Annotated in this window: 52 protein-coding genes, 1 tRNA gene and 2 riboswitches; of the genes, 19 read left to right on the top strand and 34 right to left on the bottom strand. The window is 73.4% G+C overall.

Features of this window, described 5'->3' with window-relative positions:
• The first annotated feature begins 407 nt into the window (after window positions 1–407).
• Window positions 408–1,421, top strand: coding sequence for a tyrosine-type recombinase/integrase (locus ACPFP2_RS16690; RefSeq protein ID WP_424090086.1), 1,014 nt, complete (start codon window positions 408–410; stop codon window positions 1,419–1,421).
• Window positions 1,422–1,485: 64 nt separating this feature from the next.
• Here ACPFP2_RS16690 and ACPFP2_RS16685 read toward each other — a convergent pair whose 3' ends face one another.
• Window positions 1,486–4,512 (bottom strand): NACHT domain-containing protein, encoded by a 3,027-nt coding sequence (locus ACPFP2_RS16685; RefSeq protein ID WP_424090085.1) that lies wholly within the window; start codon window positions 4,510–4,512, stop codon window positions 1,486–1,488.
• Window positions 4,513–4,653: 141 nt separating this feature from the next.
• Window positions 4,654–4,735: riboswitch (ZMP/ZTP riboswitch) on the top strand.
• A gap of 43 nt (window positions 4,736–4,778) precedes the next feature.
• Between ACPFP2_RS16685 and ACPFP2_RS16680 the strand changes: the two genes are divergently transcribed.
• The 4 genes from ACPFP2_RS16680 (at window position 4,779) to ACPFP2_RS16665 (ending at window position 8,864) form a co-directional block, all read left to right on the top strand.
• Window positions 4,779–5,639, top strand: coding sequence for a bifunctional 5,10-methylenetetrahydrofolate dehydrogenase/5,10-methenyltetrahydrofolate cyclohydrolase (locus ACPFP2_RS16680; protein ID WP_424090084.1), 861 nt, complete (start codon window positions 4,779–4,781; stop codon window positions 5,637–5,639).
• A 120-nt stretch (window positions 5,640–5,759) separates the two neighbouring features.
• A complete protein-coding gene (locus ACPFP2_RS16675) occupies window positions 5,760–6,929 on the top strand; it encodes a M20/M25/M40 family metallo-hydrolase (RefSeq protein ID WP_424090083.1) in 1,170 nt (389 codons plus the stop codon).
• Window positions 6,930–7,051: 122 nt separating this feature from the next.
• Window positions 7,052–8,146: a carboxylate-amine ligase gene (locus ACPFP2_RS16670; RefSeq protein WP_424090082.1), complete on the top strand. Its 1,095-nt coding sequence runs from the start codon at window positions 7,052–7,054 to the stop codon at window positions 8,144–8,146.
• 118 nt (window positions 8,147–8,264) lie between these two features.
• Window positions 8,265–8,864, top strand: coding sequence for a nitroreductase family protein (locus tag ACPFP2_RS16665; RefSeq protein WP_424090182.1), 600 nt, complete (start codon window positions 8,265–8,267; stop codon window positions 8,862–8,864).
• A gap of 9 nt (window positions 8,865–8,873) precedes the next feature.
• Here ACPFP2_RS16665 and ACPFP2_RS16660 read toward each other — a convergent pair whose 3' ends face one another.
• Together ACPFP2_RS16660 and ACPFP2_RS16655 are read right to left on the bottom strand one after the other, a co-directional pair.
• A complete protein-coding gene (locus ACPFP2_RS16660; RefSeq protein ID WP_424090081.1) occupies window positions 8,874–10,475 on the bottom strand; it encodes an NAD(P)-binding domain-containing protein in 1,602 nt (533 codons plus the stop codon).
• 107 nt (window positions 10,476–10,582) lie between these two features.
• The gene (locus tag ACPFP2_RS16655) at window positions 10,583–11,362 is read right to left on the bottom strand and encodes an endonuclease/exonuclease/phosphatase family protein (RefSeq protein ID WP_424090080.1); all 780 of its coding nucleotides are present in this window, start codon (window positions 11,360–11,362) and stop codon (window positions 10,583–10,585) included.
• A 204-nt stretch (window positions 11,363–11,566) separates the two neighbouring features.
• On the opposite strand from ACPFP2_RS16655, the gene ACPFP2_RS16650 reads away from it, so the two are divergent.
• Window positions 11,567–12,340 carry a sulfite exporter TauE/SafE family protein gene (locus tag ACPFP2_RS16650; protein ID WP_424090181.1) on the top strand — a complete coding sequence of 258 codons (774 nt, stop codon included), beginning with the start codon at window positions 11,567–11,569 and terminating at the stop codon, window positions 12,338–12,340.
• Between the two features lie 50 nt (window positions 12,341–12,390).
• Here ACPFP2_RS16650 and ACPFP2_RS16645 read toward each other — a convergent pair whose 3' ends face one another.
• Window positions 12,391–13,005: a malonic semialdehyde reductase gene (locus ACPFP2_RS16645; protein WP_424090079.1), complete on the bottom strand. Its 615-nt coding sequence runs from the start codon at window positions 13,003–13,005 to the stop codon at window positions 12,391–12,393.
• A 99-nt stretch (window positions 13,006–13,104) separates the two neighbouring features.
• On the opposite strand from ACPFP2_RS16645, the gene ACPFP2_RS16640 reads away from it, so the two are divergent.
• The 3 genes from ACPFP2_RS16640 to ACPFP2_RS16630 all read left to right on the top strand — a co-directional run bounded on the left by ACPFP2_RS16640 (window position 13,105) and on the right by ACPFP2_RS16630 (window position 15,962).
• Window positions 13,105–13,461, top strand: a complete 357-nt coding sequence (locus ACPFP2_RS16640) for a winged helix-turn-helix transcriptional regulator (RefSeq protein WP_424090078.1) — start codon at window positions 13,105–13,107, stop codon at window positions 13,459–13,461.
• Window positions 13,462–13,466: 5 nt separating this feature from the next.
• Entirely contained in the window at window positions 13,467–14,246 is a 780-nt protein-coding gene (locus tag ACPFP2_RS16635; protein ID WP_424090077.1) for a GNAT family N-acetyltransferase, read from the top strand.
• A 141-nt stretch (window positions 14,247–14,387) separates the two neighbouring features.
• Complete coding sequence (locus ACPFP2_RS16630; RefSeq protein WP_424090076.1) at window positions 14,388–15,962, top strand: VWA domain-containing protein; 1,575 nt, start codon at window positions 14,388–14,390, stop codon at window positions 15,960–15,962.
• A 56-nt stretch (window positions 15,963–16,018) separates the two neighbouring features.
• On the opposite strand, the gene def is transcribed toward ACPFP2_RS16630, so the two are convergent.
• Window positions 16,019–16,528, bottom strand: a complete 510-nt coding sequence (gene def, locus ACPFP2_RS16625; RefSeq protein WP_424090075.1) for a peptide deformylase — start codon at window positions 16,526–16,528, stop codon at window positions 16,019–16,021.
• A gap of 21 nt (window positions 16,529–16,549) precedes the next feature.
• Window positions 16,550–17,329 (bottom strand): TetR/AcrR family transcriptional regulator, encoded by a 780-nt coding sequence (locus ACPFP2_RS16620; RefSeq protein WP_424090074.1) that lies wholly within the window; start codon window positions 17,327–17,329, stop codon window positions 16,550–16,552.
• A gap of 72 nt (window positions 17,330–17,401) precedes the next feature.
• On the opposite strand from ACPFP2_RS16620, the gene ACPFP2_RS16615 reads away from it, so the two are divergent.
• Genes ACPFP2_RS16615 through ACPFP2_RS16600 form a run of 4 tightly spaced genes read left to right on the top strand, consistent with a single transcriptional unit; the run spans window position 17,402 to window position 22,735 of the window.
• Window positions 17,402–18,352: an ATP-binding cassette domain-containing protein gene (locus ACPFP2_RS16615; protein WP_424090073.1), complete on the top strand. Its 951-nt coding sequence runs from the start codon at window positions 17,402–17,404 to the stop codon at window positions 18,350–18,352.
• Complete coding sequence (locus ACPFP2_RS16610; protein WP_424090072.1) at window positions 18,349–19,155, top strand: ABC transporter permease; 807 nt, start codon at window positions 18,349–18,351, stop codon at window positions 19,153–19,155. Before ACPFP2_RS16615 ends, ACPFP2_RS16610 begins: the two co-directional genes overlap by 4 nt.
• 44 nt (window positions 19,156–19,199) lie before the next feature.
• Entirely contained in the window at window positions 19,200–21,917 is a 2,718-nt protein-coding gene (locus ACPFP2_RS16605; protein ID WP_424090071.1) for a DEAD/DEAH box helicase, read from the top strand.
• On the top strand, window positions 21,914–22,735 hold the full coding sequence (locus tag ACPFP2_RS16600; RefSeq protein ID WP_424090070.1) for an SWIM zinc finger family protein: 822 nt from the start codon (window positions 21,914–21,916) through the stop codon (window positions 22,733–22,735). Before ACPFP2_RS16605 ends, ACPFP2_RS16600 begins: the two co-directional genes overlap by 4 nt.
• 117 nt (window positions 22,736–22,852) lie before the next feature.
• Here ACPFP2_RS16600 and ACPFP2_RS16595 read toward each other — a convergent pair whose 3' ends face one another.
• A complete protein-coding gene (locus ACPFP2_RS16595) occupies window positions 22,853–24,052 on the bottom strand; it encodes a chorismate-binding protein (RefSeq protein ID WP_424090069.1) in 1,200 nt (399 codons plus the stop codon).
• Between the two features lie 123 nt (window positions 24,053–24,175).
• Between ACPFP2_RS16595 and ACPFP2_RS16590 the strand changes: the two genes are divergently transcribed.
• Complete coding sequence (locus ACPFP2_RS16590; RefSeq protein ID WP_088974232.1) at window positions 24,176–24,376, top strand: DUF5999 family protein; 201 nt, start codon at window positions 24,176–24,178, stop codon at window positions 24,374–24,376.
• 129 nt (window positions 24,377–24,505) lie between these two features.
• Here ACPFP2_RS16590 and gcvP read toward each other — a convergent pair whose 3' ends face one another.
• A complete protein-coding gene (gene gcvP / locus ACPFP2_RS16585; protein WP_424090068.1) occupies window positions 24,506–27,328 on the bottom strand; it encodes an aminomethyl-transferring glycine dehydrogenase in 2,823 nt (940 codons plus the stop codon).
• Window positions 27,329–27,403: 75 nt separating this feature from the next.
• A riboswitch (glycine riboswitch) is annotated at window positions 27,404–27,498 on the bottom strand.
• Window positions 27,499–27,612: 114 nt separating this feature from the next.
• The gene (locus ACPFP2_RS16580; protein WP_424090067.1) at window positions 27,613–28,509 is read right to left on the bottom strand and encodes an NAD-dependent protein deacetylase; all 897 of its coding nucleotides are present in this window, start codon (window positions 28,507–28,509) and stop codon (window positions 27,613–27,615) included.
• Between the two features lie 69 nt (window positions 28,510–28,578).
• On the opposite strand from ACPFP2_RS16580, the gene ACPFP2_RS16575 reads away from it, so the two are divergent.
• Window positions 28,579–29,250 carry an SDR family oxidoreductase gene (locus ACPFP2_RS16575; protein WP_424090066.1) on the top strand — a complete coding sequence of 224 codons (672 nt, stop codon included), beginning with the start codon at window positions 28,579–28,581 and terminating at the stop codon, window positions 29,248–29,250.
• Window positions 29,251–29,311: 61 nt separating this feature from the next.
• Here the strand turns inward: ACPFP2_RS16575 and ACPFP2_RS16570 are convergent, their stop codons facing one another.
• From ACPFP2_RS16570 to ACPFP2_RS16500, 15 genes are all read right to left on the bottom strand, one after another.
• On the bottom strand, window positions 29,312–29,971 hold the full coding sequence (locus tag ACPFP2_RS16570; RefSeq protein WP_424090065.1) for a hypothetical protein: 660 nt from the start codon (window positions 29,969–29,971) through the stop codon (window positions 29,312–29,314).
• Window positions 29,968–31,185 (bottom strand): globin domain-containing protein, encoded by a 1,218-nt coding sequence (locus ACPFP2_RS16565; RefSeq protein WP_424090064.1) that lies wholly within the window; start codon window positions 31,183–31,185, stop codon window positions 29,968–29,970. The genes ACPFP2_RS16570 and ACPFP2_RS16565 overlap by 4 nt, the downstream gene beginning before the upstream one ends.
• A 3-nt stretch (window positions 31,186–31,188) precedes the next feature.
• The gene (locus ACPFP2_RS16560; RefSeq protein ID WP_424090180.1) at window positions 31,189–32,385 is read right to left on the bottom strand and encodes a nitric oxide synthase oxygenase; all 1,197 of its coding nucleotides are present in this window, start codon (window positions 32,383–32,385) and stop codon (window positions 31,189–31,191) included.
• A gap of 366 nt (window positions 32,386–32,751) precedes the next feature.
• The gene (locus tag ACPFP2_RS16555; RefSeq protein ID WP_424090063.1) at window positions 32,752–33,333 is read right to left on the bottom strand and encodes a MerR family transcriptional regulator; all 582 of its coding nucleotides are present in this window, start codon (window positions 33,331–33,333) and stop codon (window positions 32,752–32,754) included.
• Between the two features lie 200 nt (window positions 33,334–33,533).
• The gene (locus tag ACPFP2_RS16550) at window positions 33,534–33,998 is read right to left on the bottom strand and encodes a bifunctional nuclease family protein (protein WP_088979125.1); all 465 of its coding nucleotides are present in this window, start codon (window positions 33,996–33,998) and stop codon (window positions 33,534–33,536) included.
• A gap of 182 nt (window positions 33,999–34,180) precedes the next feature.
• Window positions 34,181–34,876, bottom strand: coding sequence for a MerR family transcriptional regulator (locus ACPFP2_RS16545; RefSeq protein WP_424090062.1), 696 nt, complete (start codon window positions 34,874–34,876; stop codon window positions 34,181–34,183).
• Between the two features lie 50 nt (window positions 34,877–34,926).
• Window positions 34,927–35,379: an oxoglutarate dehydrogenase inhibitor Odhl gene (odhI, locus tag ACPFP2_RS16540; RefSeq protein WP_088962138.1), complete on the bottom strand. Its 453-nt coding sequence runs from the start codon at window positions 35,377–35,379 to the stop codon at window positions 34,927–34,929.
• Between the two features lie 223 nt (window positions 35,380–35,602).
• A complete protein-coding gene (gcvH, locus tag ACPFP2_RS16535; RefSeq protein ID WP_424090061.1) occupies window positions 35,603–35,983 on the bottom strand; it encodes a glycine cleavage system protein GcvH in 381 nt (126 codons plus the stop codon).
• 56 nt (window positions 35,984–36,039) lie between these two features.
• Entirely contained in the window at window positions 36,040–37,023 is a 984-nt protein-coding gene (locus ACPFP2_RS16530) for a DUF881 domain-containing protein (protein WP_424090060.1), read from the bottom strand.
• A gap of 11 nt (window positions 37,024–37,034) precedes the next feature.
• Window positions 37,035–37,367 carry a small basic family protein gene (locus ACPFP2_RS16525; RefSeq protein WP_067311500.1) on the bottom strand — a complete coding sequence of 111 codons (333 nt, stop codon included), beginning with the start codon at window positions 37,365–37,367 and terminating at the stop codon, window positions 37,035–37,037.
• Window positions 37,364–38,320, bottom strand: a complete 957-nt coding sequence (locus tag ACPFP2_RS16520) for a DUF881 domain-containing protein (protein WP_424090059.1) — start codon at window positions 38,318–38,320, stop codon at window positions 37,364–37,366. Before ACPFP2_RS16520 ends, ACPFP2_RS16525 begins: the two co-directional genes overlap by 4 nt.
• Window positions 38,317–38,958: a CDP-alcohol phosphatidyltransferase family protein gene (locus ACPFP2_RS16515; protein ID WP_424090058.1), complete on the bottom strand. Its 642-nt coding sequence runs from the start codon at window positions 38,956–38,958 to the stop codon at window positions 38,317–38,319. Before ACPFP2_RS16515 ends, ACPFP2_RS16520 begins: the two co-directional genes overlap by 4 nt.
• A 311-nt stretch (window positions 38,959–39,269) precedes the next feature.
• Window positions 39,270–39,743 (bottom strand): MarR family transcriptional regulator, encoded by a 474-nt coding sequence (locus tag ACPFP2_RS16510; RefSeq protein WP_424090057.1) that lies wholly within the window; start codon window positions 39,741–39,743, stop codon window positions 39,270–39,272.
• 42 nt (window positions 39,744–39,785) lie between these two features.
• The gene (locus ACPFP2_RS16505; protein WP_424090056.1) at window positions 39,786–40,964 is read right to left on the bottom strand and encodes a PP2C family protein-serine/threonine phosphatase; all 1,179 of its coding nucleotides are present in this window, start codon (window positions 40,962–40,964) and stop codon (window positions 39,786–39,788) included.
• Window positions 40,965–41,026: 62 nt separating this feature from the next.
• The gene (locus ACPFP2_RS16500; protein ID WP_424090055.1) at window positions 41,027–41,773 is read right to left on the bottom strand and encodes an SAM-dependent methyltransferase; all 747 of its coding nucleotides are present in this window, start codon (window positions 41,771–41,773) and stop codon (window positions 41,027–41,029) included.
• 117 nt (window positions 41,774–41,890) lie between these two features.
• Here ACPFP2_RS16500 and ACPFP2_RS16495 point away from each other — a divergent pair, with 117 nt between their 5' ends.
• The 3 genes from ACPFP2_RS16495 to ACPFP2_RS16485 all read left to right on the top strand — a co-directional run bounded on the left by ACPFP2_RS16495 (window position 41,891) and on the right by ACPFP2_RS16485 (window position 43,530).
• A complete protein-coding gene (locus ACPFP2_RS16495; protein WP_424090054.1) occupies window positions 41,891–42,772 on the top strand; it encodes a universal stress protein in 882 nt (293 codons plus the stop codon).
• A gap of 72 nt (window positions 42,773–42,844) precedes the next feature.
• Window positions 42,845–43,054, top strand: a complete 210-nt coding sequence (locus ACPFP2_RS16490) for a phosphatidylethanolamine-binding protein (protein ID WP_088974248.1) — start codon at window positions 42,845–42,847, stop codon at window positions 43,052–43,054.
• Window positions 43,051–43,530, top strand: coding sequence for a hypothetical protein (locus tag ACPFP2_RS16485; RefSeq protein ID WP_424090053.1), 480 nt, complete (start codon window positions 43,051–43,053; stop codon window positions 43,528–43,530). Before ACPFP2_RS16490 ends, ACPFP2_RS16485 begins: the two co-directional genes overlap by 4 nt.
• Here ACPFP2_RS16485 and ACPFP2_RS16480 read toward each other — a convergent pair.
• Window positions 43,527–43,733 carry a hypothetical protein gene (locus ACPFP2_RS16480; protein ID WP_088974250.1) on the bottom strand — a complete coding sequence of 69 codons (207 nt, stop codon included), beginning with the start codon at window positions 43,731–43,733 and terminating at the stop codon, window positions 43,527–43,529. The two genes, ACPFP2_RS16485 and ACPFP2_RS16480, sit on opposite strands and share 4 nt — an antisense overlap.
• A 131-nt stretch (window positions 43,734–43,864) precedes the next feature.
• Between ACPFP2_RS16480 and ACPFP2_RS16475 the strand changes: the two genes are divergently transcribed.
• On the top strand, window positions 43,865–44,518 hold the full coding sequence (locus ACPFP2_RS16475) for a hypothetical protein (RefSeq protein ID WP_424090052.1): 654 nt from the start codon (window positions 43,865–43,867) through the stop codon (window positions 44,516–44,518).
• A gap of 3 nt (window positions 44,519–44,521) precedes the next feature.
• Here the strand turns inward: ACPFP2_RS16475 and ACPFP2_RS16470 are convergent, their stop codons facing one another.
• The 9 genes from ACPFP2_RS16470 to fdh all read right to left on the bottom strand — a co-directional run bounded on the left by ACPFP2_RS16470 (window position 44,522) and on the right by fdh (window position 55,274).
• Window positions 44,522–44,695, bottom strand: coding sequence for a hypothetical protein (locus ACPFP2_RS16470; protein ID WP_170839572.1), 174 nt, complete (start codon window positions 44,693–44,695; stop codon window positions 44,522–44,524).
• A gap of 79 nt (window positions 44,696–44,774) precedes the next feature.
• Complete coding sequence (locus ACPFP2_RS16465; protein ID WP_424090051.1) at window positions 44,775–46,043, bottom strand: hemolysin family protein; 1,269 nt, start codon at window positions 46,041–46,043, stop codon at window positions 44,775–44,777.
• A 43-nt stretch (window positions 46,044–46,086) separates the two neighbouring features.
• Window positions 46,087–46,284 carry a hypothetical protein gene (locus ACPFP2_RS16460; RefSeq protein WP_088974253.1) on the bottom strand — a complete coding sequence of 66 codons (198 nt, stop codon included), beginning with the start codon at window positions 46,282–46,284 and terminating at the stop codon, window positions 46,087–46,089.
• A 108-nt stretch (window positions 46,285–46,392) separates the two neighbouring features.
• Window positions 46,393–48,156, bottom strand: a complete 1,764-nt coding sequence (selB, locus tag ACPFP2_RS16455) for a selenocysteine-specific translation elongation factor (protein ID WP_424090050.1) — start codon at window positions 48,154–48,156, stop codon at window positions 46,393–46,395.
• A gap of 1 nt (window position 48,157) precedes the next feature.
• Window positions 48,158–49,456 carry an L-seryl-tRNA(Sec) selenium transferase gene (gene selA / locus ACPFP2_RS16450; protein ID WP_424090049.1) on the bottom strand — a complete coding sequence of 433 codons (1,299 nt, stop codon included), beginning with the start codon at window positions 49,454–49,456 and terminating at the stop codon, window positions 48,158–48,160.
• Window positions 49,457–49,476: 20 nt separating this feature from the next.
• A tRNA-Sec gene (locus ACPFP2_RS16445) sits at window positions 49,477–49,572 on the bottom strand.
• A gap of 44 nt (window positions 49,573–49,616) precedes the next feature.
• Window positions 49,617–50,621, bottom strand: a complete 1,005-nt coding sequence (gene nrfD, locus ACPFP2_RS16440) for an NrfD/PsrC family molybdoenzyme membrane anchor subunit (protein ID WP_424090179.1) — start codon at window positions 50,619–50,621, stop codon at window positions 49,617–49,619.
• A gap of 254 nt (window positions 50,622–50,875) precedes the next feature.
• Window positions 50,876–51,985, bottom strand: a complete 1,110-nt coding sequence (locus tag ACPFP2_RS16435) for a 4Fe-4S dicluster domain-containing protein (RefSeq protein WP_424090048.1) — start codon at window positions 51,983–51,985, stop codon at window positions 50,876–50,878.
• Window positions 51,978–55,274, bottom strand: coding sequence for a formate dehydrogenase (fdh, locus tag ACPFP2_RS16430; RefSeq protein ID WP_424090047.1), 3,297 nt, complete (start codon window positions 55,272–55,274; stop codon window positions 51,978–51,980). Before fdh ends, ACPFP2_RS16435 begins: the two co-directional genes overlap by 8 nt.
• Between the last annotated feature and the right edge of the window lie 1,002 nt (window positions 55,275–56,276).

Raw genomic sequence — 56,276 nt, 5'->3', positions numbered from 1 at the left:
GACCGGAGTTCGGGTCGGGGTCGCGCTGGTGCCCGCCCCTCGCCGCGTCTCCACTCCCGATCCACGCCGAGGGGCTCGGGCGATCGGCGTGCAGGTGCACGGCGGCGGACGGCCTGCCGGACCGCGTCGGAGTCACGGCCGCCGGCGGGCGTTCCGGCCCGGAGACGACCAGGGCGAGACCGATGCCCCGGCGCCACGATCCGGTAGTGGCCTTCGCCCGCGTCCGACGGCGATCGGGACGCCCGCGACGAGCCGACGTCCCCGCCGACGCGGTTCCTCAACTCCTGACCGACGTCAGGGTCCTGGTCGCGCCTACCGCCGCAACTGGCCGACCGTCGCGCGGCCCTCTCCCCTTACCCCGAGGACCCCGATCGACGGAAAAGCGAATGTCATGCATAATATCCCTTATGCATGACAAACAGGACGAATCGGTAGCGCGCCTCATCGAGGAGTTCCTGACCGCGCGGGCCACCCGCAAGCCCTCCCCACACACCCTGGAGGCGTACCGGCGGGACCTGCGCACCGTCGCCGCGCTGGTAGGCGAGGACAGCACCCCTCCCCTCCCCCTCGACCAGCTCATGATCTCCAGCCTCTCCCCCCGGGTCATGCGCGCGGCGTTCGCCCGGTTCGCCGCTCCCCGGGCCGTGGCGTCGGTGCACCGGGCATGGTCGAGCTGGAACGCGTTCTTCACCTTCCTGGTGGCCGAGGGTGTGGCGGCCGGCAATCCGATGCCGGCGGTGGGCCGCCCGCGTGCCCCACTCCCCCAGCCGAAGCCGTTGCGCGGTGACGACACCCCGGAGGAACTGCTGGCGTCGGTGGCGCGCGAGGACGCCCGGCAGCGTGATCCGTGGCCGGAGCGGGACGTGGCGGTGGTGGCGTTGGCGCTCTGCGCGGGGCTGCGCCTGTCGGAGCTGCTGGCGTTGCGGGTGTCGTCGGTGGGCGGCCGGGCCGGCGAGCGCCGGGTGGACGTGGCGGGCAAGGGGGGCCGACCACGGGTGGTGCCGATCGAGCCGGAGCTGGACCGGGTGTTGGTGGCCTATCTGGACAGCCGGGCGCGGCGGTTCGGGGCGCGCAGCGTACGGCCGGATTCGCCGCTGTTGGTGGACCGGCGTGGTGAGCCGCTGCGCCGGGGTGGGTTGCAGTACCTGGTGGACTCCTGTTACCGGCGGGCGGGCATCGGTGACCGGGTGCCTCGGGGTGCGCGGTTGCACGCGTTGCGGCACACGTTCGCGACGCGGTTGGCGGAGGACGGGGCGAGCGCGGCGGAGATCATGCGGTTGCTGGGGCATGCGTCGTTGGCGTCGTCGCAGACGTACATCGAGGTGACGGCGGGTCAGCAGCGGGCGGCGGTGCGGTCGAACCGGACGCACCGGGTGTTGTCGGGGTTGCTGGGGCCGGGTGACGGGGGCGGTGGGACGTGAATCCCATGGGAGAACGGCACGCGCGCCGCCGGACAGGTGTGGGTCGGGGCACGCCGGTGTGCTGTCACGCTTCGACCAGTTCCCAGAATCGGCTGACCGGGGCCAGCTCGGGGTCACGGTGCAGCAGGGCGATCGGCAGGGTCTGGAAACGTAGGCGGTACTTGCGTTGGCCGCCTGCCTGGATCTGGGTCAGGACGGCGACTCCGGACCGTTCCAGGAGCTTGACGAACTCCGGCCAGTAGCCGTACTTCTTCGTCCATGAGGCGTGTTCGTTGACCACGCCGTGGTCACGGTCGACGATGATCGTGTCGCCTCGGTCGACGATTCTGCCGAGGTAGTAGCGCACTGCCTCGGCCAGTGGGCTCGGGTCTTCGCTTTCCGGTTGTGCCGGCAGGTCCACGCCGAGCGTCCGTAGCGTGAGGGCCACCTCCCGTGGGGTGTCGCTCAGTCCGCCGGCGGTGACGATCTGGGCGACGGATGACGACGCGGCGCCCTTGAGGCCGTTCAGGTCGGCGTTGCGGGTGCGGATGTCGAGCATGTCCACCTCGCAGTCCTCCAGGCTGATGTCCCAGGTGCCGGGAGGCGGCAGGGACAGCTTCTGGAACTGGCAGTCCTTGAAGCGGACGAACCTGCAGTGGACTGCGGTGAGGTCGAGGGTGTCGAAGGTGGCGTCCTGGACGGTCTCGTTGTGCAGTCGGCCGGTCTGGGTGATCAGTGCCGTCCAAAGCGCGCCGATGTTGGCGCGGAAGGCGGTGCCGCGGTCTTCGTTGAGCAGGGCGGCCTGTCCGTTGGCGGCGCGCAGCGTGTCCAGGGCGGCGTCGGGGGCGCGGCGTACGATGCGCTTGATCGTTGCCGTTCTCCACTGTGCGGCGCCGAGTGCGCCGACGACCTGACGGATGTTGCCGTCGTACAGGGAGCAGAGCATGGCGTCGGCGAGGAAGTAGTCGTAGAACAGCTCGTGGGAGAAGGCGAAGCGTCGCTCGTTGCCGGTCGAGGTGACTGCCATGCCACACAGTGCGGTGAGGCGCCGGCGCAGCCCGCGGCGCTGCTCGAGGTCTTCGTCGCCGATGGCGACCGTGGCGGCCAGTTCCAGTTCCGTGATGGTCACCAGCCGCTCGTGTTCGGTGGCCATGAGTTCGGCGAGGGTCTGGAACAGGGAGCGGAGTTCGTCGACCGACATGAGGCGGTCCTGGTCCTCGCCGGCCGAGAGTTTGAGGGATTCGCGGCTGATGTACTGGTCGAGGACCAGGTCGGGCAGTTCGTCGGCGATGGCCTTGCCGCCTACGGTGTCCAGCCGAAGCCTGGGCCGGTACGCCTCCACGTACACCTTGGCGAAGAAGGGTAGGCGTAGCAGGTCGCGGTCGTCCGGGGGTATGTCGTCGAGCACCTGCGGGGCGACGTCGTGGCGGGCCAGGAAGTCCTGTAGTTGTTCGTCGGTCCATCGTTGGACCAGGGCGACGCGGTGCGCGACGGCGAGGTCGAGGTTCTGGGTGTTGTTCTGCAGGTCGATGCGGTACTGACTCAGGTAGTAGGAGGATCTGGCGGAGACCAGCAGGACGCCGCGGCCGCCGAGGTCGGCGATCCAGGCGCGTAGGGAGCTGAGTGCGTCGCCGTAGCCGATGCCGCCTCGCAGCTCGTCGAAGCCGTCGATGAACACGGCCATCAGTCCGTTGCGGCAGAGTGTCCGTACCGCCTCGTCGTTGACGTTGGGTACGTCGACGACGGCGGAGCCGATGGCTTTCTGGAGGTCGTCGAGTCCGGTTGACCGGACGTAGAGGAACAGCGGCGTCTGCTCCGTCGCCGCGGGGTCGTCGGCGCTGTCTTCCACCAGCCGCGCGCGTTCCAGGGTGGTGCGCAGCAGGGCCCGTGTCTTTCCGATGCCGGCCTCGCCGGCGACGAAGTACACCTGGGTCTGCGGTCCCCGTATCTCGAGTCGGCGGTCGATGTCGTGGATGAGTTCCCGGAAGGGGATGGCGGTGCCGAGGCGTGGCGATCCGCCGAGGTCGGTCATCTGGACCGTCGGTTCGATCTGGGTGGTGGTGGGGCGGGACCAGCCGAGCAGTGCCTGTTCCTCGTTGAGCATCTGCTGCTCGAGGCCTTGGAGGTACTGGCGGATGCGTTTGGCCACCATGCGCCAGTTCGTGATGTGGCGGAGGAAGGAGGAGTACCGCAGCCAGACGTTGCCGTCCGCCAGCCACTGGCGTTCCTCGCCCGGGCCGATGCGGAAGCTGTCGACGCGTTCCTCGACGCCGGACTCGCGCCTCTTCATCCAGAAGAAGCTGACCACGCCGCCGCTCTCGTAGTGGTGCAGTTCGTAGTCGGGGTCCCGGAAGCCGGCCAGGTCGTTGCGCAGGCTCTCGACGAAGGCGGCGAAGACGGTGTCTTCGGGCTTCGCGGTCCGCGCGTCGTTCAGGGCGGTGACGAGGTCCTCGTCGCGTCCGGGTACCCGTACGTCGCTGCGTCCGGGCCTGATGTAGACGGGGTGGTGGGAGGTGTACTGCGCGTAGAGGCACCAGCGGCCGAAGTCGTCGACGCAGATGAACGGCCAGAGCGCCAGGTGTCGGTTCGGCCACCGTAGGGTGACGGGTCGGAACGCGCGCTCGGTCGGCTCGCCGAGCACGTCGACCGCGGCATCGGCGAGGAAGGTGCGGACGGCGGTGTTGACTGCGTCGAGCACCTCTTCGACCTGCTTGGTGAGTTCGTCGCGGGTCTGGCCGGTGGGGATGGGGCCGCCGTGGCTGGCGTGGTTGCGCAGTTGTTCGAGAGTCGCGAATTCGGGGCTGCCGCTGCGGTAGGCGCGGACGGTTGTCAGGGTCTGGCGGAGCAGTTCCACCAGGGTGGGGTGCTGCGTGCCGGGCGTGCTGCCGAGCAGGGAGTGTGCCGTCTTGAGGTAGGCGAGGTATCCCCCGAATCCGGGGGCTCGTCCGACGTTGACCTGGTGCGGGTCGCGGTCGTGCAGGGTGGCGGCGGCGCAGAGCATGACGAACCGCAGCGCGAAGTCCAAGGCGGCGAGGTTCTCGTAGAGGGTGACGCGGTCACCGTCGAGGTAGCCGGAGAGAAGGTCGTCGTACTGCTCCGCGGCTCCGCTCACTTGCCGTCTCCGACGCCCGGTCCACAGGTGCGCATTCACTCAGTGTCGAGAGGTTCTGTGCGCAGTGTCATCAGCCGGACGGGCAGAGGCGTCGGGCGGGTGGTGGTGGATGCGATGCGGGCGGCCGGTGTGGCAGGCTTGCGGCTGGTACGCGACTGGCGGCACGGGGATGGGTGAACCATCGGGGAGCTCGTCGCGGGGGTCGACCGCCTGGGCCTCCGCGGGCGAGGTGAGCCATGTCCGTTTCCTCTTCTTCCACGTCTTCCATGACCGCCACGGCCCGGCTGTTGCCGGGTAAGCCGGTGGCGGAGCGCATCCTGTCCGAGGTGGCCGAGGGTGTGGCGGCGCTGCGTGCGGCCGGGGTGACGCCGTCGCTGGCGACGGTGCTGGTCGGTGACGACGACGCGAGCGCGGGGTACATCCGGATCAAGCAGCGGCAGGCGGCGGAGTTGGGTTTCGCGTCACCGCACGTGCATCTGCCGGCGTCGGCGTCGCAGACGGACCTGCACGCGGTGTTGGAGGACTTCAACGTCGACGCGGGGGTGCACGGGGTGCTGGTGCAGCATCCGATTCCGGGGCATCTGGACTACGACCGGGCGTTGCAGGTGCTGGATCCGGACAAGGACGTGGACGGGATGCACCCGGTGAACATGGGCCGGTTGGCGTTGGGGCTGCCGGGTCCGCTGCCGTGTACGCCGGCGGGGATCGAGGCGTTGCTGGCGTACCACGGGGTGCCGGTGGCGGGTCGTGAGGTGGTGGTCCTGGGTCGGGGGGCGACGTTGGGGCGGCCGTTGGCGATGCTGTTGGCGCAGAAGCGGCCGACGGCGAACGCGGCGGTGACGGTGGTGCACACGGGGGTGGCGGACTGGCCGCGGTACACGCGGCGGGCGGAGATCCTGGTGGCGGCTGCCGGGGTGCCGGGGATCGTGCGGCCGGAGCATGTGCGTCCGGGCGCGGTGGTCGTCGGTGGTGGGGTGCGGTACGAGGGGCGGCGGTTGCTGCCGGACGTGGACGAGTCGTGTGCGCAGGTGGCGGGGGCGATCACGCCGAGGGTCGGTGGGGTGGGTCCGACGACGGTGGCGATGTTGTTCCGTAACGCGTTGCGGGCGGCGCAGGGTCGGTCCTGATTCGGGTCTTTCTTCCGGCGTGTGCCGTTGGCCGGTGTCGGTGCGGGTCGCGGCGGTGGTGGGCGCAGGGGGCACGGATGAGGTGGCGGTGGGGCGGGTGGTGGTGCGCACCATCGGCTCATGGTGGACACGGGTGCGTTTCTGCGTGCAGCGCGGGCGAGGGCGTCGTTGCTGACCGGCCGTCTGGGCGAGTTGGTCGGGTGTGAGTCGCCGCCCGGGGACGTGGCGGCGTTGACGGCGTGTGCGGATCTGCTGGACGCCTGGGGCAGTGCGGTGTTGGGCCGGCCGGCTCGGCGGATCGTGGTGGACGGGGTGCCGCATCTGCTGTGGCCGGCTCGGCGGCAGCGGGTGTTGTTGCTGGGGCACTTCGACACGGTGTGGCCGGCGGGCACGATTCGGGAGTGGCCGTTCTCGGTGGACGGTGACCTGGCCACGGGGCCGGGTGTGTGTGACATGAAGTCGGGCATCGTGCAGATGTTCGCCGCGCTGGAGTTGTTGGCGGACACCGGTGAGGTGGGGTTGCTGCTCACCGGTGACGAGGAGAGTGGTTCTCCGGGGTCGCGGGCGTTGATCGAGGAGCAGGCGCGGCGTTCGGGTGTGGTGTTGGTGGGTGAGCCGGCGACCGAGGCCGGGGAGTTGAAGGTGGCGCGCAAGGGTGGCTCGGTGTACCGGGTGGAGGTGCGGGGCCGGGCGGCGCATGCGGGTGTGGAGCCGCACCGAGGGGTGAACGCCGGGGTGGAGTTGGCGTACCAGGTGTTGTCGGTGCGGCGGTTGGCTTCGGGTGGGACGACTGTGACGCCGACGGTGCTGTCGGCGGGGACGATGACGAATGTGGTGCCGGAGTCGGCGGTGCTGGCGGTTGACGTGCGGGCGTGGACCCGGGAGGAGTTGCATCGGGTGGACGCGCGGTTGCGGGCGTTGCGGCCGCGGCTGGCGCAGGCGCGGTTGCGGGTCAGTGGGGGGATCAACCGGTACCCGATGCCGGTGGAGGTGGCGGCGCCGTTGTTGCGGTTGGCGCAGCGCTCGTGTGTGGAGTTGGGGTTGCCGCCGGTGCGGGGGGTGCATGCGCCCGGGGCGTCGGATGCGAACTTCACGGGTGCGCTGGGTGTGCCGACGTTGGACGGGCTCGGTGGTGTGGGTGGCCTGCCGCACGCCCGTGGTGAGTACGTGGACGTGTCGCGGATGCCGGAGCGGGTGGCGTTGTTGGCGGCGTTGGTCGCTGGTGTGCTCGCCGGTGCGGGGCCGCAGGTGGACACCGCGATGGTGGAGGCGGGTCGCGGGCCGACCTGACGGAGGGTGTTCCTGGCGTCACCCTCGCCGATACCCTGTCTGCGGGCCGCTGTGGGTCGGCCCGGCCTACAGGAGGGGCGGGTCGCGGCATGGTGGGCGGGCAGGGTGGTCCTCGTTTCGGGGTGGAGGAGGAATTCCTCGTCGTCGACCCGGACAGCAGGTGTGTGACGCCGGCGGCGGCGGTGGTGGTCGAGGGGGCGTCGCGGCGGCTCGGCGCGCGGGTCGGGGGTGAGATCACCTCGTTGCACGTGGAGACGCGGACGACGCCGGTGGGCTCGGGTGAGGAGTTGCTCGGCCAGCTCACGTGGGCTCGTGAGGTGATCGACGAGTGTGCGCGGCAGCAGGGGGTGCGGGTCGCGGCGACCGGCACGTCGGTGATGCCGGGTGCCGCTGCTCCCCCGGTGACGCGGGGGCCGCGTCAGGACAGGGGTACGCAGACCTTCCGTGGTCTGCACGACGAGTTGGCCATCTGCGCGTTGCACGTGCATGTGGAGATCCCGGACCGGGAGCGGGCGCTGTTGGTGGGCAACCATTTGCGGGCGTGTCTTCCGCTGTTGATCGCGATGACGGCGAATTCGCCGTTCTGGGAGGGCCGGGATTCGGGGTACGCCAGTTGGCGGACCGTGGTGTGGGGGCGGTGGCCGGTGGCGGGTCCGCCGCCGCGGTTCACGTCGTTGGCGCACTACGAGCAGGTGGTGCGGGTGTTGACGGCGGCGGGTGCCACGGTGGATGCGGGGACGTTGTTCTGGGACATTCGTCCGTCGGTGGCGCATCCGACTCTCGAGGTGCGGGTGTCGGACGTGCCGGTGACGGCGCAGGAGTCGGCGTTGGTGGCCGTGTTGGTCCGGGCGTTGGCGGTGGTGGCGTCGGAGGCGGTGGATCGCGGGGATCCGGGTCCGGAGATTCCGGGTGAGCTGTTGCGGGCGGCGTACTGGCGGGCGGCGCGCGACGGTCTGGAGGGTGATCTGCTGGATGTGGGCAGTGGGGGGTTGCGCCCGGCGCGGGAGATGGTGGCGGAGCTGGTGGCGTCGGTGGGGCCGGTGTTGGCGGATCTGGGGGACGCGGCGCTGGTCGAGCGGTGTCTCGGGGAGTTGCTGGCGGCGGGCAGTGGTGCGGCGCGGCAGCGTGACGCGGTGCGGCGGCGGGGGCGGTTGACCGACGCGGTGGATTTCCTGGTGGCGGGTACGGCCGGGTCGGTGAGTCGGGTATCGGTGTGAAGCAGGGCTTTTTCGCGTAAGGGGTGTCCTGTCCGGTCGGGTGATGATGGGTCGGACGGGAGGAGTCGTCATGGGCCTGGTGGTGCGGGATTCGGCGTCGGAGTTGACGGCGGCGCAGATGGTCGGGGCGGCGCGGGAGTTCGCCGACCGGATGGCGACGAGGCGGTCGATCCGCCATTTTTCTTCCGACCCGGTGCCGATGGAGGTCATCGAGGAGGCGGTGCGGGCGGCGGGTTCGGCGCCGAGTGGGGCGAATCTGCAGCCGTGGCGGTTCGTGGTGGTGACCGACGCCGAGCGCAAGCGTCGGTTGCGGGAGTTGGCGGAGGCCGAGGAGCGGGAGTTCTATGCGCGGCGGGCGTCTGCGCAGTGGTTGGAGGCGGTGGCGCCGATGCGTACGGACTGGCGTAAGCCGTTCCTGGAGGTGGCGCCGGTGGTCGTCGTCGTGTTCGAGGTGCATCAGGGTCCGCGTACGCCGAAGCCGTACTACGTGAAGGAGTCGGTGGGGATCGCGGTGGGGTTGTTGATCGCGGCGTTGCATCAGGCGGGCCTGGCGACGTTGACGCACACGCCCAGCCCGATGCGGTTTCTCAACGAGGTGTGTGAGCGGCCGGCGGAGGAGCGTCCGTACGTGGTGATGCCGGTGGGTTTCCCCGCGCCGGACGCGTGGGTGCCGGATCTTCAGCGTAAGCCGTTGTCGGAGGTGTTGGTGCGCCGGTGAGGGTGGGTGTCACCGGTCGGCGCCCAGTTCGTGGGCGAACCAGGTTCGCAGGGGTGTGACGTGCCGGTCGGGGCGTCGCCATTCGGCCATCAGGTCTTCGAGCAGGTGCAGTTCGTCGACGAGGGTGTCGCCGTGCCAGCGGCGTACGACGGGGTGGATGAAGGCGCTCTCGTTGGCGCGGTCGGGTTGTGGGTGCCGTGCGATGGCGAAGACGTCGCCGTAGTCGTCGCGTCCCCAGCGGAGGCTGACGGTGTAGTAGTGGGGGTTGTCGCGGAATCGGCTGCGGGCGTAGTCCTCGGGCAGGTCGGTGTAGTGGTGCAGCCGGCCGTCGTGCGGGACGAGGGCGTCGCAGAGGAATTCGAACTGGGTCCACAGTGCCGAGCTCCAGTTGACCCGGTCGAGCACCAGGGTGGTGAGGGTGTCGGGGTCGGCGGGGAGGTCGGTGCGCGGGAGCGGGGTGTCGTCGTAGCGTTCGCGCAGCAGCGCGGTGAGGGTGCGCAGGTTGTACCGGAATCCGTCGACGAAGGCGGATGAGGCGCGTTTGAAGTCGCGGTCCTGGGCGATGGTGCCGGCGAAGTAGAGCCCGTCGACGTTGGTCGACTGCCAGTCGGGGCCGGTGGCGGGCATCCGGCCGTTGGGGGTCATCCGGGGGGCGCAGGTGGGGTCGAACATGGTGGTGTCCATGGCGAAGCCGGTGCAGCGCAGGACGGTGTCGTACTCCATGACGGCGGTTTCGCCGTCGGCGTGGGTGTAGGTGAGGTGGACCTCGTAGCGGTTGCCGAGGGGGCGGATGTCGTCGATGACGCAGTCCAGGACGGAGTGCAGGGTCTTGAACTGGTAGCTGTCCAGGACGGCGCCGTGGTGTCCGCGTACGTCGCCGGGGTGTTTGGTGTTCCAGGCCAGGCGCAGCGGTCGGGGGCTGGCCAGGTGGATCATGGCGGCGTGGCCGAGCATCGACGAGGCGGTCTCGAACGCGGAGTTGCCCTTGCCGAGGATCAGTACGCGCTGTCCGGCGTAGGCGGCGGGGTCGGTGTCCATGGCCTCGTAGCCGACGGCGTGTTCGATGCCGGGCACGTCGGGGATGTGGGGCCGGCCCCATCCGGTGGCGACGATGACGCACCGGCCGCGCAGCGGGCCCTGGGTGGTGTGGACGACGAAGTGGCCGTCGTCGAGGCGTTCGATGCGCTGCACGTCGGTGTCGTGGCGCACGGCCAGTTGGTGGTAGCGCTGGAAGTCGGTGAGGTAGCGGACCATGTCGTCGGCGTGCGGGAAGTACTCGCTGCTGTACTTGGGGAAGAGCATGTCGGCGGGTTCGTGCAGCAGGCTGTTCCAGTCCCAGCGCAGCCGGATCTCCGGGTCGGTGCTGACGGCGTGGACCTTGTTGAGGGAGATCAGCCGCCGGTGGCGGGGGAAGTGGCGGAAGAACTCGGCGGGCGCGGCGGCGCGTTCCAGGGTGACGTAGTCGCAGCCGGCCTGTTGCAGGTAGTAGCTGAGCTGTAGGCCGGCGGGGCCGGCGCCGATGATGACGTACTGGTGTGTCTCGGTCCGGTCGGGGGTGCTGTCGGCCGGTGTCGTCTGCGCGGGGATGGTGACCACGACAGTGACCTTCACCGATCGGTGGTGGTGTGTCAACGGTGGGTGATGGGTGGGTCGGGTGGGTTCGCGGTGATGATCCGGCTTGTCGCCGCGAACGGACGGGGTCGCTCTCGTCCGGTCGGTCAGCCGAGGTCGACGACGAGGGGCCGGTGGTCGGAGATGGCCGAGCGGGGGGTGTGCACGGCGGTGACCGGGGGCAGTCGGTCGAGGCCGTGCCGGTCGGCGAGGACGTGGTCGAGTTGCACGCGGGGGTTGGCGGCCGGGTAGGTGGGGTGGCGGCCGAGGGGTTGCCAGCCGGTGAGCAGGCGGGCGGGGCCGGCGGGCAGGTTCAGGTCGCCGAGCAGGATGCGGGGTGCGGGCAGGGCGCGCAGGGCGCGGACGACCCGGCGTAGTTGGTGTGCGTTCCAGCCGGGGACGAAGGACAGGTGGGTGGCGGCGACGGTGAGGGGGCCGTGGGGGGTGTCCAGAACGGCGGCGAGTACGACGCGGGGTTCGTCGCGCAGCAGGACGAGTCCGCCGCCGGGGCCGGGGATGTAGATCGGGGATCGTACGGGTGCGGGCTTGAGGCGGGTGACCTGCCAGGTGCGGACGGGGTGGCGGCTGATCAGGCCGACGCCGTAGCAGGGTTCGCCGTGGCCGTCGTCGTCGTGGCGCAGGGGGCGGAAGGTTTCGCCGGGGGTGCCGACGACGGCGGCGGCGAAGCGGTGTTCGGGGGCGCCGAGGGCGCGGGCGGCGATGGCGGTGAGGTCGAGGTTGCCGCTGCGGGACTGGTCGCGGTCGACCTCCTGCAGGGCGAGGATGTCGGCGTCGAGGGCCTTGACGGCGGTGGTGAGCCGGTCGGGGTCGACGAGGCCGTCGTGCAGGGAGCGGCCGTGCAGCAGGTTGAAGGTCGCCAGGCGCACCCTTGCACCCTACGTCGGCGTGGCATGGTTGCCGGGTGGTCAAGGTGTTGCTGTGTTCGATGGTGGTGTTCGTCGCGGTGGCGGCGGTGGGGTTGTGGGTGCGTCGGCGGCGGGGTCGGTGAGGTCCCTGGGCTGCTGCGGTGAGGTCGACCACAGGGTGACGCGGCTGGTCGGGGTGGGTGGGCAGAATGGCCGCCCGTGGACCTGGACCCGCTGTCACTGACCACCCTGCTCGCCGCGGCCGCGATGGCCGGTTGGGTCGATGCGGTGGTCGGTGGCGGCGGGTTGTTGTTGTTGCCGGCGTTGCTGGTGGCGGCGCCGGGGGTGCCGGTGGCGACGGCGTTGGGCACGAACAAGCTGGCGGCGATCGCGGGCACGTCGACGGCGGCGGTGACGTACGCGCGGCGCACGAAGCTGGACTGGGCGGTGGCGGGGCCGTCGGCGGCGTTGGCGGTGTGTTGTGCCGGGGTGGGGGCGGCGCTGGCCGGTGCGGTGCCGGCGCAGGCGTACCGGCCGGTGGTGCTGGTGGTGCTGGTGTCGGTGGCGTTGTTCGTGGTGTTGCGTCCGCGGTTGGGGGTGGTGGCGCAGCCGGCGCGGCGTACGCGGGTGCGGGTGGCCGCGGCGGTGGCGGTGGCCGGGGTGGGCATCGCGTTGTACGACGGGTTGATCGGGCCGGGTACGGGGACGTTCCTGGTGGTGGCGTTCACCGCGTTGGTGGGTGCGGACTTCGTGCAGGGTTCGGCGATGGCGAAGGTGGTCAACGCGGGTACGAACCTGGGGGCGTTGGTGGTGTTCGCGGCGACGGGGCACGTGTGGTGGCTGTTGGGCGCGGCGATGGCGGTGTGCAACGTGGCCGGGGCGATGCTGGGTGCACGGATGGCGTTGCGTCGGGGTGCCGGGTTCGTGCGGGTGGTGCTGCTGGTGGTGGTGTTGGCGCTGGTGGCGAAGTTGGGTTGGGACCAGTGGCGGGCGGGTTGAGCCGGGTGGCCGGCCGCAGGTGAGCCGCGGCCGGCGGGCCGGGGTGGGTGTCAGGCGTGGCGGACGACGTCGTCGTGGTCGAGGCGCGGCAGGCGGTGCAACCAGGCGTCGGGGCCGGGGTGGCCGATGTTGACCAGCAGTAGGGACTTCCAGCCGGTGCCGGCGAAGAACTCGGCGTCGACGCCGGCGGTGTCGAAGCCGGCCATCGGGCCGGCGGCGAGTCCGGCGGCGCGGACGCCGAGCAGGAAGTAGCCGATCTGCAGGGTGGCGTTGAACCGGGCTGTCCTCTCGCGGCCGGCGGGGTCGGCGGCGAAGTGTTCGCGCAGGCCGGGGCGGACGGGGAAGATCCGCTCCAGGTGGTCGTGGAAGTCGGTGTCGACGGCGAGGACGGCGACGAGGGGGGCGGTGGCGGTCTTGGCGCGGTTGCCGTCGGCGAGGTGGGGCAGCAGTCGTTCGCGGCCGGCGCCGGGGCGGAGGTAGAGGATGCGCAGCGGCTGGCTGTTCATCGCGGTCGGCGGGTACTTGGCCAGGTCGTGGATGGCCCGTAGCTGTTCGTCGGTGACGGGGGTGTCGGTGAAGGTGTTGGCGGTGCGGGCTTCGGTGAACAGTTGTGCCTGGGCGTCGGGGTGCAGGGTGATGAGGTGTTCGGGCAGGACGTCGGTCATCGGAGTTCCTCTGTCGCGGGGCGGGGGTGCTTCCGCGAGGGTAGCAGCTAGTTTTTTAGTAGTACCTCGGATGCGGTGAGGGCCACGTATGCTGGGCCCATGACGCTCACTCCCCCGGCCGACGGGGGCGCCCGCGCCTGTCCCGGGGGCCTCACCCGGGCGTTCACGTTCCTCGGCAAGCGGTGGAACGGCATGATCCTGGGCACCCTCACCGAGGGGCCGGCCGGGTTCGCCGAGCTGGCCCGCGCGCTGCCGGGGATCAGCGAATCGGTGCTGTCGGACCGCCTCGGCGAGCTGGCCCGCGTCGGCCTGGTCCGCCGCACCGTGCGCGACGGCCCGCCGCTGGGGGTCAGCTACCAGCTCACCGACCGTGGCACCGCCCTGCTGCCCGCCCTGCAGGCGCTGGCCCGCTGGGGCGACGAGTACCTGCCCGCCGAGGCGTCCGGGGGCCGCTGAGCCCGATGCCGGTCCGCGCCGAACACGACCGCTCCACCCTGGCCGCGCTGCTGCGCCGCGATGCGGTGCTGCACGCCTACCAGCTCGGCGACCTCGACGACTTCTTCTGGCCGTACACGTCGTGGTTCCGCCGCGACGACCAGGTCGCGCTGCTCTACCACGGGGTGGACGAGCCGGTGCTGATCGCCCTGGCCCCGCCGGCGCGGCGCGACGCGCTCGCGGCCCTGCTCGTCGACCTGGCGCCGGTCCTGCCGGCCCGCCTGTACGCGCACCTGTCCCCCGGCCTGGCGCCGGTGCTGCGCCGCTGGTACCGGATCCCGCCGGGCACAGCGCACCACCGGATGGCGTTGACCGACCCGGCGCGGCTGGCCCGCGTCACCCCCGCCGGCGAGCCGCTGGGCAGCGCCGACCTGCCCGCGTTGCGCGCCCTGTACAGCGACGCCTATCCGGGCAACTGGTTCGACGCGCGGATGCTCGACACCGGCCAGTACGTGGGGATCCGCCGTGACGGCGCGCTGGTCGCGGTGGCCGGGGTGCACGTGTTCTCGCCCACCTACCGGGTCGCGGCGCTGGGCAACGTCACCACCCACCCACGGGTACGGGGTCAGGGGCTGGCCGCGGCGGCCGTCGCCGCGCTGTGCGCGCGGGTGCGCCCGCACGTGGCGCAGATCGTGCTCAACGTGCAGGCCGACAACCAGCGTGCCGTGCGGCTGTACGAGCGGCTGGGTTTCAGCCACGCCGCCGACTTCGGCGAGTACCGGCTGACCCGCCTCGACCTGTCGTGACACCCAGCATGTCCAGCCGCCACGCAGGGTCAACTACCCGACCCTGACCTGGACTCGTGTCGGACCGGCCGGCGCCCGTCGGCCCCCTAGCGTCTCCCGGCAGAGGCCGCGTCGTGACGCGGCGGAGCTGAAGGAGCACACATGGCAGTGACAGCAGCACGGGCGCGCAGGCGGTGGGCGGTCCTCGCCGCCACCGTGGCGGCCCTGGTGGGCGTGGCCGGCGCGCCGGCGTACGCGGCGCCGGGCGTGAGCCCGGCGGTGGTGGACACCTCCACCGATCCCGGCACGAGCATCGACGTCGCGAAGGTCGTCTCCACCCCGCCGATCCCGCCGCGGCCCGACGTGGTGCTGCTGGTCGACACGACCGGCAGCATGGGCGGGGTCATCAGCGACGTGCAGGCCAACCTGCAGCAGGTGATCGACAACGTGCGTACGGCGCAGCCGAGCGCGCAGTTCGCGGTCGCCTCCTACCGCGACGAGGGTGACGGCGCCGAGCTGTTCCGGGTGCGGCAGAACCTGACCGACGACGCCACCGCGCTGCAGAACGCGGTCAACGGGCTGGCCCCGGGCGGCGGCGGGGACGTTCCCGAGGCGTGGGTGAACGCGCTGTTCCAGGTCTCCGACGGCGCGATCGCCTACCGCGACGGCAGCAGCCGGATCGTGGTGCTCGTCGGTGACGCCCCCAGCCACGACCCCAGCGCCGGGCACACCCTGGCGCAGGCCACCGCCGCCCTGCAGGCCGACGAGGCCCGGGTGCTCGCGGTCAACGTCAGCGGTGGCGGCGGTGGGCTGGACGCCACCGGGCAGGCCGGCGCGGTGGTCGCCGCGACCGGCGGCCAGCTCGTCGGCAGCACCCCCGACACCGTCACCGAGGCCATCCTCAGTGGCCTGCGCGACCTGGACGTCACCGTCACCCCGACGGTGACCTCCTGCGACGCGGGGCTGAGCGTCACCTTCGACGCGGCCTCACGTACCCAGCAGAGCGGTACCGACGTGCCGTTCGCCGAGACCATCACGGTCGCCGCCGACGCCCCGCAGGGCGCCACCCTGCACTGCACGGTGGACTTCCTGCTCAACGGCCTGTCCGGTGGGACGGCGTTCGTCCAGCGGATCAGCGTGACGGTCAACGACGTGACCCCGCCGGTCGTGGTCGTCGACGACCGGACCGTCGAGGCGACCAGCCCCGCCGGCGCGGTCATCGACTACCCGGCCACCGCCACCGACAACGTCGACGGCCCGCTCACCCCGACCTGCGTGCCCCCGCCGGGCAGCACCTTCGCCCTCGGTGACACGTCGGTGACCTGCACCGCCACCGACGCCGCCGGCAACGTCGGCAGCGACACCGCGACGATGCGGGTGGTGGACACCACCGCGCCGACGACCCAGTGCGTGCCGACGAACAACCCCAGCGGGGACAACACCCCCGGCTCGTACAACCCGGACGGCTTCTACCAGCTCACCTCGACCGACATCGTCGACACGGCCGTCGAGGTCTTCATCGGTGACGCGGCCGACCCGAGCGTGAGCTTCGGTCCGTTCCCCGCCGGGACGAAGATCAAGCTGGTGCAGGCGCCGGGCGCCCAGTCCAAGGTCAAGGACGGCACCGGCGACATCGACTACAAGGTGACGCTGCGCGGCGACGCGATCATCACCGGTGTGGACGACTCCGGCAACACCTCCACGGCGACCTGCCTGGTGGCTCCGCCGCCGAAGTGACCCATGACCGGGTGGGGGCGGCCGACCGGGCGCCCCCACCCGGTGCGCGTCGTGGGTCAGCGGCGGCGGCTGGGCGAGTCGAAGCGGCCGGCGCGGATCTCCCGCAGCGCCCGCCGCCGGGTCTCCCCGCGCAGCGTGTCGACGTAGAGGCGCCCGCCCAGGTGGTCGGTCTCGTGCTGCAACGCCCGGGCCAGGAACCCGCTGCCGGAGATGGTCAGCGGCTCGCCGTGCCGGTCGACGCCGCGCACGGTGGCGTGCATCGCCCGCCGGGTCGGGAAGTACAGCCCGGGGATGGACAGGCAGCCCTCGTCGTCGTCCTGCGACTCGTCCGACAGTTCGATGCTCGGGTTGACCATGTGCCCGCGGTGACCGTCGGCGTCGTAGACGAACACCTGGGCGCTCACCCCGATCTGCGGGGCGGCCACCCCGGCGCGCCCGGGGGCGCCGGTGAGGGTGTCCATCAGGTCGTCGACCAGTTGCTGCAACTCGGCGTCGAAGCTGGTCACCGGCGCGCAGGGGGTGCGCAGGACGGGGTCACCGATGATCCTGATCGGGCGTACGGTCATGGCGAGAAGGCTATCTGCCCGTTACGCCCCGGTGGGCCCCGCCCCGCCCCGGCGTTCACCGATCAGCACGGCGACGCCGTCGAGGATGCGGGCCAGCCCGAACTCGAAGGCCCGGGCCGGGTCGGAGGGCCCCTGGTACTCCTGGCCGGCGGCGGTGCCGACCCGGGCGGCGGTGGGGAAGCGCTGCGGGTCCATCACCTTCTCCAGGTAGGGGGCGTGCGCCCGCCACCACTGCTCGTCGGTCATGCCGGTGCGCTGGGCGGCCTGGGCGGCCTCGACCGCGCCGCGTACCGCCCCGTGGACGTAGCCGTCGACGAGGGTGATCACGGCGTCCATCTCCAGGTCGGTCAGGCCGACGCCCTCCACGGCGCGCAGTTCGTACTCGTACTTGGCGGTGACGTTGGGGCCCAGGGGTGGGCGGGTCGTGGCGACCTGCAACAGCCACGGGTGGCGCAGGTACAGCGCCCAGTTCTCCCGGGCGATCTGCTCCAGGCGGGCGCGCCAGCCGCCGACGTCCTGCGGGCGGGCGGTCTCGCCGTAGACGGTGTCGAGCATGACGTCGAGCAGTTCACCCTTGCCGGGCACGTGGGTGTAGAGGGACATGGTGCCCACCCCGAGGCGCTCGGCGACGCGCCGCATCGACAGCGCGGCCAGCCCTTCGGTGTCGGCGACCTCGACGGCGGCGCGCACGATCCGCTCCACGCTCAGGTCGCCGCCCTTGCGGCTGGCCTTTTCCCGGGTGCGCCACAGCAGCGCGAGGCTGCGCGCAGGATCACCGGTGCCGCTGTACTCGACGCTCATGCCGCCACCCTACCGTCCCTCGTACCGTATGGTGTACGGTACGGCGCACGGTTCCGGGGAGAGGGGACGTCCATGCCGGTCATCGAGGTGCACGGGCTACGCAAGCGCTACGGCGACACCGCCGCCCTGACCGGCGTCGACCTGAGCGTGCACGCCGGCACGCTCTGCGCGGTGCTCGGCCCCAACGGCGCCGGCAAGACCACCCTGGTGCGCATCCTCACCACCCTGCTGCGCGCCGACGCCGGCACCGCCCGCGTCGCCGGGCACGACGTGGCCCGCCACCCCGAGCGGGTACGCGCCCACATCGGCCTGGTCGGCCAGCGCACCGCCGTCGACGAGGTGCTCGGCGCCCGGCAGAACCTGGTGCTCTTCGGCCGGCTGCGCCACCTGTCCCCCGCCCGGGCCCGCGCCCGCGCCGAGGAACTGCTGGAACGCTTCCGGCTCACCGACGCCGCGCACCGGCCCGTCGGCACGTACTCCGGCGGCATGCGCCGGCGCCTGGACCTGGCCGCCGCGCTGATCGGCGACCCGCCGGTGCTCTTCCTCGACGAGCCCACCACCGGGCTGGACCCCCGCTCCCGCGGCGAGCTGTCCGACACCGTGCGCGCGCTGGTCGCCGCCGGCAGCACCGTGCTGCTCACCACCCAGTACCTGCAGGAGGCCGACCAACTCGCCGACACCGTGCGCATCGTCGATCACGGCCGCGTCGTCGCCGCCGGCAGCCCCGAGCAGCTCAAGGCCACCCTCGGCGGTGACCGCGTCGAGGTGCGGCTGCACCACGGCGATCAGCTCGCCCCCGCCGCCGCGACGATCGGCGCGGCGATCGGCACCACGCCGCGCGTCGAGGCCGACCGACTGCGGATCAGCGTCGACGTCACCGACCGGGTCGCCGCCGTCGGCGCCGTGCTGCGCGCCCTCGAGCACGCCGGGCTCACCGCCGCCGACGTGGCGTTGCGCCGCCCCACCCTCGACGAGGTGTTCCTGCGGCTGACCGCCGAGCCTCGGCAGGAGGTGCCCGCGTGAGCGTCCTCGCCGCGCACCGGCTGCGCTGGGTCGCCGCCGACACGGCCACCCTCACCGGCCGCGCCCTGGCCCACTGGGCGCGCCAACCCGTCCCGTTCGCCGTCGGGCTGCTCTTCCCCGTCCTGCTGGTGCTGATGTTCGGCTACCTGTTCGGCGGCGCGATGAGCGTGCCCGGCGGCGGTGACTACCGCGACTTCCTGCTGCCCGGCATGTACGCCATGACGATGGCCTTCGGCGTCGAGACCACCTACACCGCCGTGGCCACCGACACCGCCCGTGGCGTCACCGACCGGTTCCGGTCACTGCCGATGGCCTCCTCGGCGGTGGTCACCGGCCGGGCCGTGGCCGACCTGCTGCACGCCACGGCCGCCCTGGCCGTGCTGCTGGCCTGCGGCGTCGCGCTCGGCTGGCGGTGGCACCACGGTCCGCTGGCGGCGCTGGCCGCCGTCGGGCTGCTGTTGCTGCTGCGCTTCGCGCTGATCTGGGTCGGCGTGCACCTGGCCCTGCTGCTGCGCAGCCCCGAGTCGGTGGCGGCGCTGCAGATCGTCGTCTGGCCGGTCGGCTTCACCTCCAACGCCTTCGCCGCCCCCGACACCATGCCCGGCTGGCTGGCCGCCCTCGCCCAGTGGAATCCGCTGTCGGCCACCGTCGCGGCCTGCCGGGAACTGTTCGGCAACCCGGGCTGGGGTGGCGACTCCTTCACCGCGCAGCACGCCGTCGCCCTCGCCGTGGCCTGGCCGCTGCTGCTGACCGCCGTGTTCCTGCCGCTGTCCGTGCGCCGCTACCGCCGGTTGAGCCGGTGAGCAGGACCGACATGAGTACCCGCACCGACCCCGCAGGAGCACCCGTGACGATCGGCCGTTACGCGGTCACGTTCAGCCCGGCCGACCCGCCCCGCGACGCGACGCTGCTGCTCTGGTCACCCGACGGCGGGCCGCCACCGCCCGGGCCCGGCACACCCGCACAGGTGAGCCTCGCGACGCCGCCGCACGGCGCACCGGCGCGCGTGCCGGCACGCCGGGTGCCGCTGACCCACGGTGTACCGCTGCTGCTGGCCCCGGCCGGCGCGGCGCACCCGGCGGCGGCGTTCTGGGCGGCGGCGGCCCGCGAGGCGCTGCGCCTGGCCGCCCGGGGCCTGCTGCTGCCCGACGTCAGCGCGGCCGGGCACGACATCTGGCGCGTCGGCCCCCTCGACGACGCCGACACCGCCCGGCTGCGCGACCTGGCCGCCGCGATGCCCCCCACCGCCCGCGCCCGGCCCCTGCCCGGCCGATCGCCGGCCCGGCTGCCCGACGCGGCCCGGCTGCTACGCGACTTCCTCGACGCGGTCGCCGACCTGCTGCCCCGCGACGGCACCGGCGACGGCCCGTGGACGGCCGTCCGCGCGACGCCCGTGCCCCGGCTACGCGACTGGGCCGCCCGGGTGGCCGCCCACGCCGAGGCCGCCGTACGGCTGTCCCTGCGGCTGGAACCTCTCGGCGCGCCGGACGGGCCGTGGCGGGCGGTGCTGCAGCTGCGCCGCCGCGCCGCCGCGGGCCTGCTCACCGACGCCGCCGCGCTGTGGTCCGGCCCGGTGCCCGGCTTCCCGGCCGCCACCCGCGACACCACGCTGCTGGCGTTGCGCGACGCCGCCGCCTGCTGGCCGCCGTTGGCCGAGCTGCTCGCGCAGCCGGTGCCCGACGTGCTGACGCTGCGCGACGACGACCTCGCCGACCTGCTCGGCGCCGGCGGCCGGCGGCTGGCCGCCGCCGGCATCGACGTGCACTGGCCGGCCGGGCTCACCCGCGACCTGACCGCCACCGCCCGGCTGCGCCCACCCGCCGGCGTCACCGGGCTGCTCGGCGACCTGGGCGAACTGGCCCTGGACTGGCGGGTGGCGCTGCACGGCACGGCGCTGACCCCGGCCGAGCTGCGCGCCCTCACCGAGGCCCACCGGCCGGTGGTGCGGCTGCGGGAGCACTGGGTGCTCGTCGACCCGGACCTGGCCGCCCGGGCCCGCCGGCCCGCACCCACGCCGCTGACGCCGGTGGCGGCGCTGCGGGCCGCGCTGACCGGCTCGCTCACCGTCGACGGCGCCGACGTGCCGCTCGCCGTCGAGGGCTGGGCCCGGCAGGTACGCGACCGGCTCACCACCCCGGCCGAGGTGGACGTGCCCGCCGGCCTGGCCGCCACCCTGCGCGACTACCAGCGCCACGCGCTGCGCTGGCTGGCCGGGCTGACCGCGTCCGGCCTGGGCGGCTGCCTCGCCGACGACATGGGGCTGGGCAAGACGGTCACGCTGATCGCCCTGCACCTGCACCGGCAGGCCGACCCGGGCACCGCCGGGCCGACCCTGGTGGTGTGCCCCGCCTCCTTGCTCGGCAACTGGGAACGCGAGATCGGCCGGTTCGCCCCCGGTGTCCCGGTACGCCGCCACCACGGCCCCGGCCGCAGCCTCGACGGTGTCACCGACGGGTTCGTCCTCACCACCTACGCCACCCTGTGCCGCGACGTCGACGTGCTCGCCGGGCGGCGCTGGCCGCTGCTGGTCGCCGACGAGGCCCAGCACGTCAAGAACCCGGCCGTCGCCGCGGCCCGGGCGTTGCGCGCCGTGCCCGCCGCCGCGCGGGTCGCGTTGACCGGCACCCCGGTGGAGAACAGCCTCACCGACCTGTGGGCGGTGCTCGACTGGAGCACCCCCGGCCTGCTCGGCGCCCTGCCCGAGTTCCGCGCCCGGTGGGTCGGCCCGGCCGGCGCCGACCCGCGCCGCCGCGCCGAGCTGGCCCGCCTGGTGCGGCCGTTCCTGCTGCGCCGGCGCAAGAGCGACCCGGGCATCGCCCCGGAACTGCCCGCCAAGACCGAAACCGACCAGCCCGTCGCGTTGACCGCCGAACAGGCCGCCCTCTACCAGGGCGTCGTCACCGAGCTGATGGACACGATCGCCGGCACCGACGGGCCCCTGCGCCGCGCCCTGGTGGTCAAGCTGCTCACCGCCCTCAAGCAGATCTGCAACCATCCGGCGCAGTACCTGCGCGAGAGCGCGCCGCGGCTGGCCGGCCGCTCCGGCAAGCTGGACCTGCTCGACGACCTGCTCGGGGCGATCCTGCCCGCAGGTTCGGCGGTGCTGGTCTTCACCCAGTACGTGGCGATGGCCCGGCTGCTGCACCGGCACCTGCGCGAGCGGGGCGTCGAGTCGCTGCTGCTGCACGGCGGACTGCCGCCGGCGCGGCGCGACGAACTGGTGCGCCGGTTCGGCGACGGACACGCGCCGGTGTTCCTGCTGTCGCTGCGCGCCGCCGGCACCGGGCTGAACCTGACCCGCGCCGACCACATCGTGCACTTCGACCGGTGGTGGAACCCGGCCGTGGAGGACCAGGCCACCGACCGGGCGTACCGGATAGGGCAGACCAGGCCGGTGCAGGTGCACCGGTTCATCACCGAGGGCACGGTCGAGGACCGCATCGCCGCCCTGCTGGCCGGCAAGCGGGAACTCGCCGGGGCGGTCCTCGACGCCGGGGCGGGCGGGCTGGCCGACCTCGACGACGCCGCCCTGGCCGACCTGGTCACCCTGCGCGGTCCGGCGTGAACGCCCGGGGCTTCCCGGCGTTCCCGCCCGGGTCGGGGCGGCGCACCCGCTCCCGGTGGGCGGCCGGCTGGCTGACGGCGCTGACCGCGTCCGCGCTGGACCCGCAGCCGCTGCGGCGGGGCCGCCGGCACGCCGTACGCGGACACGTCGGGCCGATCACGATCAGCCCCGGCCGGATCGCCGCCACGGTGCACGACGGCGACCCGGAGCAGCCGCACCACAGCGTGCTGCGCGTCGATGCGCTGCCGCAGGCCGACTGGGAGCGGCTGGCCGCCGCGCTCGCCGCCCGTTCCGGGCACCTGGCCGCACTGCTGGCCGGACGGCTGCCCGCCGACCTGGTCGAGACCGCCGGGGTGCGGCTGTCGCCGGAGCCGGGGCAGCTGCTGCCCGAGTGCGACTGCCCCGACTGGGACCATCCGTGTCGGCACGCGGCGGCGGTGGGCCATCAGGTGGCGTGGCTGCTGGACGCCGAGCCGCTGTTGCTGCTGCTGATCCGCGGCCGTGACCCCCGGGCCCTGCTGGCCCCGCCGGGCACCGCGCCGACGATCCCGGACACGATCTCCGCCACGACCGGGTCGACGCCGGACGGCACACCGGCGCGGGCACGGGCCGCGGTGGCCGGCGACGGCACCCCGGCCGGTTCGGCCTACGCCACGACGCCCGGGCCGTTGCCCCGCCCGCCGGACGCGACGGCGCCGGTCACACTGCCGCCGCTGCCGCCCGGGCCGGAGGTGGACGTGGCGGTGCTGCGTGAGCGGATCCGGCTGGCCGCCGAGCGGGCTGCCGCGCTGCTGGCCGACCCGCCGTCTGCGGGCTGAGCCGAACCGCAACCCGCCGGTCGGCCGGGCCCTGGGCAGGTGCGGCGGGCGAGGCCAGCCGGCGGTGAGCAGGCCCGCACCGGATCGAGCGGGCCTCGGGCCGGTGCGGCCGGCGGGTCAGCCGGCGGCGAGCAGGGCCCGCACCGGGGCGGCCTTGGCCGCCGCCTCGGCCACCTCGGCCGCCGGATCGCTGTCGATGGTGATGCCCCCACCCGCCCACACGTGCAACCGGTCGGCGTCGGCGGCGGCGGTGCGGATGGTCAGCCCCAAATCGACGTGCCCGGGCGCGACCCAGCCCAGGGCGCCCATGCTGGCGCCCCGCCCCACCGGCTCCAGGGCCCCGATGTGGTCCAGGGCGGCCAGTTTCGGCGCGCCGGTGACCGACCCGCCGGGGCAGAGCGCGCGTAGCAGGTCGGCCAGGCCCAGCCCGTCGGCCGGCTGCGCCGACACGGTCGACTCGGCCTGCCACAGGTCGCACCAGCGGCGCACGGCGAACAGCTCGTCGACGCGCACCGACCCGGTGCGGGCCACCCGGGCCAGGTCGTTGCGTTCCAGGTCGACGATCATGATGTGTTCGGCGCGTTCCTTGGCCGAGGCGAGCAGGTCGCGACGGCCGGCGGCGGTGGCCGGGCGGGTGCCCTTGATCGGCCGGGTGAGCAGCCGCGCGGCGCGCAGTTCGATCAGGGTCTCCGGGGAGGCGCAGCCGACCGCCCAGCCGTCGCCGCGCAGGGTGCCGCCGTAGCGGGCGCCGGGCAGCGCGGCGAGGCGGGACAGCACCGGGCCGGGGTCGCCGCGGTAGTCGGCGGCGGCGTGCCCGACGACGTTGACCTGGTAGACGTCGCCGCGCCCGATGGCGGCGCGGACCGCCTGCACGGCGTCGGCGTGCCGGCGGGGGGTCCAGCTCTCCCGCCAGTCGCCGAGGCGCCAGCGTGACGGCACGGTCGGGGTGCGGGCGGCCGCGGCGGCATGCGGGTCGTGTCCGTAGACGACCACGGCCACGTCGGGCAGCGCCGGCACCGGGGTGGGCGCGCCGGGCGCGCCGCCGGCCATGACCGCCCCGGCGGCGGCGGAGACGAACACGGCGGCGCCGCACGCGCCGTACGGGTCGTGGCGGGCGGGTCGGGCCACATCACTCAGGTCGATCCCGTGTCCGGCGAGGAACGTCTCGATCAGTTCCGCCGGGTCGCCACCGTCGGTGACCGTCCACTCGCACCGGTCCCGCTCGACCAGCACGTTGCGGCACGCAACCGGTACGCCGGGTACATCGACCGGCGGTCGTGGGAGCGCTTCCACGCCGTAAGGGCGGAGTTGGCTCATCCGTTCAGCCGATTTCGGGTGAACAAGACGGATGGCTGCTCGATACAGCGCGCTTGCGCTTGGTACTGTGCGTCACTGGTCATGTGAACCATGACACAGTGCCCCCACAGTCCGGAGAACCCGATGTGTCAGCACCAACCCACCTGCCCCTCCGCCGAAGCGACCGACCGGGAAGCCGCCCGGGTCATCGCCTGCTTCCCTGAGCAGGGCTGGAGCCTGCTCTGCAACGGTGTCATCGTCTTCGAGGACACCGGCGAACTACTCCCCGACGGCAGCACCATCGCCCCGCACCGCGGCCCCGCCCGCCACGCACTCGTAGCCTGAGGCGACCACTCTCCGTCACAGGAGCAGGTCACCTCGGCTCAGGCTAGTCCCCCGGTCAGGGACCGCCCTCCCCAGGTCGACCCAAGCCGGCCGGGGCGGCACGACGTCCGCCCCGGCGCAGCGCACAGGTCAGTCCTCGAACGCCTCCGGCGCCGGGCACGAGCAGACCAGGTTCCGGTCGCCGTACGCCCCGTCGATCCGCCGCACCGGCGGCCAGTACCGGCCCGCCCGCCGCACCCCGGCCGGATACGCCCCCACCGACCGCGGATACGGGTGCGGCCACTCGTCGGCCGACACCATCGCCGCGGTGTGCGGGGCATTGGCCAGAGGATTGTCCCCGGCGGGCCACTCACCCGAGCCGACCTTGTCGATCTCCGCCCGGATGGCGATCATCGCGTCGCAGAACCGGTCCAACTCGGCCAGGTCCTCGCTCTCGGTCGGCTCCACCATCAACGTCCCCGCCACCGGGAACGACATCGTCGGCGCGTGGAAACCGTAGTCGATCAGCCGCTTGGCCACGTCGTCCACGCTCACCCCGGTCGCCTTCGTCAACGGCCGCAGGTCCAGGATGCACTCGTGCGCCACCAGGCCCTTGTTGCCGGCGTACAGCACCGGGAAGTGCTCGCGCAGTCGCGCCGCCACGTAGTTCGCCGCCAGCACCGCCACCCCGGTCGCCCGGGTGAGCCCCTGCGCGCCCATCATCCGCAGGTACGCCCACGGGATCGGCAGGATCCCCGCCGACCCGTACCGCGCCGCCGAGATCGCCGGGCGGCCCTCGGTGTGCGCACCCAGCGGATCGCCGGGCAGGAACGGCGCCAGGTGCGCCCGCACCGCCACCGGACCCACCCCGGGCCCGCCACCGCCGTGCGGAATGCAGAACGTCTTGTGCAGGTTCAGGTGCGACACGTCCGCCCCGAACTTGCCGGGCTTGGCGAACCCGACCAGCGCGTTGAGGTTCGCCCCGTCGACGTACACCTGCCCACCGGCGTCGTGGACCTTCGCGCACAGCGACGCGATGCCCGTCTCGTACACGCCGTGCGTCGACGGGTACGTCACCATGATCGCCGCGAGGGCGCCCCGATGCTTGTCGATCTTCGCGTCCAGGTCGACGAGATCGACGTTGCCGTCGGCGTCGCAACCGACCACCACCACCCGCATGCCGGCCATCACCGCCGACGCGGCGTTGGTGCCGTGCGCCGACGACGGGATCAGGCACACGTCCCGGTGGCCCTCCCCCCGGTCCCGGTGGTACGCCCGGATGGCCAGCAGCCCCGCCAACTCCCCCTGCGAGCCGGCGTTGGGCTGCACGCTGACCGCGTCGTACCCGGTCACCTCCGCCAGCCACGCCTCCAACTGCGCGATCATCGCCCGGTACCCGACGGTCTGCTCCGGCGGCGCGAACGGGTGGATGTGCGCGAACTCAGGCCAGGTCACCGGCTCCATCTCGGTGGTGGCGTTGAGCTTCATCGTGCACGACCCCAGCGGGATCATGCCCCGGTCCAACGCGTAGTCGAAGTCGGCCAGCCGGCGCAGGTAGCGCAGCATCGCCGTCTCCGAGTGGTGAGTGCGGAACACCGGGTGGGTGAGGAAGTCCGACTCACGGCGCAGCGCCGCCGGCAGCGTCACGTCGCCGTCACCGTCGAACACCGGCACCCCGAACGCCGCCCACACCGCCTGAAGGTGCGCGACGGTGGTCGTCTCGTCGCAGGAGATCCCGACCCGGTCGGCGTCCACCAGCCGCAGGTTCACGTGGCGTTCGGCCGCCGCCGCGACCACCTCGGCCGCCCGAGCAGGCACGATCGCGGTGACGGTGTCGAAGAACGCCACGTCCGCGACCTGCACCCCACCGGCGCGCAGCCCGGCCGCGAGCCGCGCCGCCATGCCACCGGTACGCTGCGCGATCGCCCGCAACCCGTCCGGGCCGTGGTACACGGCGTACATGCCGGCCATCACCGCCAGCAGCACCTGCGCGGTGCAGATGTTGCTGGTCGCCTTCTCCCGCCGGATGTGCTGCTCGCGGGTCTGCAACGCCAGCCGGTACGCCGCGTTGCCGTCGGCGTCACGCGACACCCCCACCAGCCGGCCCGGCAGCATCCGCTCCAGCCCGGCACGCACCGCCAGGTAACCGGCGTGCGGCCCGCCGAAGCCCATCGGCACCCCGAAGCGCTGGGTGGTGCCGGCGGCGATGTCGACGCCGATCTCTCCCGGCGGGCGCAGCAGCGTCAACGCCAGCAGATCCGCCGCCACGGTCACCAGCGCCCCCACCGCGTGCGCCGCCTCGACCAGGCCACGGTGCTCGCGCACCGCCCCGGACGCCCCCGGGTACTGCAGGTGCAGGCCGAAGAACTCCGCCGGCAGCTCCTCGACGTCCAGGTCCAGCACCCGCACCTCGATGCCCAGCGGCTCCGCCCGGCTGCCGATCACCGCGATCGTCTGCGGCAGGGTGTCGGCGTCGACCACGTACACCGGGCTCTTGCTGCGCGACGCCCGCCGCGCCAGGGTCATCGCCTCCGCCGCGGCGGTGCCCTCATCGAGCATCGACGCGTTCGCGGTGGCCAGCCCGGTCAGGTCGGTCACCATCGTCTGGAAGTTCAGCAGCGCCTCCAGCCGGCCCTGGCTGATCTCCGGCTGGTACGGCGTGTACGCCGTGTACCAGGCCGGGTTCTCCAGCACGTTGCGGCGGATCACCGCCGGGGTGTGCGTACCGTGGTAACCCAGCCCGATCATCGACACGGCGACGGTGTTGGCGGCGGCCAGGGCGCGCAACTCGGCGAGGGCCTCCCGCTCACCGGCCGGCTCCGGCAGGTCCAGGGTGCCGTGCCAGCGGATCACCTCAGGGATGGCCGCGTCCATCAGCTCGTCGATCGAGTCGTAGCCGACGGCCTGCAGCATCCGGCGCTCATCGGCCCGGTCGGGACCGATGTGCCGGTCGGCGAACTGCTCTGCGGTCATGCGCTGCGCTCCTAGTGAGGGCGAGGTCGACGGGTCGGCCTCCCCCTGAGTCGCACACGAAGGCGCTCCACAGTGCCTGCCCACGTGGTCCTTTTGCCTGAGAGGTTCCGGGGAGGGATCTGCCCCTTCGGCGCCGCCCGCAAAGGGGCGGTCTCTCCCGCGTGGGTGCTACGGCATGGTCAACGCTACCAGCGCCGCTGTTTCCGGCAGATGTCGTACCCCCGGCACCCGGTCAACCGGGGGGCGCACAGGCGACAGACGGGCACGAACCGGCCACACCCGCCCTACAGCGCCGCCGGCGCGACCCCGGCCGGCACCGCCCCGACGCCGCCGTCCCCACGCCACGACACCCCCACGGTGTCGGCCAACGCGGGCAGCAGCCGCCCCAGCGGCGCGTCCACCCGCAGCGTCGCGTACCCGTCGCCGCGGGTCGGACCCTGGTTGGCGATCACCACCGGGATGCCCAGCTTCGCCGCCCGCAGCACGAACCGCCGCCCCGACATCACCGTCAACGACGACCCCAGCACCAGCAGCGCCCGCGCCGCGCCCACCATCGCGAAGCAGCGCGACACCCGATCCGCCGGGACCGTCTCACCGAAGAACACCACGTCCGGTTTCAACACACCCGTGCCGCAGAACGTGCAGTCCACGGTCCGGAAGCCGGCCACCTGCGCGTCGTCGAGCTCCACGTCCCCGTCCGGGTTCAGCACCCCGGCGGCGGCGTCGAAGTCCGGGTTGGCCTCGCGCAGCCGCCGGTCCAACTCCTCCCGGGAGGTCCGGTTGCCGCAGTCCAGGCACACCACCTCGTCCAGGCGGCCGTGCAACTCCACCACCCCGGCGGCCCCCGCGGCGGTGTGCAACCCGTCGACGTTCTGCGTGACGATCCCGTCGATGAGACCGGCGGCCTGCAACCCGGCCACCGCCCGGTGTCCGTCGTTCGGCGCCGCCCGCGCGATCGTGCGCCACCCCAGGTGGCTGCGCGCCCAGTACCGCCGCCGCGCCACCGGATCCCCGGTGAACGTCTGATAGGTCATCGGGGTGTGCCGCCGCGCCGCGCCACTGGGCCCCCGATAGTCCGGGATGCCCGACTCGGTGGACAGCCCCGCCCCGCTCAGCACCACCACACCACCGGCGGCCACCAGGGCGACAAGCTCGTCGAACGTCTCGGTCACCCCACCCATGCTGCCTCAGCGCACGGCCGCGGGCGAAGTGAGCGTCGTCGCGCCGCCCGGACGACTAGGTTGGCCGGTATGCGCGTCGTCATCGCCGGAGGGCACGGCAAGATCGCCCAACTGCTCGAACGGGAGCTCGCCGGACGCGGCGACACCGCCGTCGGCCTGATCCGCAACCCCGACCACACGGCCCCGCTGCGCGCCCTCGGCGCCCAGCCGGTCGTCTGCGACCTGGAAACCGCCCCCGTCGACGAGGTCGCCGCCCACCTCACCGGGGCCGACGCGGTCGTCTTCGCCGCCGGCGCCGGCCCCGGCAGCGGCGCCACCCGCAAGGACACCGTCGACCGGGCCGCCGCCGTGCTGCTCGCCGACGCCGCCCAGGCCGCCGGTGTACGCCGCTACCTGCTCGTCTCCTCCATGGGCGTGGAGGACCCACCCGCGCCCGGCACCGACGAGGTGTGGGCGGCGTACCTGCAGGCCAAACGGGCCGCCGAGGACGACCTGACCGGCCGGGACCTGGACTGGACGGTGCTGCGCCCCGGCATGCTCACCGACGACCCGCCCACCGGCCGGATCCGCCTCGACCGGCGTGCCCCGCGCGGCGCGGTCACCCGCACCGACGTCGCCCGGGTCCTCGTGGCGCTGCTGCACCACCCGGGCACCATCGGGGCGACCCTCGAACTCGTCGGCGGGGACCTGCCGATCGCCGACGCGGTCGCCGCCGTCGAGACCACCGACCCCACAACCTGACCCCACGGCCTCCCGGCACCGCCGGCGGTGCCGGCAACGGGCACCCGCCGGCGGTGCCGGGTCAGGCGCCGAGCACGGCCCGCAACTGGGCGCTGGCCCCCGCAGCCGCCTGCGCGTCGGCGCGCAACTGCTCCGACTGCGCCGACAGGTACGCCTGCCACCGGTTGAGCTGCTGCTGCGCCGCCGCCACCGCCGCCAACGCCGCCGCGTGCCGCTCCTCCAACTCCTGCAACCGGCGCTGCACCTCCGGCGACGGACCCGCCGCGCCGGCCGGGGCGCCCGGCGCCGCGGCGCTCAACGCACCGGCCCGGCGGTGCGCCTCGGCGAGGATCTCGTCGGCCTGCCGCCGCGCGTCGGCCAGGATCTCCGCGCCCTCCGCGCTCGCCTCACCGATCGTGCGGTTCGCCTCGTCCTGCGCCCGCATCGCCAGCTCCACCGCCATCGGATCCGGCCCCCGCGGCGCCGTCGACGGCAACGTGCCGTGCCGCAGCATCTCCACCTGACTCAGCAGACCCTGGTTCTCCCGCCGGTGCCGGTCCAACTCGTTGACCAGCACCGCGATCCGGTCGTCGCCGGCGCGCACCAGATCGGCCACCTCGTCGGCGGACAGCCAGTGACTGCCCCGGAACCGCCGCGCCTCCAACATGGACAGCTGACGGCCCAGCTCACCCTGCTCCGCCAGGCCCGGCACCACGATACGGTCGGAGTGGTCGATGCTCATCGGACACCAGTCCAGCTGAAGTCGCGCGGGGCAGTGGCGCCGGCCTCCGCAAGGGGCGGATAGAAGGAGTGATCGTAACGCTCGGTCAGGATCCGCTCCGGCCGCACACCCGCGCGCGTCAGAATCGTGACCGTCTCCCGGGTCATCTCCGAACTCCCGCAGACCAGGACCTCAGTCTCCTCCCACGGGCCCAGACGCACCGCCGTCTCCACCGCCGTGCCCACCGCCCCCGACCAACCCCAACCCACCTCCACCGTCGGCACATACCGTAACCACGCCGTGCCACCACCCGACGTCGGCATCGCCGACAACTGGGCCAACGCCTTGTCGTCGTACAACTCGTCGGGGGTACGCCCACCCACCACCAGGGTGGTCCGCCGCCCCGAGCCCTGCTGCACCGCCTCCACCACCGCCCGCAGCGGCGCCAGGCCGGTGCCCCCCGCGATCAGCAGCAACGGCAACTGCGGCGCCCGGTCGTACGACGACAACGCCGCACCCGTCGGATGCCCCAGCAGCAGCCGGTCCCCCGTACGCAGCTTGCGCACCACATGCGTGGAGAACCGACCCGTCGCCCGCACATGGAACTCGATCGTGCCGTCCGCGCGCGGCGCGTTCGCCGGCGACAGGTACCGCCACAGGCGCAACTGCGGTACCTGCACCGGCAACGACTGCCCCGGCAGGTAGTTGCACAGATAGTTCGGCCGCACCGTGAACACGGCGATGTCCGAGCGGCGCCGCTCCGCGCCCAGCACCTCCGCCTCCCAGTACGGCGGCGACGTACGCTCCGACTCCGCCGCGCCGGTGAGCATCAGCTTCGCCACCGACTCGTACGCCGCCGCCCACTGCGCCTGCAACGCCGGCGTCCAGTACGGGCCCAGGAACCGCTCCAGCGTCGCCAGCAGCGCCTGCCCCACCCAGATGTAGTGCCGCTCCCCCAACACCACCACATTGCCCCGCTGGTCCTGGCCGTGGAAACGACGATGGTCGGCCCCCAGCCGCTGCGCGAACGCCGTCAACGCGGCCGGGTCGTCCAAGTTGGTGATGATGTGCCCCAACGCCGCCAGGAGCTTGTCCTCCTGGTACTGCATGTTCGTCGGGAACATCGACCGGGCCTCCGGCGCCACCATGAACAGCGTCGCGTAGAAGTACTTCGCCGCCTCCGGGCCCGCCGCCGAGAACTGGGTCCAACTCTGCCGCAGCACCGCGTTGTCCATGCCTCAGACCTCCTGCGCCCGGGCCGTCGCGTGCCGCTCCCGCAACGTCGACTTCACCACACCCTCAGGGTCGTAGACCCGCTGGGTCGGCCAGATGTTCGGGTTCGGCACCCCGGGGTCGTAGTAGCGGTGATGCACCGCGTGCAACGCCGCCCACCCCACACTGCCGTTGAGCCACGACCAGTCACCGTGCACCGGCCGCCCCGCCCGCTCCTCCTGCGCGCAGAACTTCATGAACAGCTCCGACTCGGTGTGCGGATCCGACACCCGCACCCCGGCCAGCCTGAACGAATGCAACACCGCCTGGTTGATCACCAGCACCGCGTGCTCACGCCACAGGTTGTCCTCTCGGGAGGTGTCCAACCCCAGCGCCTCGGCCACCACCCGCAACTGGTCGTACCGCTCCCGGTCGCCCATGTTGCGGGTGCCGATCTCGTCACCCAGGTAGTGGCCGTTGAACGGGGCGCAGCTGTAGTCCACCCCACCCACCCGCAAGCGCATGTTGCTGATCACGGGCAGGGCGTGCCAGCGCAACATCAGATCCGCGAACCACGGATGGTCCGGATGCGACAACGCCACCTCACGCACCAACTCCCGCGGCACGTCCAGCACCGTCGGCTCCTCCTGCGCCGTCTCGATCACCCACGGCAGCAGGTCGAAACGCCCCGGCACCGGCGGCGCACGCCAACCCAGCCGCCGCGCTGCCTCCGTCATCGCCACCTGCGCCGGATCACCCAGCACCGACCCGTCGTCGCCCCGGTGCCCGCAGTAGCGGATCAACTGGTCGTTCCAGATCCGCGCCCGCGGACCCACCCCCGGCCGGTCCGGCGCGAACACCGTCACCACCGACTGGATCCGCCCACCGTTGTCCCCGGCCGCCAGATGCGCCGCCAACTCCTGCGCGATGCCCGCCACCGTCGTCACGTGCCGCCGGTCGCGTACCTTCAACCCCGCCCACCGGATCCGCCCCACGCAGCGCACCGACTGCCGCCACGCGACCTTCGCCCCGTAGCCCAGCTCGTCACGGGTGTGCCGGTACGACCCGGTCACCGCGATCTCGTCGCGCACCTGCGCCAACCGCTCCGCCAACCCCGGCAGCCGCCGCTCCCGGTGGTACAGCTCCAGGAACTCCACCGCCTCCCCGACGACGTCCCCGACGACGGCGACGTCACCCGGCGACGGCTCCCGCTGCGCCGGCACCCCGGTCACCGGGCAGCCCGACTCCGAACGATCGACGACAGTGCTGCCCGCTCCTACGCAGCGGAGGCCCACATGGTGGTCAGTGTGCACTTCGGCTTGTCTTCCCGTCCTCCGGCAGGCCCCGACGCCACCCGCACGCCGCACCCACGCATCAGCTCGGCACCAACCCACCGACCATCACTCACAGTGACGATCTAGTGCCCTTGGTGATCACCCTGGACAGGGTGCCTGGGAAGACCACGACTGTCAACAAGACGACTCCACCCGGGAGTGTGCACATCGGACACCCCCCGGCCCCGCGCCACGACCACCCGCACACGCGAAAACGCCGCGACCGGCAACCCGGCCGCGGCGCCCCGACAGAACTCAGCCAGCCCGACGACGCGCCCGACGCGCCGCCAACTCGTCGCCCACCACCTCCGACGCCGGCTCGGCGGACTCCCCGCCCCCCGGCGTCGCCGGCTCCGCCGGCAGATGCGACAACGAACCCTGGATCTCCTTGAACGCCCCACCGATCGCGATGCCGAACACACCCTGGCCGCCCTGCAACAGGTCGACCACCTCCTCCGGCGACCGGCACTCGTACACCGTCGTGCCGTCGGAGATCAGCGTGATCCCCGCCAGATCCCCCACCCCACGCGACCGCAACGCCTCGATCGCCTTACGGATGTTCTGCAGGGACACCCCCGCATCCAACAACCGCTTCACGACCTTCAACACCACCAGGTCGCGGAACGAGTACAACCGCTGCGTGCCCGACCCCGACGCGTCCCGCACACTCGGCACCACCAGCGACGTCCGCGCCCAGTAGTCCAACTGCCGATAACTGATCCCCACCGCGTGGCAGGCCGTCACACCCCGGTAACCCACCGAACCGTCACCGTCAGTCGCCACCACACCCGGCTCGCCCCGCTCCGCAACCGGCTCAGGATCCCGCGGCTCGTGCATCCCGACCAACCTCCCCGTCAGTGCGGTGACACGTCGTTTCCGGGACGTGCACCCCTCGACACGGCAACCCTACAGACGCACCCGGGGGTTACCACGCAGGAACGGTCGCGACACGCCGCGCAGCGACACGACGCACCCACCCACACCACAACGCGTCACACACCGTGACCGCCATGACGGGAAACTCACCGACGGCACACTCAGCCGGCGAAATCCTCCGGACGCACCTGGTCCAGGAACTCGCGGAACTTCTCCACCTCGTCCTCCTGCTCGTCCGGGATCACGATCCCCGCCTCGCTGAGGACCTGCTCCGCACAACGAATCGGAGCACCCACCCGCAACGCCAACGCGATGGAGTCACTCGGCCGGGCCGACACCCGCACCCCGTCACCCAGCAGCAGATCCGCGTAGAAGACGTTCTCCTTCAACTCGGTGATCTCCACCGCCCGTAACGGCGCCTTCAACGCCGCCAGCACATCCCGCAACAGATCATGCGTCAACGGCCGCGCCGGCTTGACCCCCTGCTGCTCGTAGGCGATCGCCGTAGCCTCGACCGCACCGATCCAGATCGGCAGATAGCGGTCGCCCTCGACCTCCCTGAGCAGGACGATCGGCTGGTTGCTCGGCAGCTCCACCCGAACTCCGACCACGCTCAGCTCGCGCACCGCCGCCTCCGTGTCGTTGTCATCCAAGCCCGCACCGCGCCCTTCCCTGCACGGTACACGGACCGCGACACGGTCGTCCCATGCGCACCAGCCCCACGCCCCGCGCCGGAAAAGGGTTACCCCGGCAAGCCTACGACACGCTTCCCGGGGCAGATCTTTCCGCACACACCACCACGACCGGCTCACCGGCCCAACGTCGACCGCAACCCCACCCGTACCAACGCCGCGTGCAACTGCTGCGACAACGCCACCAACTCCCGCGCCGTCTCCGCCGCCCGCGCCCGCGCCGCCGGATCACTCTGCCGCGCCAACGGCGCCACCAACTGCGCGAACAGACCGACCTCACGATCCGCCGCCGACCGGTACCCCCGCAGATGCCGCGGCTCCAACCCGTACGCCGCCAGACCCGCCACCGCCCGCGCGATGATCAACGCGTCCGCGTCGTACCAGCCCGGCGGGTCCGACACCAGCACACCGAGGCGCTCCAACTCGCCCAACGTCGACTCGTCGATGCCACTACGCGCCACCAGGTCGGCCCGCCCGAGCCGCAGCTGCGACGACTCGGGCTCCTCCACCACCCGGCCCGGCACCTCGCCACCCGGACCCACCGCCACCAACGTCGGCCGCTGCCGACCCGGCGCCTCACCGGCGTCCCACTCGGCCAACTGGTCACGAATCACCCGCAACGGCAAATACTGATCCCGCTGCGCGGTCAACACGAACCGCAGCCGGGCCACGTCGTCCCAGCTGTACTTCCGGTAACCCGCCGCCGTCCGCTGCGGCTCCACCAGCCCCTCGGCCTCCAGGAACCGCAACTTCGAGATCGTGACGTCCGGGAACTCCACCCGCAACTGCCCCAGCACCTCGCCGATACTCATCAGCGGATGCGACCGGGCCGCCCCGGGCGGCGAGGAAGCCGCAGGCTCGTTCACCCGCGGCCGGCCTCCTCCTCCGGGCGAGGACCGGCGATGAACACCACGCGGAACTTACCGATCTGCACCTCGTCACCGTTGCTCAACGTCGCGGCCTCGACCCGCTCCCGGTTCACGTACGTGCCGTTCAGGCTGCCCACGTCCCGCACCGTGAACGTCCCACCGTCGCGGTGGAACTCCGCGTGCCGCCGCGACACCGTCACGTCGTCGAGGAAGATGTCACTGTCCGGGTGCCGGCCACTCGTGGTCACGTCATGGTCCAACAGGAACCGCGCACCGGCGTTCGGCCCACGCCGAACCACCAGCAGCGCCATCCCCGGCGGCAACGAGCCGGACATCCGGCTCGGCACCACATCGGTGTCCGGCCCCTCCAGCACTTCGTCCAACGAACCGAGATTGAGCGTCGAAGTGACGTCGAGCGGGGGGAACTCGTCGCCTGGGCGCGTCATGGGACCACCTCACGGATCTGTTCGGTCAGCGTCGGGGTAATGGCGGGTCTGGCCGCCGGGCAGTCGCACACCCGGCGGCTGGCTCCCCGTGCCCGGGAAGGCAATTACACAACGCTCAACTATTGGGTTCTCGGTCGACTGGGCGAGCCTAGCCAGCGCCGAAATGCAGGGCAACCGGACGCGCGGGAACATCATCGTCCCCCACGCCCGGCACGGGCAACACTCAGCTCGCGGTGAGCTCGCGATACGCCGCAGCCGTCAACAGCCCGTCCACCGCCGACGCATCATCCGGAGTGATCTCCAACAACCAACCCGCACCGTACGGATCCGTGTTGATCACCTCAGGAGTGTCACCCAGCGCCTCGTTCCGCGCCGACACCGTACCGCTCACCGGCGAGTAGATCTCCGACACGCTCTTGGTCGACTCGATCTCACCCAACGGCTCACCGGCGGCCACCACCGCACCCTCGTCCGGCAACTGGACGAACACGATGTCGCCCAGCGCATCCTGCGCGAAGTGAGTGATGCCGACACGCAGCACGCCGCCGTCGGCGCCGACCACCCACTCGTGCTCAGCGGTGTAACGCAGATCCTCAGGAATCACCAGACGCGTCCTTCATCCATCGGTGCACCGGGAAAGACCCGGCGCGGCCGCGCCGGTCAGGAGACCGGACGGGCGTGTTCCAGCTTCATCGGCCCGTGCAGCGCCGAAACCTCGGCAACCTCACGCTCCTCGACGATCACGTTACCGCCGTCACCGGCGACGGTCGCGGCCACCCCGCCGGGAATCTTCAACGCCGTGGACATCGTCGTCGGATCACCGATCACCGTGATCGTGTACGGACCCGACAACGACCGCCCGTCCACCACCAGCGACCCGTTCTGCCCGTCCAGGAAGTACGTCGACGCGATGATCCGCACCGGCGACCCACCGGCACCGGAAATCTGCATCGCCTCGGCCCCCGCACCCCGCAACTCCTGCACCGCGTCCAGGATCCGCTCCGCCGCGATCGGCTTCCCACCCGGCACGAACCGGACAGCCAACCCCGGCCCCCGCGCCGGCAACGTCCCCGCCAGGATCCCCAACTGGTCCGCCCGCCGCCGCGCCTCCTCCAACGCCGCCTGCCGACCCTGCTCACCGGAGCGCAACTGCCGCTGACTCTCCTCGAGAGCCTCGATGTCCTGCTGCAGCCGCTTCTCCCGCGAATCCAGATCCGAGAAGATCCGGACCAGGTCCTCCTGCCGCGTCGCCGCCAACGTCGGATCCGTCGACGTCGTCTTCAACTGCACCACCAGGGTGAAACCCAGCAACGCCAACAGCACCGCGATCATCACGCCCGCCGAGCTCAACCGCCCGCCCCACGCGCCCGGACCGCCCTTCGTCGGCGCCGGCGCCGGCGCCGACGTCGGCTCCGGCTCCTGCGGCGGCGCGGCCACCGCCTCCGCCAGATTCACCGTCGGACCACCGTCGTCATCGGCGTCGCCGACCCGCGACTCAGGCTCCGGCGGCGCGACCAGGGGACTGATCTCGTCCGGATCCGGCGCATCCGGCCGCGGATCCGGCTCACCCGCCGGCCCCGACCGACGACCCGGCCCCGCCGGCTCCGGCCACCCCGTCCCGGTCTCCCGCTGCTCGTCGCTCATCGCCACGAACCCTACGCCCGGAACAGGTGACGACGGATCGCCGCCACATTGCCGAAGATCCGCACCCCGAGCACGACCACCACGCCGGTGGAGAGCTGACCGCCCACCCCCAACTGGTCACCCAGGTACACGATCAGACCCGCCACCAGCACGTTCGAGATGAACGACACCACGAACTGCTTGTCGTCGAAGATCCGGTCCAGCTTCGCCCGCACCCCACCGAACACCGCGTCGAGCGCGGCCACCACCGCGATCGGCAGGTACGGCTGCAACGCGGCGGGAACGGTCGGATCCAGATAGATCCCGAGCACCACACCGGCCAGCAACGCCAGCACCGCGATCATCGGACACCTCCGGAGGGGCTGGGAGACGTACCCGGACCGGCCGGCCCGGGACTGGTCGAGCCGCCGGCGCCCGCCGAACCCGACGGCGACGGGACCGGACTGACCGAAGGCTGCGCGTAGCGTAGCCGCGGCTCCGGCGCGGCCGGCAGGGTGAGGCCCTCGGCCTCGCGCACCTGGAACGACAGGCCGGTCTGCTTCGCCACCCGACGCATCAGGTACGCCGACCGGCTCTCCTCGAACTTGTCCCGCATCGAGCCCGGCCCGATCGCCGTCACCTCGTACGGGCTCGTCACCGGCCGGAAGTCCACCAGGATCGCCGCCCCCGCCGACCGGATCGTCGACGTCGCCGTCAACCGCTGACCGTTGATCGCCACCGCCTCGGCCCCGGCGGCCCACAGATCGTTGGCCACCTTCTGCAGGTCGGAGTAGATCACCCGGTCCGGGCCGGCCTCCGAGTCACCGGTCACCGCGTCGTCCTCCTTCGGCGCCGCGTCGACCATGCGCACCACCATGCCGTCCCCGCGCACCCGACCCAGACCGGTGCCCGCCTCCAGGTTGCGCAACCGGGCCGCCTGCGAACCGCTCAGCGCGGCGTCACGCTGACGGCCCACCTCCTCGCGCAACCGGTCCGCCCGGGCGGTCATCTGGTCGGTCTCGGCCTCCCGCTGCTTGATCTGCGCGATCAGCCCGGCCCGCGCCTGGCTGCGGCTCGGCTCCTCGGCCAGGGTCTCCCGGTACGCCACCGCGAACAGGAACCCGACCACCACGATCACCAGGACGCTGACCGCCCGCGCCGAGGCGCCCCGCCACCCGGCCGGCGACGGCGGTGACTCGCGCCGTCGGGCCGCCGCGTCGGCGTACCCCGGGTCGAGCGGGTTGCGGAACAACTCGGTGAGGAAGTCCGGGGTGAAGACGCGCGCCGGGCGGCCACCGGAGTCCGGGCCGGTGCTCATGCCGCCGCTCCCCCGGACCGGGTCCGCATCGCACGCACCAGCCGTGCGGCCTGGACCACGTACATCGCGCCGGCCGCCCAGTAGAGCACCAGACCCCACCAGGCCAGGCCCCAGCCGATCGCCGAGGCGGCGGTCGCCACGGCTCCCGCGGTCTGCGCCAGCAGCAGGATCGGGAAGGCTGCCAGGAGCAGGAAGGTGGCCGTCTTGCCCACGTAGTGCACCGGCGGCGGGCCGTAGCCGTGGCGGCGCAGCACCGCCAGTGACCCGAGCAGCAGCACCTCGCGGGCCAGCAGCGCGGCGGTGAACTGCCACGGCACCACCTCGCGGGCGGTGAAGGCGAGCAGGGTGGCCAGGATGTAGAGCCGGTCGGCGAGCGGGTCCAGCAGCTCGCCGAGGCGGCTGACCTGGCCGAGCCGGCGGGCGATCCAGCCGTCGACCCAGTCGGTGGTGCCACCGGCGGCCAGTACCACGATCGCCGCCACGTCGGCCTCCACCACCAGGAACAGGTAGAGGAAGAGGGGTACGCCGAGCAGCCGGACGGCGCTGATCAGGTTCGGCAGGGTCAGCACCCGGTCACCGGCGACGGTGACCCCGCCCGAACCGTGCGGTTGCTCCACCCGAGCCGGCCGACGCGACACCGAACCTCCCTCCGCAGCACGAACCGGGTGCCACGTGGGACACCTCGGTGGGACGTGCGCGCTGACGGGCCGGCCAGCGCCGGCGCCTCGGCGATCCCGGGCTGGGACCTCCCCCTGGTGCCGGCTCCGGTGTCGTGACCGTGGGCCGGCGAGTTGCGCAGCCACTATATCGGGCTCACGTCTGTGTCCTCCGGCCGCGCGTTTGCGTCGTCGACCGTTGCTCCTTGTGTGCTGCGTCACCACCCGTAAGGCATCCTAGGACACTAGTCGTTCGGGTCCGTCGCACGATCTTCGTGTCGGGGGCGGACAGGTCAGGCGGTGAGGGCGGTGGCGTCGGTGCCGGGCTCCGCGGTGACCCCGGTCTCGGCGGCCTGGGCGAAGGCGAGCAGCGCGAGCAGCAACTCGTGCTGGGTACGCGCCGGCATCCGGTCGAGCACCGCCTGCACCGCACGGTGCCGGCGCTCCGTCAACTCCCGCAACAACGTCTCCGCCGCCGCCGTGGGGACCAGCCGGACCTCACGGCGGTCGCGGGGATCCGCCACCCGCCGCAGCAGACCGGTGGCCTCCAGCCGGTCACAGAGCCGGCTGGCCGACGACGGCACCACGTCCAACAGCTCCGCCAACCGGTTCACGTTGGTCTCCGGCCGCTCGGTGATCAGCGAGAGCACCCGCAGCTGGGTCGGCGGGACGGCCACCTGGTGCCGGGAGGAGGCCGAGTCGAGCACACCGATCAGCGCCTCGGCCGCGGCGTCGATCGCCGCGGCGAGATTCGGAGGTCGGTCCACCCGCTGTCCCCTGCGATCGTCCCGCTCGTACCTGCCGGTCGGTCACCGTCCGCCCGGAACGCTGGCACCGAGCCAGTCCAGGCAGACGACGACGGCATCGTCACGCAGGTCGGTCTCGGCGTGGTAGGCGAACAGCTCGCGCATCACCGTACCAACCGCCTCCGTGGCCGGCTGCAGCCGCGTGGACCGCATGGACCGGGCCATCACCCGCTCGCCGTACGCCTCCTGGCCACCCGGCTGCGCGGCGTACACCCCGTCGCTGACCACGAAGAGGCGGTCCCCCGGCGCCAGGTCGAACTCCTGCACCGCGTAGCGGGTCTCGGCGAACATGCCCAGCGGGAGCTGGCGCTCCAGCTCGATCGGGGTGACCGTGCCCCCACGCAGGCGTAGCAGGTGGGGCGAGCCGGCGTCCACGGCGCGGACCCGCCCGGTAGCGGTCTCCACCGCCAGCAGCAGCGTGGCCACGTGCCGCTGTCCCCGGTGCTGGTAGAAGATGGTGTCCGAGGCCAGTTCGGCCTGCTCCACCAACCCGCCGCCGGAGCGGCGGGCGTTGCGCATCGCGTTCACGGTCAGGGCGGTCAGCAGCGACGCCCCGATCCCGGTGCCGGTGCCGTTGAGCACGGTGAGGGTCAGCCGGCCGGCGTCCACCGCCCAGTCGAAGTGGTCACCGCCGACGGTGTACGCCGGCTCGAGCTGCCCCGCCAGCAGGAACTGCTCGTGCCGGACGCTGCGCCCGGGCAGCAGATCCCACTGCATCTCCGCGGCCATGCTGAGCCGCTCGCGACGCCGGGCCCGCCGGTAGCGGTCGGTCTCCCGGTCGGCGGCACGCAGGGCGGTGGCGAGTTCCCCGGCCACCTCCTCCGCCGCGCCGACCGTGGCGGTGTCCGGTGCGGCGGTCAGCTCGACCAGGAGCACCCCCAGCCGCTCCCCCCAGGCGGTCACCGGCACCCAGACCCGGCAGTGCCCCTCGTCGTGCGCGTCCAGCACCGGTTGCTGGCTGCTGAAGCAGCGCTGCGCGACGCCCGCGCAGGCCAGGAAGCCGGCCTCCGGCAGTTGCGTGCCGAGCACCGGCCAGAGCCCGCTGATCCGGTAGTCGGCGAGGAAGACCTCCACCCGCGACGCGGCGAGCAGCGACCGGAGGGTGCGGTCCGTGGTCTCCACCAGTTGGTCCGGTGGGGCCGCGCGCAGCGCACGGGACACCGCGGCGGGCACGTCCGGCATGTTGGTCCTTCCGATTTTCTTGCTACGGGGCAAGCATCATACGGAGGGCCGGACCCGCCGGGTCACCCGGCCGGCTTGACCGCCAGACCACCGTGGAAGGCGTCCGGCACCGCCGCCGCTTCGCCGTCCACCCGCCACCGCGACACCGCGACGATGCCGTCGGGCGTCGGCGCCCACCGGCCCAGCAGCGGACGGAACGACGCCGGGTCGCGCATCCGGAACTGCGGCCCCATCATCGCCAACGCCTGCGGATGACCGGCCAGTTCCTCGCTGTCGAAGTCGAACGCCAGGAAACTGCCCGGCGCCACCGCCTCGTAGATCTCCTCCAGGGTGCCCGCCAGGGTCGCGTCGTCGAGGAACGCCGCCAGCCCGAGGAACACCACCCCGACCGGCCTCCTCCCCCAGCCCGGCACGAAGCGGTGCAACTGGGCCCGGTCGACCGTGCCGATGTCGGTGGCGTCGCCGTAGCCGTAACCGGCGCGGTCGCTGTCGGCCAGGATCTGCTGGCCGAGCCGTACGGTCACCGGATCGACGTCGGTGTAGAGCACGTTCGCCGCGGTGGCGACCTCGTGCACGTTGCCCCGGGTCGGCAGCCCCGCGCCGAGCACCAGGAAACCGTCCACTCCGGCGTCGGCGATCGCCGTCACGGCCCGGCCGAGGAAGGCCCGCAGGTCACGGAAGATGGCCGCGCAGGGACCGTACGCCTCCTCGAACGCGCGCGCGGCGGCCACGTCCACCGGGAAGTGGTGCTCACCGCCCAACCAGAAGTCGATCATGCGGGCGGTGCTCGGCTGCTCCGGCTCGTCCATCGACGGCGCTCCCTTCCAGCGGGTGGCCGACAGCGTATCGACGCCGGCCGTCGTGGCGGTATCGGCCCGGCGACAGCAGGCGGCCCGCGATACTGACCGGACAGGAGGTGGACGGACGTGAACTCGGCGGACGGCGCGGCGGTCGTGGTGGGGGTGGACGGCTCCGAGCCGGCGCTGCGCGCGGTACGGCTCGCCGCGGCGGAGGCAGCCCGGCGCAACCGGCCGCTGCGGGTGGTGCACGGGTTCATCTGGCCGCTGCTGCGGGTCCCCGTCGACCAGGCTGCCGGCAGCCCACCCGGTGGCGGGCTGCGCCACCAGGCCGAACGGGTGGTGGCCGACGCGGTCGCCGAGGCCGAGGCGACCGCACCCGGGATCCGGGTGACCGGCGAGATCATCGACGGAGAGGCGTCCGCCGTCCTGCTGGGCGAGACCCCCACCGCGGTGCTGGTCGTGCTCGGCGACCGGGGCCTGGGCGGGTTCGCGTCGCTGGTCGTCGGCTCGGTCGCCGTCCAGGTCGCCAGTTACGCCGACTGCCCGGTGCTGGTCGCCCGCGGCGAGGAGCACCCCGGCGGGCCGGTGGTGGTCGGCGTCGACGGTTCACCCGCCTCCCGCCGGGCGGTCGGGTTCGCCGCTGAGCAGGCGAGCCTGCGCGGCGCCGGCCTGCACGCGGTGCACGCGTACAAGCATCCGGTCTCCCTGGGCCCGGGCGACATGCAGCCGCTGGTCTACGACGAGTCGGAGCTGCGTGACGAGGAGCAGCGGGTGCTCGCCGAGTCCCTCGCCGGCGTGCACGACCGGCACCCGGACCTCGCGGTCACCCACGAGGTGGTCCGGGCGCGGCCGGTCGCCGCGCTCACCGAGGCCTCGAAGCGGGCCCTGCTGACGGTCGTCGGCGGCCGGGGACGCGGCGAGCTGAGCGGGCTGCTGCTCGGCTCGGTGAGTCAGGGGGTGCTGCACCACAGCGCCAGCCCGGTCGCCGTGGTGCGGGCCCCCGACTGAGCGGTTGGCGCGTCCGCAGACGGGTAGACCGCCCGGGTACGGCACGCGGTGACAGCGACCGAGGAGGCGGCGATGCCAGGACCACGGCCGGGAAGCAACGCGTACGACAAGGAACGCGCGCGCCTGCGCGACATGGTCGAGCAGTCCGGGCGGGCGGCCGACCAGGAGGCGAACCAGGTCGCCAACCGGATCCTGCAGGAGGATCGCGGCCAGCGGGGCGTCGTCCGGGGCGAACGGACCTTCGGCCCCAAGGGCGAACGCGAACCCGGCGACCCGAAGTGAGGGCGTCCGGTCTGGTCGACGGGGCGATCGCCGGCGCGGTCGGCAGCGCCGCGTTGAACGTCGTCAGCTACCTCGACATGGTGGTCCGGGCGCGGCCGGCGAGCAGCACCCCGGACGAGACCGCCCGCCGGCTGGCCGAGACGGCGCACGTGGACCTCGGGCCCGAGGACCGGGCGGCCAACCGCCGCTCGGGCCTCGGGCCCGTCCTCGGCTACGGGATGGGCATCGCCGTCGGCGCACTCGTGGGCGCGCTCGCCGGCGGTCGCCGGGCGTCCCTGTCGGTCGGCCCGGTGCTGCTCGGCGGCACGGTCATGGCCATCTCCGACGGGTCGATGACGGCCCTCGGAGTCACCGACCCGCGCACCTGGCGGCGTAGCGACTGGGTCGCCGACTTCGTGCCGCACCTGGCGTACGGAGTGGCGGCCGCAGCCACCTGGAACCGGCTGCGGCCGCCATCCGGGCGGGGATGTCGTTAGCCCCGCGCGTCGCTCTCGTCGTCGGCGACCGGCTCACCGGCCGGACCGTACGGCGACACCTGCCCCTTGGGCACGGGCCTGCCCCGGTCACCGGTCGAGTGGCTCTTGTTGAGCGGATGCCCGGTCGGCCGGGGTCCCTTGCTGTCCTGGCTGGTGGCGCCCTTGTCGTTGCGCCGGAACTCCTCCTGCTGCGGTTGCACCACGACGGGTCTCCTTCCCGGTGGGAAGCGCGCGACGCCTCGGCCGCGCACCTGCTCGGCTTACCCGCCGCCGTGGCGCGCATTCGGGTCCCGCCGGCCGGGCTGATCCCCGCCGGGGCGGGTACAGCACGGTGATGGGGGACGAACACCGGGTGGCCCGGGTCCTGCTGGACCGGCAGGGACGCACGTACGCCGAAGAGGCCGGTATCCGGTTGACCGACCGGCCGGGGCCGCTGTACCAGCTGCTGGTGCTGGCCACGCTGCTGAGCACCCGGATCCGTGCCCAGGTGGCGGTGGCCGCCGCACGGGAGCTGTTCGCCGCCGGCTGGCGTACCCCGCAGGCGATGGAGGCGGCGAGCTGGCAGGACCGGGTCGACGCGCTGGGTCGCGGCCACTACCGCCGCTACGACGAACGGACCGCGACGATGCTCGGCACCGGCGCCCGGCTCTGCCTGGACCGCTGGCACGGTGACCTGCGGCGGCTGCACCAGGAGGCGGGCGGCCGGTCGAGCGTGCTGCGTCGGCTGCTCACCGAGTTCCCCGGCATCGGCCCGACCGGTGCGGACATCTTCCTGCGCGAGGCGCAGACCGTCTGGCCGGACGTGCGCCCGTACGCCGACCGGCGCGCCCTCGCCGGGGCCCGGCGGCTCGGGCTGCCGGCGAACCCGCGCGGGCTGGCCGGCCTGGTCGGCGAGGCGGACTTCGGCCGGCTCGCCTCGGCGCTGGTGCGCGTCGCCCTCGGTGAGGAGTCCGCCGGCGAGGTCAGCCGCACGGCGGCGGCCCGGTGAGCCTCACTTGACCGGCTTGTCCCCCGGCTTGGTGAGGTTCCAGACCAGCAGCGAGGCGAGCAGGGCGAGCAGCACCACTCCCCCGGAGACCCCGCCGCCCTCCTCGGCGCCGCTGCGCCCGGTCACCCCGAAGTAGATCACCGCGAGCCCGGCGAGCACCGCAAGGAACGTCCGCATGCCTCGGTCCTTCACGCCCGCACCGTACGACCGCACGCCGGCCGGGACACCGGGGTTCACGTCCTGTCACCCGTCCGGGTCAGCACTGTGCCGCGGGCCCGCGCAGCCGCACCCGCCGCACCGCCCGGTCGGCCACCTCGACCACCTCGACGGTGAGCCCGGGCAGCCGCACGCTGTCCCCCGGGCCGGTCGGCAGCCGGCCCAGCCCGGCCAGCACCAGCCCCGCGACGGTGGTGTAGTCGCGAGGCAGCGGGAAGGTCAGCCGCACCCCGACGTCGGGCAGGTCGTGCAGGGGGAAGTCGCCGGGCAGCAGCAACGCGCCGTCGGCCTCCCGGACCACCCCGCTGACGTCCCGATCGGTCTCGTCGTACAGCTCGCCGACGACCTCCTCCAGCAGGTCCTCCATGGTGATGAGGCCATCGATCCCGCCGTGCTCGTCGACCACCAGGGCGAGCTGTTCGTGGCGCTGGCGCAGCTGCCGCATCGCGTCGGCCACCGGCAGGCTGCCCGGCAGCAGCAGCGGCGGACGGGAACGCTGCCCGGCGGTGGCGGCACCGGCGTCGACCAGGTCGCGGATGTGCACCACCCCGCAGACGTCGTCGAGCCCACCGGGGCCGACGACGGGGGCCCGGGAGCGCCCGGTGGCGGCCAGCCGGCGCATCGCCTCCGGGGCGGTCATGGTGGCGGGCAGCACGGTCACGTCCCGCCGGGCCACCAGGATCTCCCGCAGGGTACGGCCGGCGATGTCGAACGCGCCGGACAGGATCTCCCGTTGCTGCGCCGACAGGCCCCGCTGGCTCACCAGCATCTCCCGCAGCTCCTCCTCGGTGACCTCCTGCCGGCTCGCCCGGGGATCCCCGCCGGCCAGCCGGACCAGCAGGTCGGTGGCCCGGCTGAGCAGCCACACCGCGGGTCGGGACAGCCCGGCCAGCAGGTCCAGCGGCACCGCGCTGAGCAGCGCCCACCGTTCCGCCCGCTGCATCGCCAGCCGTTTCGGGGCCAGCTCGCCCACCACCAGGGTGACGAAGGTCAGCACCACGGTCACCAGCAGCACCGCCACCGGCCGGGCCGCCCGGCCGAGGAAGCCCAGCGGACCGACCAGCGGCTCGGCCAGCGAGACGGCCGCCGCCGCCGAGGCGAGGAACCCGGCCAGGGTGATGCCGAGCTGGATGGTGGCCAGGTACCGGTTCGGCTCCCGGGACAGCCGGGCCAGCCGGGCGCCGGAGCGCCCGGTCCGGGCGAGCCGGCGCAGTTGCCCCTCGCGCAGGGTCACCAACGCCATCTCGCTGCCGGCGAGGGCGGCGTTGACCAGCACCAGCACCGCCACCAGCGCGAGCTGACCGCCCACCGCACCCCCTCCCCGCGCTCGTCGGCCGGTCCCCCGCCGCCGGTCAGTCGGTCTCCAGGTCGTCGAGGGAGATGGCGTGGGTCATCAACCAGCGGGCCAACGCCGACATCCCGAACAACCACAGCGGCGCGGACTCGGTCGTGCCGTTGGTGGCGAAGATCGCGAACCGCAGGTCCGGCGCCCGGTACGCCTCGATCCGCCAGCGGTGGTTCTTGTCCCGCCAGACCGCCGAAGGGTCCATGGCGTCACGGTAGGCGACCGCGGGGCACCGGTGGAGCGGCTTGCGCTCACCCGCCCGGTACGACCTTCCCGCCGAGCGCCGCGTGCGACCCCGCCCTGCCGGCCGGGGTCAGGACGGTGGGGTGACCACCTCGCGGGCGTCGTCGGGCAGCCGGCGGGTGGCACCGCGGCGGTCCAGCAGCTCCAGCAGCGGCACCGCCACCCGGCGGGTGGTGTCCAGCGCCTGCCGGGCCGCGCTGAGCGTGAACGGCTGCGGCAGGCCGGCCAGCACCCGGACCGCGTCGTCGACCGCGCCGGGCAGCAGCACCACGTTCTCGGTGAGCTTCAGCAGCGCGCCCGCGCGGACCGCCGCGCCGATCTCCCGGGGGCCCAGGCCGAGGGCGGCGAGCCGGTCGGCCTCCGGGGCACGGAACGGGTGCCGCGCGTACTCGGCGTGGACCCGCCGCACCGCGCCGGCCACCAGCTCGGGCAGGGTGTCCGCCGGGGCGGTGGCGACCCGGCCGGCACGCAGCGACAGCGGCGGCCGGACCAGGGCCGCCACGAGGGCCCGGTCGGGCAGGTCGAGGCGCCGGCGCAGCACCTCCACCGGCACGCCGGGCTCCAGCGGGTGCTCGCGGGCGTACCGGGTGGTCTCCTCGACCAGCCGGTCGCCCAGCCGCCGCCAGTGGTCGGGGTCGGCGAGCCAGTCCCCCGCCACCGGCTCGGCGGTGACCGTGACCCCCATCCGGGTCAGCTCGCCGGCCCGGGCCAGCGACCGGCGGCGCAGCTCCCCGGCCAGGTCGGGCCGTCCGTCCAGGCCGGCGAGCACCCCGGCCCGGGCGACCGCGGCGCCCCGGCGGGTCAGCGGCGGCGGGTCCACGTCCAGCACGGTCACCCCGCCGGCGACGTGGTGGCGGCCGGGGTCGCGCAGCAGCGCCCGGTCGCCGATGAGCAGCGGCAGCGGCCGGGCCAGCCGCAACCGGACGGTGTCGACGCCGAGCGGTCGGACCCGCACCGGCACGGCCGCCGCGCCGACGTGCAGGGTGAGCGTGGCCGGCAGGTCGGCCGCCGGGTCCCCGGCCAGGCGCACGTCGACCAGGTCGGTGCGGCGGAACCGGCCCGGGGTCAGCAGGGCGTCGCCGCGCGCCAACCGGTCCTTCGGCACGCCGCGCAGGTTGACCGCCACCCGGGCCACCGCGTCCACCCGGTCCCGGGCCTCGCCCAGGCGGTGCAGGCCGCGTACCCGGACGAGCTCACCGGTGTCGGCGAGGGCGAGCTGGTCGCCGACGCGCAGCCGGCCGCCGCCGAGGGTGCCGGTGACCACCGTGCCGCTGCCCCGCACGGTGAACGAGCGGTCCACCCAGAGCCGCACCGGGCCGTCCACCACCGGGGCCGGCACCCGGGCGACCAGCCGGTCCAGGGCGGCGCGCAGCGCCGGCAGGCCGTCGCCGGTGAGGGCGCTGACCGCCACCGCCTCGACCTCGCCGAGGGAGGTGGCGGCGATCTCGGCCCTGGCCGCCTCGGTCGCCGCCGCCGGGTCGGCCAGGTCCGCGCGGGTCACCACGAGCAGGCCGTACGACACCTCGAGCGCGTGCAGCGCGGCCAGGTGCTCGGCGGACTGCGGCATCCAGCCCTCGTCGGCGGCGACCACGACCAGCGCGGCGGGCACTGGGCCGACCCCGGCGAGCATGTTCGGCACGAACCGTTCGTGCCCCGGCACGTCGACGAAGGCGATCGTCGCGCCGGAGGGCAGGGCGGTCCAGGCGAACCCGAGGTCGATGGTCATGCCCCGGCGACGTTCCTCGGCCCACCGGTCCGGTTCCATCCCGGTCAGCGCCCGGACCAGGGTGGACTTGCCGTGGTCGACGTGTCCGGCGGTGGCGACGACGTGCATGTCAGCCGGCCGCCCGCAGCACCGCCACGCGCAGCGTGTCGTCGGCGGCGGCGGGCACACAACGCAGGTCCAGCAGGAGCCGGCCCCGGACCACCCGGCCGAGCACCGGTGGGCTGCCCAGGCGCAGCGGCCCGGCGTACGACCCGGGCAGGCTCAACGCCCAGGAGTCCAGTTCGACGCCCGGGGCGCCGCCACCACCGACCACGGCGGCGCTGGGCACCACCTCGGCCTGGCAGCCGTCCGCGCCGAGCGCGTCGCGCAGCCGTTCCGCCCGGGCGCGCAGCACCGCCGGGTCGGCGTGCAGGGCGGCCCGGGTGGGCGTGCCGGGGCGGTGCAGGGTCGCCGCCAGCGCCGCCAGGGTCAGCTTGTCGACCCGCAGTGCCCGGGCGAGCGGGTGCCGGCGCAGCCGCTCGACCAGGTCGGCGTCGCCGAGCAGCAGCCCGGCCTGCGGGCCGCCGAGCAGCTTGTCCCCGCTGGCGGTGACCAGCGCCGCCCCGGCGCGCAGGGTGCCGGCGGCGTCCGGCTCGTCGGGCAGCAGCGGGTCCGGTGCGAGCAGTCCCGACCCGATGTCGGCCACCACCGGCACGCCGAGGGTGGCCAACTGGCGTACCGGCACGGTGGAGGTGAAACCGGTGACGACGAAGTTGGACGGGTGCACCTTGAGCACGAAGCCGGTGTCCGGGCCGACGGCCCGGGCGTAGTCGGACAGCGTGGTGCGGTTGGTGGTGCCCACCTCGCGCAGCCGCGCCCCGGTGCTCTCCAGCAGGTCGGGCAGGCGGAAGCCGTCACCGATCTCGACCAGTTCGCCCCGGCTGACCACGATCTCCCGGCCGGCGGCCAGGGCGGTGGCGGCGAGCACCAGCGCGGCGGCCCCGTTGTTCACCACGTGCACGGCGGCGGCGTCGGGCACGGCGGCGGCGAGGGCGTCGAGGGCGTCGCGGCCGCGCCGGGCCCGCCGGCCGGTGCGCAGGTCCAGTTCCACGTCGGTGTGCCCGGCGGCGGCGACGACCGCCTCGACGGCGGCGTCCGACAGGGGCGCCCGGCCGAGGTTGGTGTGCAGCACGACGCCGGTGGCGTTGAGCACGGCGCGGGGCGTCGGCGCGGGCAGTGCGGCGAGCGCGGTGTCGCGTACCTCGTCGGGGGTGATCTCGCCGCGCCGGGCGCGGTCCTGGGCGGTGACGACGGCGGCCTTGACCCGGTCGCGGCCGAGGGTCGCGACGGCCGCCGCCAGCCCCGGGTCGGCGAGCAGGGTGTCGGTGCGCGGCACCCGCCGCCGCGGGTCGGCCGGCGCCTCACCCATGCGTCATCTCCCGTGCAGCGTGGCGGAGACGGACGGGAATCGAACCCGCCTGGCCCGGGTACCGGACCACACCGGTTTTGAAGACCGGGAGGGGCACCAGCCGCCTGAACGCCTCCGCCCAGGAGTCAACCACAGCACTCGCCGGGGCGCGTGGCGAGGCTCAGACCTCGCCGGCCTCCCGGCGGCGGATGCGCTCCCGCTGCGGCAGCACCGTGTACTTCGGATCCCGGGCCGAGGCGACCCCGCCGTGGAAGATGCCGAACCGGGTGACGACGGAGGCGGCCAGCAGCGCCGCGCCGGACAGCGCGGAGACCGCCCGGCTGCGCCGGCCGAGCAGCGCGCCGGCCACCCCGGCGGCCGTCAGCGCCCGCCCGGCGCGCAGCAGCCGCCCGGCCGTGCCGGTCCGGTAGGGCTCGCTGAGCAGCCCGAGGCGGGTCTCCACCGAGTGCGCGCCCCACAGTTCCAGGGCCGCGCCGGCGACCGCGAGGCGTCGCGCCGGGCCGGCCTGCGCGCAGGGCGCGGCGATCAGGCCGACACCGGCGCCGCTGGCCAGGGCGCTGCCCGCGAAGATGGTGGGCAGTTCCGGGTACGCCTCGTGCCAGGACGGCACCGCCGTGCCGGCGAGCAGCACCCCGGTGTACGTGGCCAGGGCGGGCGCGGTGACGGCGGCGGCCAGCCCGGCGACCTGCCCGGCCGGGGGCAGCAGCCGGCGAGCCAGCCCGAGCGCGCCCCGCTCCGGCAGCCGGGACGCCGCCTCGGCGACCGCCGCGACCCCGGCGGCAGGGCCGTAGGCAGTGAGGATCCAGGTGCCCACCGACATCGGCGAGGTCGGCTTCGCCACCCGCAGCATGTGGTGGAACCGCGACGGCCGGCCGAGATCGTTGACGAGGAAGTACGCGCTGGCGGTGACCGCGCCGAGCGCGGTGACGCGGCCGGCGCGGCGCAGCGCCGGTCGCCCGGTGAGCTGCCCACCCGCCGCCAGCAGCGACGACCCGGCCGCGAGGCCGCCGGTGAACAGGTATGCGGCGATGTCCCAACGCCACACCGGCGGCTTCAGGATCGGCCGGCCGTAGTACGAGGTGAACTCGGCCTCAGGCACCCGCAGCTCCTCGCCACCCCGGCGGCCGCCACGTCCGCGCCCGCCGCGCCGGTCGGCGGGGGCCACGTCGCGCGGCGGGCGAGGGGCGTGGCCGGCCTCGGCGGCACCGGCGTCGGTGTGCGGCGCAGCGCTCGCGGCACGGCCGTCGCGCGGGTGGTCCCCGCCCGCTCCCTGGTCGGCAGCGGCCGGACCGGCGGGGCCGACGCCCACCTTCGGGCCGTGGCCGAGCTGGGCCGACGCACGGCCCCGGCCCCGCACCGCGTCCGGGTCGATCCGCTCGCGGAAGCGGCGGAACAGGTCACCGACCGGGCGCTGCGGACTCACGACCGACCTCCGACGAACGCGGCGACGGCCGCCGCCGCCATGGCCACGGCGGCCCACCCGGCCCGCTTCCACATCTTCGGCAGGTCCCGGGTGGTCACCACCGGGTCCGGTGGCAGGCCGTAGACCTCCGGCTCGTCCAGCAGTAGGAAGAACGCGCCGTCGCCGCCCACCCCGTCGGTCGGGTCGTGGCCGTAGAGGCGGGCCTCCGGCACGCCCCGACCGTGCAGCTGCTCCACCCGCCGCGCGGCCCGCTCGCGCAACTCGTCCAGCGGGCCGTACTGGATCGACTCGGTCGGGCAGGCCTGCGCGCAGGCCGGTGTCATGCCCGCGCCGATCCGGTCGTAGCAGAGCGTGCACTTCCACGCCCGGCCGTCGCCCCTGCGCTGGTCGATGACGCCGTACGGGCAGGCGGAGATGCAGTAGCCGCAGCCGTTGCAGATGTCCTCCTGCACCACCACCGTGCCGAACTCGGTGCGGAACAGCGCCCCGGTGGGGCAGACGTCCAGGCAGGCGGCGTGGGTGCAGTGCTTGCACACGTCCGACATCATCAGCCAGCGGAAGTCGGTACGTGCCCCGGCGCCGGTGCTCCGACCGGGTGGCTGCGCGCCCGGCATGCCGAGGAACCGGGTCCCGGTCGCCGCGCCGTTCGACCCGGCGGGCGCGGTGCCCTCGACGGGCGCGGTGCCGGTGCTCGGGCCGGCGGCCATCCGGGCGGCGGCGGCGGCCGCACCCGGCGGCACGCCCGGGTCCGTGCCCGACGGGTTGCCGTTTCCGGCGGCGACCGCCGCCGACGTCGCGCTCGCCGAGCCGCCCGTCGGGGCGCCGGCGAACGGCGGGGCGCGGTGCCCGGCCGGGCGGGGCTGCTCGATGAAGGCCACGTGTCGCCAGGAGTTCGCGGTCAGCGCGCCGGTGTTGTCGTACGACATGCCGAGCAGGTCGAAGCCGGAGTCGGGGACGTCGTTCCACTCCTTGCAGGCCACCTCGCACGCCTTGCAGCCGATGCAGACGCTGGTGTCGGTGAAGAAGCCCATCCGCGGGCCGGCCGAGACCCAGCCGGCGTCCGGGGCGGGGTCGAGGGGGCCGTAGAGGCTGTTGGCGTCAGGCATCGTCGTCCTCCCCCGGCCCCGCGTCGGTGTCGGTTCCGGCCGGGTGGCGAACGGTCACCATCGGCGGCGTCCGGCCGGGGACCAGCTCGGCCCGCCGCTGATAGTCGGCGACCAGCTCGCGCAGGGCCGGGCCGGTGGGCCGGCGTCCGGGGCGTACGTCACAGGTGCCGATCTTGCTCTCCTGGATCAGGACGTTCGGGTCCAGGGTGATGCCGAACAGGTCGTTGGCCGAATCGCCGGTCACGATGCCCTCGAACCCGAAGTGGTACGGCAACCAGAGCTGGTGGATCACCCGGCCGTCCACCCGCAGCGGGGTGAGCCGGTCGGTGACCAGCACCTTCGCCTCGATCACCGCCCGGCCGCTGATCAGGTGCGCCCAGCCCAGGTGGGTCAGCCCCGCCTCGGCGGCCAGCTCCGGCGACACCTCCACGAACATCTCCGGCTGGAGTTCGGCCAGTGGTCGCACCGTCCGGCTCATCGCGCCGGCCGTGTGGTGCTCGGTGAGCCGGCTGACCGTGAACACGTACGGGAAGACCTGGCTGTGCTCCTGCGGCGGACTCGGGTTCACCGAGTTCACCGGGTGCGCGTACACCTTGCGGGTCGGGTTGGCCTGCTGCCCGTACAGCGGGTTGCGCATCGGCGACTCGGCCGGCTCGAAGTGCGTCGGCAGCGGCCCGTCGAGCACGCCGCTCGGCGCGTACAGCCAGCCCTTCCCGTCGCCCTGCATGACGAACGCGTCGTCACCGGCGATGCCCTCCGGCCCGGACGCCCCCTTCGGCGGCCGGTACGTCGGCGGCTTGGTGCGCTCGAAGTCCGGCACGTCGTAGCCGGTCCACTCGCCCTTCTCCTCGTCCCACCAGACGTAACGCTTCCGCTCGCTCCACGGCCGGCCCTGCGGATCGGCGGAGGCCCGGTTGTACAGGGTGCGCCGGTTCGCCGGCCAGGCCCAGCCCCACTCGGCGGCCACCCAGTCCTGCTCGTGCCGGGACTTGCGGCGGGCGGCCTGGTTGACGCCGTCGGCGTAGACGCCGGCGTAGATCCAGCACCCGATGGCGGTGGAGCCGTCGTCCTTCGCCTCCGCGAACGACGACAACAGCCGGCCGGTCGCCACGTCGTACCCGTTGATCTCGCGCAGCACCGCCTCGGCGCTCGGCTCGGAGTGCGGACCGTGCGTGGGGTAGTCCCAGGCCAGGTCGAGCAGCGCCCGGTCGCGGGGCTGGTCCGAGCCGGCCAGCTTCTCCCGCAGCCGGCGGCCCAGGTGGTAGAAGAACCACAGCTCGGAACGGGCGTCGCCCGGCGGGTCGACGGCCCTCTCCCGCCACTGCACCAGCCGCTGCGTCTGGGTGAAGGTGCCCTCCTTCTCCACGTGCGAGGCGGCGGGCAGGAAGAACACCTCGGTGCGGCACTGCTCCGGCACGATCTCGCCGGTGGCGACCTCCGGGCCGTTCTTCCAGAACGTGGCGCTCTCGATCATGAACAGGTCGCGGACCACCAGCCAGTCGAGGTTGGCCATACCGAGGCGTTGGGCACGGCCGTGCGCCGAGCCGACCGCCGGGTTCTGGCCGAGCAGGAAGTACCCCTTGACCTTGCCGTCGATCATGTTGAGCACCTGCTGGTAGGTGCCGTGGTCGCCGGTCATCCGGGGCAGGTAGCCGTAACAGAAGTCGTTCTCCGGGGTCGCCGCGTCCCCCCAGTACGCCTTGAGCAGGCTCGCGCCGAAGGCCCGCGCGTTGCCCCAGAAACCCTTCTGGCCCGGGTGCCGGATGCTGTCCACCCACTCGTCGAAGGTCGGGTGGGTGGCGTGGTGCGGCATCGGCAGGTAGCCCGGCAGCAGGTTGAACAGGGTGGGGATGTCCGTCGAGCCCTGGATGCTGGCATGCCCGCGCAGCGCCAGGATCCCGCCGCCCGGGCGGCCCATGTTGCCCAGCAGCAGCTGGATGATCGCGCCGGTGCGGATGTACTGCACACCGACGCTGTGCTGGGTCCAGCCCACCGAGTAGATGAGGCATCCGGTGCGTTCCCGGCCGGAGTTCTCCGTCCAGGCGCGGGCCAGCTCCAGGAACTTCTCCCGGGGGATCCCGCAGACCCGCTCCACCATCTCCGGCGTGTAGCGGGCGAAGTGCCGCTTCAGGATCTGGTAGACGCAGCGCGGATGCTGCAACGTCTCGTCGCGCAGGGTCTCCCCGTGCACCTGCGCGCCGTGCGACTCGTGCCGCAGCCCGGCCGCGCTGTCCCGCTCCCGGGCGGTGTGACCGCTGCCGGAGTCGGACTCGTGCCCCGCGTACTGCCAGCTGTCCTGCACGTAGCTGCCGGTCTCCGGGTCGAAGCCGGAGAAGAAGCCGTCGCCGTCCTCGGCGTCGACGAACCGCTCGCTGACGATCGTCGCCGCGTTCGTGTACGCCAGCACGTACTCCCGGAAGTCCAGCTCGTTCTCCAGGATGTGGTTGACGACGCCGCCGAGCAGCGCGATGTCGGTGCCCGCCCGGATCGGCAGGTACGTGTCGGCCACGGCGCTGGTCCGGGTGAACCGGGGATCGACGTGGAAGACCTTCGCGCCCCGGCGCTTGGCCTCCATGACCCACTGGAAGCCCACCGGGTGGGCCTCGGCCATGTTCGAGCCCTGGATGACGATGACGTCAGCGTTGGCGACGTCCTGTTGGAAGTCCGTCGCGCCACCCCGACCGAAGCTGGCCCCCAGACCGGGGACGGTGGCGGAGTGTCAAATCCGGGCCTGGTTCTCGATCTGGAGCGCCCCCATCGCCGTGAACAGCTTCTTGATGAGGTAGTTCTCCTCGTTGTCCAGCGTCGCCCCGCCGAGGCTGGAGATGCCCAGTGTCCGGTTGAGCGGCCGGCCCTCGCTGTCGACGTCCTCCCAGGTCTCCTCGCGGGCGGCGAGGATCCGGTCGGCGATCATGTCGAGCGCGACGTCGAGCTCCAGGTCCTCCCACTCGGTGGCGTACGGCCGGCGATAACGGACCGTGGTCTGGCGCAGCGGGCTGGTGACCAGGCTCCTGCTGGCCGAGCCCTTCGGACAGAGCCGGCCCCGGGAGATCGGGCTGTCCGGGTCGCCCTCGATCTGGGTGACCCGGCCGTCGGTGACGAAGACCCGCTGCCCGCAGCCCACCGCGCAGTACGGGCAGACCGAGCGGGCCACGGTGTCCGCGTCCTCGGTGCGCGCGGTCAACTCCGCCGAGCGGCCGGACTGCGCCGCCGCGCCCCGGCCGAGCGGGTCGGCGCCGGTGAGCTGCCGGTAGACCGGCCAGCCCTCGATGAAGGTACGGATCCCCACCGTGGGCACCTCCTCCCCGACACCGCGCAGGCCGACGTCCCCTGAACATAGGCCAGCCCCTCGGGGGTCCGCGAGCCAAGTGGTCGATCTTTTTCGGCGTACGCGGACAGCGCCGCCCCCGGCCCGGGTGGGTCGGGGGCGGCGCTGGGGGTGTCGGTGTGCAGGTCGCCTCTCGGCGCGTGGCGCGACGCGGCTCCAGCCGAACGGTATTCCGCGACGGCATTTCAGGTGAGGCCCGGGGACACTGGACACACCGACACCCGACTCAACACGCTACCCGCCCTCGCCCTTCCCTCGCTCGACGTGACCCCCACCACCGCCCTCGCACCGTGATCAGGTCGGGCTGTCCGCCGGGGCGAGCGTGGTGCAGTGGCGGCCGGGTGGCTCGGCACGCCTCCCGGCCAGTGCGGCGATCCCGGGCCGGAAACTCCCCCTGGCCCCGCCACGCCGCCCTCCGCGAGGGGCGATGGAACGAGATCTTGGAGAGTTGACGTTCGCAGTGAACGACAACTCGCCAAGATCCAGCCCGCCTCGCGGGCACCCCCGACCGGAACGACGCACCTCAGTCGGCACCGCGCGGCGCGTGGACGTCCCGCCCGCTTCTGAACACACGGCCCCACCGCCGCCCACCCCCGCCCGCCCGCGGATTGATCATGAGGTTGGCGGCCGTCATGGCGATCCACACCGCCGTCGAACTGCATGATCGACTCTGGGCGATCGGGCGATCGGGCGATCGGGCGATCGGGTGCGCGGGACGAGGGCTTGGGCACGCTCGGTTGCGCAATCGCTGCCGGGCGATCGCCGTCATGCACGGCGGATCGGTGCAGACACCGCTCAGCAGTCGGCGCAGACGCCACCTCGACGCGGCCGGATATGCCGCTGGCCGGCACCCCAGTGTGGGGTGCCGGCCAGTATGCGTGTGTGGGTGGGTCAGCTGTTCCAGTGCTCGGCGACGAGGTCGGCGGCCTGCTGCTCCCACTGGGCGTAGTGGTCCGGGTAGGC

It is taken from the genome of Micromonospora citrea (assembly GCF_049629545.1).
GTDB lineage: Bacteria > Actinomycetota > Actinomycetes > Mycobacteriales > Micromonosporaceae > Micromonospora > Micromonospora citrea_A.
This window is presented reverse-complemented; position numbering and strand designations above follow the sequence as displayed.

Coding starts and splice junctions, on each gene's coding strand:
- ACPFP2_RS16520 (WP_424090059.1), bottom strand. CDS start 38,320: ATGAGCACCGGCCCGGACTCCGGTGGCCGCCCGGCGCGCGTCTTCACC.
- ACPFP2_RS16645 (WP_424090079.1), bottom strand. CDS start 13,005: ATGACCGACGTCCTGCCCGAACACCTCATCACCCTGCACCCCGACGCC.
- selA (WP_424090049.1), bottom strand. CDS start 49,456: ATGGGTGAGGCGCCGGCCGACCCGCGGCGGCGGGTGCCGCGCACCGAC.
- ACPFP2_RS16675 (WP_424090083.1), top strand. CDS start 5,760: ATGGTGGACACGGGTGCGTTTCTGCGTGCAGCGCGGGCGAGGGCGTCG.
- ACPFP2_RS16665 (WP_424090182.1), top strand. CDS start 8,265: ATGGTCGGGGCGGCGCGGGAGTTCGCCGACCGGATGGCGACGAGGCGG.
- ACPFP2_RS16470 (WP_170839572.1), bottom strand. CDS start 44,695: ATGCGGACGTTCCTTGCGGTGCTCGCCGGGCTCGCGGTGATCTACTTC.
- ACPFP2_RS16490 (WP_088974248.1), top strand. CDS start 42,845: ATGCCAGGACCACGGCCGGGAAGCAACGCGTACGACAAGGAACGCGCG.
- ACPFP2_RS16635 (WP_424090077.1), top strand. CDS start 13,467: ATGCCGGTCCGCGCCGAACACGACCGCTCCACCCTGGCCGCGCTGCTG.
- ACPFP2_RS16575 (WP_424090066.1), top strand. CDS start 28,579: ATGCGCGTCGTCATCGCCGGAGGGCACGGCAAGATCGCCCAACTGCTC.
- ACPFP2_RS16505 (WP_424090056.1), bottom strand. CDS start 40,964: ATGCCGGACGTGCCCGCCGCGGTGTCCCGTGCGCTGCGCGCGGCCCCA.
- def (WP_424090075.1), bottom strand. CDS start 16,528: ATGACCGTACGCCCGATCAGGATCATCGGTGACCCCGTCCTGCGCACC.
- ACPFP2_RS16620 (WP_424090074.1), bottom strand. CDS start 17,329: ATGAGCGTCGAGTACAGCGGCACCGGTGATCCTGCGCGCAGCCTCGCG.
- ACPFP2_RS16525 (WP_067311500.1), bottom strand. CDS start 37,367: ATGATCGCGGTGCTGGCGTTGCTGGCCGGTGTGGTGCTCGGGATCTAT.
- ACPFP2_RS16500 (WP_424090055.1), bottom strand. CDS start 41,773: ATGGACGAGCCGGAGCAGCCGAGCACCGCCCGCATGATCGACTTCTGG.
- ACPFP2_RS16615 (WP_424090073.1), top strand. CDS start 17,402: ATGCCGGTCATCGAGGTGCACGGGCTACGCAAGCGCTACGGCGACACC.
- ACPFP2_RS16530 (WP_424090060.1), bottom strand. CDS start 37,023: ATGAGCGACGAGCAGCGGGAGACCGGGACGGGGTGGCCGGAGCCGGCG.
- odhI (WP_088962138.1), bottom strand. CDS start 35,379: ATGACGCGCCCAGGCGACGAGTTCCCCCCGCTCGACGTCACTTCGACG.
- gcvP (WP_424090068.1), bottom strand. CDS start 27,328: ATGACCGCAGAGCAGTTCGCCGACCGGCACATCGGTCCCGACCGGGCC.
- ACPFP2_RS16690 (WP_424090086.1), top strand. CDS start 408: ATGCATGACAAACAGGACGAATCGGTAGCGCGCCTCATCGAGGAGTTC.
- ACPFP2_RS16545 (WP_424090062.1), bottom strand. CDS start 34,876: ATGAGTATCGGCGAGGTGCTGGGGCAGTTGCGGGTGGAGTTCCCGGAC.
- ACPFP2_RS16630 (WP_424090076.1), top strand. CDS start 14,388: ATGGCAGTGACAGCAGCACGGGCGCGCAGGCGGTGGGCGGTCCTCGCC.
- ACPFP2_RS16590 (WP_088974232.1), top strand. CDS start 24,176: ATGTGTCAGCACCAACCCACCTGCCCCTCCGCCGAAGCGACCGACCGG.
- ACPFP2_RS16555 (WP_424090063.1), bottom strand. CDS start 33,333: ATGCACGAGCCGCGGGATCCTGAGCCGGTTGCGGAGCGGGGCGAGCCG.
- ACPFP2_RS16565 (WP_424090064.1), bottom strand. CDS start 31,185: ATGGACAACGCGGTGCTGCGGCAGAGTTGGACCCAGTTCTCGGCGGCG.
- ACPFP2_RS16640 (WP_424090078.1), top strand. CDS start 13,105: ATGACGCTCACTCCCCCGGCCGACGGGGGCGCCCGCGCCTGTCCCGGG.
- ACPFP2_RS16435 (WP_424090048.1), bottom strand. CDS start 51,985: ATGCCTGACGCCAACAGCCTCTACGGCCCCCTCGACCCCGCCCCGGAC.
- ACPFP2_RS16570 (WP_424090065.1), bottom strand. CDS start 29,971: ATGAGCATCGACCACTCCGACCGTATCGTGGTGCCGGGCCTGGCGGAG.
- ACPFP2_RS16680 (WP_424090084.1), top strand. CDS start 4,779: ATGACCGCCACGGCCCGGCTGTTGCCGGGTAAGCCGGTGGCGGAGCGC.
- ACPFP2_RS16460 (WP_088974253.1), bottom strand. CDS start 46,284: ATGGACCCTTCGGCGGTCTGGCGGGACAAGAACCACCGCTGGCGGATC.
- ACPFP2_RS16580 (WP_424090067.1), bottom strand. CDS start 28,509: ATGGGTGGGGTGACCGAGACGTTCGACGAGCTTGTCGCCCTGGTGGCC.
- ACPFP2_RS16595 (WP_424090069.1), bottom strand. CDS start 24,052: ATGAGCCAACTCCGCCCTTACGGCGTGGAAGCGCTCCCACGACCGCCG.
- selB (WP_424090050.1), bottom strand. CDS start 48,156: ATGCACGTCGTCGCCACCGCCGGACACGTCGACCACGGCAAGTCCACC.
- ACPFP2_RS16475 (WP_424090052.1), top strand. CDS start 43,865: ATGGGGGACGAACACCGGGTGGCCCGGGTCCTGCTGGACCGGCAGGGA.